General features: G+C 71.1%; 52 protein-coding genes, 1 tRNA gene and 2 pseudogenes (1 of these 55 only partly in view). 31 read left to right on the top strand and 24 right to left on the bottom strand.

What is annotated here, in order from left to right; genetic code table 11:
- From ACFU95_RS25765 to ACFU95_RS25755, 3 genes are all read right to left on the bottom strand, one after another.
- Window positions 1-1,078, bottom strand: the 5' portion of a protein-coding gene (locus tag ACFU95_RS25765; RefSeq protein WP_383831772.1) for an Ig-like domain-containing protein. Its footprint begins 143 nt before the window's first position; only the first 1,078 of its 1,221 coding nucleotides appear in the window; the start codon lies at window positions 1,076-1,078; its stop codon lies beyond the left edge, outside the window.
- A 160-nt stretch (window positions 1,079-1,238) separates the two neighbouring features.
- A complete protein-coding gene (locus tag ACFU95_RS25760) occupies window positions 1,239-2,267 on the bottom strand; it encodes a P1 family peptidase (RefSeq protein WP_383831770.1) in 1,029 nt (342 codons plus the stop codon).
- A 68-nt stretch (window positions 2,268-2,335) separates the two neighbouring features.
- A complete protein-coding gene (locus ACFU95_RS25755) occupies window positions 2,336-3,571 on the bottom strand; it encodes a low temperature requirement protein A (RefSeq protein ID WP_383831768.1) in 1,236 nt (411 codons plus the stop codon).
- Between the two features lie 228 nt (window positions 3,572-3,799).
- Here ACFU95_RS25755 and ACFU95_RS25750 point away from each other — a divergent pair, with 228 nt between their 5' ends.
- Window positions 3,800-3,991 carry a hypothetical protein gene (locus tag ACFU95_RS25750; protein WP_383831766.1) on the top strand — a complete coding sequence of 64 codons (192 nt, stop codon included), beginning with the start codon at window positions 3,800-3,802 and terminating at the stop codon, window positions 3,989-3,991.
- 4 nt (window positions 3,992-3,995) lie between these two features.
- Here ACFU95_RS25750 and mscL read toward each other — a convergent pair whose 3' ends face one another.
- From mscL to ACFU95_RS25720, 6 genes are all read right to left on the bottom strand, one after another.
- Window positions 3,996-4,454, bottom strand: coding sequence for a large conductance mechanosensitive channel protein MscL (mscL, locus tag ACFU95_RS25745; RefSeq protein ID WP_383831764.1), 459 nt, complete (start codon window positions 4,452-4,454; stop codon window positions 3,996-3,998).
- Between the two features lie 147 nt (window positions 4,455-4,601).
- Window positions 4,602-5,219, bottom strand: coding sequence for a hypothetical protein (locus ACFU95_RS25740; protein WP_383831762.1), 618 nt, complete (start codon window positions 5,217-5,219; stop codon window positions 4,602-4,604).
- 141 nt (window positions 5,220-5,360) lie between these two features.
- Window positions 5,361-6,203: an S-methyl-5'-thioadenosine phosphorylase gene (locus ACFU95_RS25735; protein ID WP_383831760.1), complete on the bottom strand. Its 843-nt coding sequence runs from the start codon at window positions 6,201-6,203 to the stop codon at window positions 5,361-5,363.
- Window positions 6,204-6,316: 113 nt separating this feature from the next.
- Entirely contained in the window at window positions 6,317-6,655 is a 339-nt protein-coding gene (locus tag ACFU95_RS25730) for an FmdB family zinc ribbon protein (RefSeq protein ID WP_383831758.1), read from the bottom strand.
- Window positions 6,656-6,722: 67 nt separating this feature from the next.
- Window positions 6,723-8,015, bottom strand: coding sequence for an MFS transporter (locus ACFU95_RS25725; RefSeq protein ID WP_383831756.1), 1,293 nt, complete (start codon window positions 8,013-8,015; stop codon window positions 6,723-6,725).
- A gap of 248 nt (window positions 8,016-8,263) precedes the next feature.
- Complete coding sequence (locus ACFU95_RS25720) at window positions 8,264-9,790, bottom strand: potassium/proton antiporter (RefSeq protein WP_383831754.1); 1,527 nt, start codon at window positions 9,788-9,790, stop codon at window positions 8,264-8,266.
- 228 nt (window positions 9,791-10,018) lie between these two features.
- Here ACFU95_RS25720 and ACFU95_RS25715 point away from each other — a divergent pair, with 228 nt between their 5' ends.
- Window positions 10,019-12,805, top strand: coding sequence for a penicillin acylase family protein (locus ACFU95_RS25715; RefSeq protein ID WP_383831752.1), 2,787 nt, complete (start codon window positions 10,019-10,021; stop codon window positions 12,803-12,805).
- Between the two features lie 70 nt (window positions 12,806-12,875).
- Here the strand turns inward: ACFU95_RS25715 and ACFU95_RS25710 are convergent, their stop codons facing one another.
- The gene (locus tag ACFU95_RS25710) at window positions 12,876-13,496 is read right to left on the bottom strand and encodes a 5-formyltetrahydrofolate cyclo-ligase (protein ID WP_383831750.1); all 621 of its coding nucleotides are present in this window, start codon (window positions 13,494-13,496) and stop codon (window positions 12,876-12,878) included.
- A gap of 94 nt (window positions 13,497-13,590) precedes the next feature.
- Here ACFU95_RS25710 and galU point away from each other — a divergent pair, with 94 nt between their 5' ends.
- The 8 genes from galU to ACFU95_RS25670 all read left to right on the top strand — a co-directional run bounded on the left by galU (window position 13,591) and on the right by ACFU95_RS25670 (window position 20,564).
- The gene (galU, locus tag ACFU95_RS25705) at window positions 13,591-14,493 is read left to right on the top strand and encodes a UTP--glucose-1-phosphate uridylyltransferase GalU (protein WP_383831748.1); all 903 of its coding nucleotides are present in this window, start codon (window positions 13,591-13,593) and stop codon (window positions 14,491-14,493) included.
- A gap of 4 nt (window positions 14,494-14,497) precedes the next feature.
- Window positions 14,498-15,820: a gephyrin-like molybdotransferase Glp gene (glp, locus tag ACFU95_RS25700; protein WP_383831746.1), complete on the top strand. Its 1,323-nt coding sequence runs from the start codon at window positions 14,498-14,500 to the stop codon at window positions 15,818-15,820.
- Between the two features lie 86 nt (window positions 15,821-15,906).
- Window positions 15,907-16,401 carry a cyclic pyranopterin monophosphate synthase MoaC gene (gene moaC, locus ACFU95_RS25695; protein WP_383831744.1) on the top strand — a complete coding sequence of 165 codons (495 nt, stop codon included), beginning with the start codon at window positions 15,907-15,909 and terminating at the stop codon, window positions 16,399-16,401.
- Entirely contained in the window at window positions 16,398-16,898 is a 501-nt protein-coding gene (locus ACFU95_RS25690; RefSeq protein WP_383831742.1) for a molybdenum cofactor biosynthesis protein B, read from the top strand. The genes moaC and ACFU95_RS25690 overlap by 4 nt, the downstream gene beginning before the upstream one ends.
- Window positions 16,899-16,918: 20 nt before the next feature.
- Window positions 16,919-17,563 (top strand): GNAT family N-acetyltransferase, encoded by a 645-nt coding sequence (locus ACFU95_RS25685; RefSeq protein ID WP_383831740.1) that lies wholly within the window; start codon window positions 16,919-16,921, stop codon window positions 17,561-17,563.
- A 183-nt stretch (window positions 17,564-17,746) separates the two neighbouring features.
- Window positions 17,747-19,075: a gephyrin-like molybdotransferase receptor GlpR gene (gene glpR, locus ACFU95_RS25680; RefSeq protein WP_383831738.1), complete on the top strand. Its 1,329-nt coding sequence runs from the start codon at window positions 17,747-17,749 to the stop codon at window positions 19,073-19,075.
- 71 nt (window positions 19,076-19,146) lie between these two features.
- Window positions 19,147-19,220 (top strand) — tRNA-Ala (locus tag ACFU95_RS25675).
- Window positions 19,221-19,325: 105 nt separating this feature from the next.
- Window positions 19,326-20,564 (top strand): MFS transporter, encoded by a 1,239-nt coding sequence (locus ACFU95_RS25670; RefSeq protein ID WP_383831736.1) that lies wholly within the window; start codon window positions 19,326-19,328, stop codon window positions 20,562-20,564.
- Window positions 20,565-20,579: 15 nt separating this feature from the next.
- On the opposite strand, the gene ACFU95_RS25665 is transcribed toward ACFU95_RS25670, so the two are convergent.
- Window positions 20,580-21,056 carry a GNAT family N-acetyltransferase gene (locus ACFU95_RS25665; RefSeq protein WP_383831734.1) on the bottom strand — a complete coding sequence of 159 codons (477 nt, stop codon included), beginning with the start codon at window positions 21,054-21,056 and terminating at the stop codon, window positions 20,580-20,582.
- Between the two features lie 78 nt (window positions 21,057-21,134).
- Between ACFU95_RS25665 and ACFU95_RS25660 the strand changes: the two genes are divergently transcribed.
- Complete coding sequence (locus ACFU95_RS25660; protein ID WP_383831732.1) at window positions 21,135-21,938, top strand: exodeoxyribonuclease III; 804 nt, start codon at window positions 21,135-21,137, stop codon at window positions 21,936-21,938.
- Here ACFU95_RS25660 and ACFU95_RS25655 read toward each other — a convergent pair.
- Entirely contained in the window at window positions 21,935-22,588 is a 654-nt protein-coding gene (locus ACFU95_RS25655) for a MerR family transcriptional regulator (RefSeq protein WP_383831730.1), read from the bottom strand. The two genes, ACFU95_RS25660 and ACFU95_RS25655, sit on opposite strands and share 4 nt — an antisense overlap.
- 137 nt (window positions 22,589-22,725) lie before the next feature.
- Between ACFU95_RS25655 and ACFU95_RS25650 the strand changes: the two genes are divergently transcribed.
- The 4 genes from ACFU95_RS25650 (at window position 22,726) to ACFU95_RS25635 (ending at window position 26,305) form a co-directional block, all read left to right on the top strand.
- Entirely contained in the window at window positions 22,726-24,225 is a 1,500-nt protein-coding gene (locus ACFU95_RS25650) for a flavin-containing monooxygenase (protein ID WP_383831729.1), read from the top strand.
- Entirely contained in the window at window positions 24,222-25,139 is a 918-nt protein-coding gene (locus ACFU95_RS25645; protein ID WP_383831727.1) for an alpha/beta fold hydrolase, read from the top strand. The genes ACFU95_RS25650 and ACFU95_RS25645 overlap by 4 nt, the downstream gene beginning before the upstream one ends.
- On the top strand, window positions 25,136-26,020 hold the full coding sequence (locus ACFU95_RS25640; RefSeq protein ID WP_383831725.1) for an SDR family oxidoreductase: 885 nt from the start codon (window positions 25,136-25,138) through the stop codon (window positions 26,018-26,020). The genes ACFU95_RS25645 and ACFU95_RS25640 overlap by 4 nt, the downstream gene beginning before the upstream one ends.
- A 90-nt stretch (window positions 26,021-26,110) precedes the next feature.
- The gene (locus ACFU95_RS25635; protein WP_383831723.1) at window positions 26,111-26,305 is read left to right on the top strand and encodes a hypothetical protein; all 195 of its coding nucleotides are present in this window, start codon (window positions 26,111-26,113) and stop codon (window positions 26,303-26,305) included.
- Between the two features lie 94 nt (window positions 26,306-26,399).
- Here the strand turns inward: ACFU95_RS25635 and ACFU95_RS25630 are convergent, their stop codons facing one another.
- A complete protein-coding gene (locus tag ACFU95_RS25630) occupies window positions 26,400-29,663 on the bottom strand; it encodes a S41 family peptidase (protein ID WP_383831721.1) in 3,264 nt (1,087 codons plus the stop codon).
- A 168-nt stretch (window positions 29,664-29,831) separates the two neighbouring features.
- Between ACFU95_RS25630 and ACFU95_RS25625 the strand changes: the two genes are divergently transcribed.
- The 6 genes from ACFU95_RS25625 to ACFU95_RS25600 all read left to right on the top strand — a co-directional run bounded on the left by ACFU95_RS25625 (window position 29,832) and on the right by ACFU95_RS25600 (window position 35,428).
- Window positions 29,832-30,431, top strand: coding sequence for a TetR/AcrR family transcriptional regulator (locus ACFU95_RS25625; RefSeq protein WP_383831719.1), 600 nt, complete (start codon window positions 29,832-29,834; stop codon window positions 30,429-30,431).
- Between the two features lie 159 nt (window positions 30,432-30,590).
- The gene (locus tag ACFU95_RS25620) at window positions 30,591-32,840 is read left to right on the top strand and encodes an MMPL family transporter (protein ID WP_383831717.1); all 2,250 of its coding nucleotides are present in this window, start codon (window positions 30,591-30,593) and stop codon (window positions 32,838-32,840) included.
- A gap of 162 nt (window positions 32,841-33,002) precedes the next feature.
- Window positions 33,003-33,848, top strand: a complete 846-nt coding sequence (locus tag ACFU95_RS25615) for a helix-turn-helix domain-containing protein (protein ID WP_383831716.1) — start codon at window positions 33,003-33,005, stop codon at window positions 33,846-33,848.
- On the top strand, window positions 33,845-34,096 hold the full coding sequence (locus ACFU95_RS25610) for a DUF397 domain-containing protein (RefSeq protein WP_383831714.1): 252 nt from the start codon (window positions 33,845-33,847) through the stop codon (window positions 34,094-34,096). Before ACFU95_RS25615 ends, ACFU95_RS25610 begins: the two co-directional genes overlap by 4 nt.
- Before the next feature lie 10 nt (window positions 34,097-34,106).
- Window positions 34,107-34,586, top strand: a complete 480-nt coding sequence (locus ACFU95_RS25605; protein WP_383831712.1) for a YbaK/EbsC family protein — start codon at window positions 34,107-34,109, stop codon at window positions 34,584-34,586.
- Window positions 34,583-35,428 (top strand): EamA family transporter, encoded by an 846-nt coding sequence (locus tag ACFU95_RS25600; RefSeq protein ID WP_383831710.1) that lies wholly within the window; start codon window positions 34,583-34,585, stop codon window positions 35,426-35,428. Before ACFU95_RS25605 ends, ACFU95_RS25600 begins: the two co-directional genes overlap by 4 nt.
- A gap of 87 nt (window positions 35,429-35,515) precedes the next feature.
- On the opposite strand, the gene ACFU95_RS25595 is transcribed toward ACFU95_RS25600, so the two are convergent.
- Window positions 35,516-35,794 carry a hypothetical protein gene (locus ACFU95_RS25595; RefSeq protein WP_030054120.1) on the bottom strand — a complete coding sequence of 93 codons (279 nt, stop codon included), beginning with the start codon at window positions 35,792-35,794 and terminating at the stop codon, window positions 35,516-35,518.
- A gap of 167 nt (window positions 35,795-35,961) precedes the next feature.
- On the bottom strand, window positions 35,962-37,434 hold the full coding sequence (locus ACFU95_RS25590; protein WP_383831707.1) for a metallophosphoesterase: 1,473 nt from the start codon (window positions 37,432-37,434) through the stop codon (window positions 35,962-35,964).
- Between the two features lie 234 nt (window positions 37,435-37,668).
- Here ACFU95_RS25590 and ACFU95_RS25585 point away from each other — a divergent pair, with 234 nt between their 5' ends.
- Entirely contained in the window at window positions 37,669-37,944 is a 276-nt protein-coding gene (locus ACFU95_RS25585; RefSeq protein WP_383831705.1) for a DUF1876 domain-containing protein, read from the top strand.
- Window positions 37,945-37,988: 44 nt separating this feature from the next.
- Here the strand turns inward: ACFU95_RS25585 and ACFU95_RS25580 are convergent, their stop codons facing one another.
- The 6 genes and pseudogenes from ACFU95_RS25580 to ACFU95_RS25555 form a co-directional block, all read right to left on the bottom strand.
- Window positions 37,989-39,146, bottom strand: a complete 1,158-nt coding sequence (locus ACFU95_RS25580) for a serine hydrolase domain-containing protein (protein WP_383831703.1) — start codon at window positions 39,144-39,146, stop codon at window positions 37,989-37,991.
- Between the two features lie 36 nt (window positions 39,147-39,182).
- Window positions 39,183-39,437, bottom strand: a pseudogene (locus tag ACFU95_RS25575) (organic hydroperoxide resistance protein); the annotation flags it as partial.
- Between the two features lie 259 nt (window positions 39,438-39,696).
- A pseudogene (locus ACFU95_RS25570) lies at window positions 39,697-40,151 on the bottom strand (MarR family winged helix-turn-helix transcriptional regulator); the annotation flags it as partial.
- On the bottom strand, window positions 40,148-40,960 hold the full coding sequence (locus tag ACFU95_RS25565) for an energy-coupling factor ABC transporter ATP-binding protein (RefSeq protein ID WP_383831702.1): 813 nt from the start codon (window positions 40,958-40,960) through the stop codon (window positions 40,148-40,150). The gene ACFU95_RS25565 and the pseudogene ACFU95_RS25570, both read right to left, overlap by 4 nt.
- On the bottom strand, window positions 40,948-41,709 hold the full coding sequence (gene cbiQ / locus ACFU95_RS25560; protein WP_383831700.1) for a cobalt ECF transporter T component CbiQ: 762 nt from the start codon (window positions 41,707-41,709) through the stop codon (window positions 40,948-40,950). Before cbiQ ends, ACFU95_RS25565 begins: the two co-directional genes overlap by 13 nt.
- 2 nt (window positions 41,710-41,711) lie before the next feature.
- On the bottom strand, window positions 41,712-42,770 hold the full coding sequence (locus tag ACFU95_RS25555) for an energy-coupling factor ABC transporter permease (protein WP_383831698.1): 1,059 nt from the start codon (window positions 42,768-42,770) through the stop codon (window positions 41,712-41,714).
- 184 nt (window positions 42,771-42,954) lie between these two features.
- Between ACFU95_RS25555 and ACFU95_RS25550 the strand changes: the two genes are divergently transcribed.
- The gene (locus tag ACFU95_RS25550; RefSeq protein WP_383831696.1) at window positions 42,955-43,332 is read left to right on the top strand and encodes an SsgA family sporulation/cell division regulator; all 378 of its coding nucleotides are present in this window, start codon (window positions 42,955-42,957) and stop codon (window positions 43,330-43,332) included.
- A gap of 18 nt (window positions 43,333-43,350) precedes the next feature.
- On the opposite strand, the gene ACFU95_RS25545 is transcribed toward ACFU95_RS25550, so the two are convergent.
- Window positions 43,351-45,033: a penicillin-binding transpeptidase domain-containing protein gene (locus ACFU95_RS25545; protein WP_383831694.1), complete on the bottom strand. Its 1,683-nt coding sequence runs from the start codon at window positions 45,031-45,033 to the stop codon at window positions 43,351-43,353.
- Window positions 45,034-45,137: 104 nt separating this feature from the next.
- On the bottom strand, window positions 45,138-46,778 hold the full coding sequence (locus tag ACFU95_RS25540) for a penicillin-binding transpeptidase domain-containing protein (RefSeq protein ID WP_383831692.1): 1,641 nt from the start codon (window positions 46,776-46,778) through the stop codon (window positions 45,138-45,140).
- A 232-nt stretch (window positions 46,779-47,010) separates the two neighbouring features.
- On the opposite strand from ACFU95_RS25540, the gene ACFU95_RS25535 reads away from it, so the two are divergent.
- The gene (locus tag ACFU95_RS25535) at window positions 47,011-47,673 is read left to right on the top strand and encodes a hypothetical protein (RefSeq protein WP_383831690.1); all 663 of its coding nucleotides are present in this window, start codon (window positions 47,011-47,013) and stop codon (window positions 47,671-47,673) included.
- A gap of 7 nt (window positions 47,674-47,680) precedes the next feature.
- Here ACFU95_RS25535 and ACFU95_RS25530 read toward each other — a convergent pair whose 3' ends face one another.
- The gene (locus ACFU95_RS25530; RefSeq protein WP_383831688.1) at window positions 47,681-49,423 is read right to left on the bottom strand and encodes a dolichyl-phosphate-mannose--protein mannosyltransferase; all 1,743 of its coding nucleotides are present in this window, start codon (window positions 49,421-49,423) and stop codon (window positions 47,681-47,683) included.
- A 94-nt stretch (window positions 49,424-49,517) separates the two neighbouring features.
- Here ACFU95_RS25530 and rsmI point away from each other — a divergent pair, with 94 nt between their 5' ends.
- From rsmI to ACFU95_RS25495, 7 genes are all read left to right on the top strand, one after another.
- The gene (rsmI, locus tag ACFU95_RS25525; RefSeq protein ID WP_383831686.1) at window positions 49,518-50,366 is read left to right on the top strand and encodes a 16S rRNA (cytidine(1402)-2'-O)-methyltransferase; all 849 of its coding nucleotides are present in this window, start codon (window positions 49,518-49,520) and stop codon (window positions 50,364-50,366) included.
- 190 nt (window positions 50,367-50,556) lie between these two features.
- Window positions 50,557-50,958 (top strand): hypothetical protein, encoded by a 402-nt coding sequence (locus ACFU95_RS25520; protein WP_383831684.1) that lies wholly within the window; start codon window positions 50,557-50,559, stop codon window positions 50,956-50,958.
- Between the two features lie 65 nt (window positions 50,959-51,023).
- A complete protein-coding gene (locus ACFU95_RS25515) occupies window positions 51,024-51,905 on the top strand; it encodes a TatD family hydrolase (protein ID WP_383831682.1) in 882 nt (293 codons plus the stop codon).
- 141 nt (window positions 51,906-52,046) lie between these two features.
- Window positions 52,047-53,477, top strand: a complete 1,431-nt coding sequence (locus tag ACFU95_RS25510) for a ubiquitin-like domain-containing protein (protein ID WP_383831680.1) — start codon at window positions 52,047-52,049, stop codon at window positions 53,475-53,477.
- A gap of 52 nt (window positions 53,478-53,529) precedes the next feature.
- Window positions 53,530-54,417 (top strand): 16S rRNA (adenine(1518)-N(6)/adenine(1519)-N(6))-dimethyltransferase RsmA, encoded by an 888-nt coding sequence (gene rsmA / locus ACFU95_RS25505; protein ID WP_383831678.1) that lies wholly within the window; start codon window positions 53,530-53,532, stop codon window positions 54,415-54,417.
- A complete protein-coding gene (locus tag ACFU95_RS25500) occupies window positions 54,418-55,332 on the top strand; it encodes a 4-(cytidine 5'-diphospho)-2-C-methyl-D-erythritol kinase (RefSeq protein WP_383831676.1) in 915 nt (304 codons plus the stop codon).
- Window positions 55,333-55,608: 276 nt separating this feature from the next.
- Window positions 55,609-56,664, top strand: coding sequence for a peptidoglycan recognition family protein (locus ACFU95_RS25495; RefSeq protein WP_383831674.1), 1,056 nt, complete (start codon window positions 55,609-55,611; stop codon window positions 56,662-56,664).
- Window positions 56,665-56,708: the final 44 nt, after the last annotated feature.

The raw sequence follows: 56,708 nt of genomic DNA, 5'->3' as shown, positions 1-56,708 counted from the left end.
GTGTGTCCCCCTGCCCGCCCCGCACGTCCTGAAGGCCGACGCAGCCGTGGCTGGTGCCCTGGCGGCCGAAGGGCGGGTTGCCCTTGTTGTACCAGTAGTTGCCGTGCAGGAAGGTCCCCGACTGCGTCAGCCGCATCGCGTTCGGCACGTCCTTGATGTCGTACGCGTCGGCGAGGTTGACCGTGCGGCTGTCCATGCGCAGCTTCTTGTACTTCTCGGAGATCACCATCTGCCCGTTGTAGGTGGAGAACTCCGAGCTGCCCGCCGAGATCGGCACGGACTTGATCGTCCTGCCGTCGCGTACGACCGTCATCGTCTGCGTGTTGACGTCGACGGTGGACACCTGGGAGCGGCCCACGGTGAAGGCGACCGTCTTCCTCTGCACCCCGTGGACGCCGTTCGCGCCCTCGACGCCGTCCAGGTCGATCTTCATCGTGACCTTGGAACCGGCCTTCCAGTACTCCTCGGGCCGGAAGTCGAGCCGCTGCGTCCCGAACCAGTGCCCGACCACCTTCTGGCCGCTGCTGGAGGTGACCTCGATGTGCGACTGCACGGCCTTCTTGTCGGTGATCGCCTTGTCGAAGTTGAACGAGACCGGCATGCCGACGCCGACCGTGGTGCCACCGTCGGGCGTGTACGTCCCGATGAAGCTGTTGGCGGACGAGACCGTGGTGAAGCTGGAGTCGGCCGAGGCGGTGCGCCCGTCCCCGTCCTTCGCGGTGGCCGCTATCTGGTACTTCGTCCCCCGCTCCAGCTGCTCGTCGGGCTTCCAGCTGCCTCCGTCGGCGGCCAGGGAACCCGGCACGGCCTGCCCGCTCTCGGTCACCGTCATCTTGACGTCGGTCAGCTTGCCGTCACTGACCCGCACGCCGGTCGTGTTGATCGACGCACCGGTCGAGCCGTCCTTCGCCGAGATCGCGATCCTGGCGGCGGAGGTACTGGACGAGCCCTGACCGCCCTTGCCGTCCTCGTGGTCGGCGTTGGCGCTCCCACCGCAGGCGGTGAGCGTCAGGGCGCCGATCATCAGGGCGGCACAGGCCCCCAGTGCGCGCCGCGCTGCTATGTCCGGCGTTGTCACGATCAACTCCATCTTCATGCGATCTGCGGGATCCGTTCCGTTCCACGGTGGAAGAGGCCACCGTCCCCGAACCGGGTTCCCAACGTGCGCCGTGAACGCCATCACGTGACAGAACCGCGACAAAAAGGTTTGGGCGACGGGTGGGGCGCACCACAACCGGTCAGCGTTTCCCGTACAACTCCCCGTACGAGGGCCAGGCTCCCCCCGGCCCGTCCACCGACTCGGCCGCGCGCACGGCACGCACGATCGCGCGGGTCAGCGCGTCCGCGCCCGCCGCCAGAATCTCGTTCAGCGCGAGGGGCTGCCCGGGGTCGAGCGGGCGCTCTCCGGTGGCCAGCGCGAACACGGTGTCCCCGTCGTTGAGCAGATGCACCGGCCGCACCGCACGCGCGATGCCGTCGTGAGCCGTACCGGCCAGCTTCTGTGCCTGCGCCTTCGACAGCTCCGCGTCGGTGGCGACCACCGCGAGCGTGGTGTTCAGCGGGGGCAGCGGGTTCTTCGCCGCGCTCTCGGCGAGGCGCCGACGTGCCGCCTCGTGCACCTCACCCTCCGGGTAGTCCACCCGTCCCTGGAACAACTCCCCGTACAGCACACCGGTTTCCGGGTCCACCGCCGACCCCGACGCGTTGGCCACGACCAGGGCGCCCACGGTGATCCCCGAGTCCAGGACGGTGCTCGCCGTGCCGATGCCGCCCTTCATCGGCCCCACCGTCGCCCCGGTGCCCCCGCCCACGCAGCCCTCCGGCACGACCGCTCCCGGCTCGCTCGCCGCGGCGGCCTCGACCGCGGCCCGCCCGGTGGCCGCGTCCGGCCGGGCTCGGAAGGCGCCGCCCCGCCCGAGGTCGAAGACACAGGCGGCGGGCACCACCGGCACGACATGCGCCGGATCCACCCCGACCCGCACCCCGCGCCGCCGTTCCTCCAGCCAGGCCATCACCCCGGACGCCGCGTCGAGCCCGTACGCGCTGCCCCCGGTGAGCACGATCGCCTCGACCCTCTGCACGACGTTGCGCGGATCGAGGGCGTCCGTCTCCTTGGTCCCGGGACCGCCGCCGCGTACGTCCACGGCGGCGACGGCCCCGCCCTCGGGCGCGAGGACCACCGTGGTGCCGGTGAGCCAACCGTCGCCGGTACGCGTCGCGTGCCCCACCCGCAGCCCGGCGACATCTGTCAGAGCGTCAACTGTCATGAGCCCAGTGTCGGGCAGCGCCGACGCTGTCCCGCAAGACCGCGACAGTGATGGCGGCGTGTCCCGCGTCAGCCGACCGGTGCCGCCTGCTTCCTGCCCGCCCGGCCCGCCCTGCGTGCCGTCAGCGTCTCCCCGGTCGCCACCGCCCCGGCCGACACGAGACCGGCCGCGAGCACCCCCCAGTCGCCCAGGAAGGTGCAGCAGATCACCAGCAGGGCCGTGGTCGGCAGCACCAGCTGCTGGGCGATGCCCACCTTGAAGTAACGCGAGTGCAGCGCCCAGACGGTGAGCAGATAGAGCGCCGTCGGCAGGGTCACCGCCGCCGACGCGGCCAGTGTCGAGATGTGCGCCTTCCCGACGGACTGCTCGACCGCCACCTCCAGGCCCGCCCCGATCGCGGCCGCCGAGGCGAAGACCACATAGTGGCCGTAGCCCCACAGGAACGCCTGCTTGTTGGAGCGCAGATGGCCGTGGATCGGCACCACGAAGTAGATCCACCAGGCGGCGAAGATGATCAGCAGTCCGCCCGCGGCGATCGGCAGCAGGTCGCCCAACGCGTCGTTCTCGTCGATGCCGGTCTTCACCGCGACCGTGGCCGCGGCGATGGTCTCGCCGAGCACGATGATGGTGAACAGCCCGTACCGCTCCGCGATATGGCGCGGATGCCAGGAGGTGGGGTGGTCCTTCTCCGCGTACGGCGGCACACACATCTCCAGGATCGCCATCGCCAGGAACACCCAGGGCCGGGCGCCCTCGGGCAGCACCACCAGGCCCACCCAGCCGATCTGACACAGCAGCACACCGCCGGCGTACCGCAGGGCCATCGTGCGTTCCGGCCCCTCACTCGACCTGGCCACGCGCAGCCACTGCGTGACGAGGGCGAGCCGCATGATCACATAGCCGAGCAGCACCGCCAGGTACTCGTGCTCCTCGAACGCCCGGGACACCCCGGCCGCCAGGACCAGCACCCCGGCGATCTGGATCAGGGTGACGACCCGGTAGAGGATGTCGTCGTTGTCGTAGGCCGAGGCGAACCAGGTGAAGTTCATCCAGGCCCACCAGATGGCGAAGAACACCATCGCGTAGTTGAGGATCCCCTCGCCCGCGTGCCCCTCCGCGACGGCGTGCACCAGTTGCGCGCCCGCCTGGGCGATGGCCACCACGAAACACAGGTCGAAGAAGAGTTCCAGCGGAGTGGCGGCCCGGTGCGCCTCACCACGGCCCCGTGCCGTGAGTCGGCGCAGGGGGCGGCGGTGTCCGGGCGGGCGGGGGGAGTCCGGCGCGGGTGTCGAACTGGACGTCATGGGGACAAGCACAGCAGATGAAGCGTGGATTTTCTTGCGAAGGGATCGCGAGTGCGCAGGGGCCCCGACCACCGCCCGGCGCGTTGCCGTCGCGAGGCACGCGCCTCGCGGCCCGCGCCGTCATGCCGTGCCGTGAGGTCCGCCGCGGTGAGGTCCGCCGCGCTGAGGTCCGCCGCAGTGAGGTCCGTGCGGTGAAGGCCCTCGGTGTGCGGGCCGTACCCTGGACGCATGAGCACCGCCCCTGCCCCCGAGCCGCGTGAACCGCGCGAGCCGAAGGCCGCGCTGATCTTCGACGACCCGCTGGACCAGCAGTCCTCGGACGACACCGACCGTGGCTGGGGCGATCGGCCGCGCAGCGACGGCGACAGCGCGGCCGACCTGAAGCGCTTCCTCGACGAGAAGCCGCCCCACCACATCTGAGCCGTTACTGCTGGTTGTGCCCCGAGCCGCGCTGGGCGACCAGCGCGTCGCGGATCTCCTTGAGGACCTCCAGCTCGGTCACCTCGATGACCTCCTGCGCCCCCTCCTTCGCCTTGCGGCGGGCCTCCACACGAGCCAGGTACTTCGCCATGGGCAGGACCATCAGGAAGTAGACGACGGCCGCGGTGATCACGAAGCTGAGGGCCGCGCCGAGGACGGATCCCCAAAGGATCTGAATGCCCTGCTCGCCTTCGCAGCTCGAACTCAGGCACGAGCTGTAGTGATCGAGGTTCTTCGTGCCGATCGCTCCGACCAGCGGATTGATGATCCCCTTCACCACCGCGTTCACGATGTTGGTGAACGCGGCGCCGATGACCACCGCGACCGCCAGATCGACGACGTTCCCGCGCATCAGGAAGGCCTTGAAGCCGTCCCAGATGCCCGGATCCTTCTTCTCGCTCACCGCGGAGCCTCTCCTCGCATGCGCAGGTTGTGGAACGAACAGCTCCGCAACCTACGTCAGGGCTGGGCCATCCTGTCCAATCACGCCACCTTGATGAGGGACTTGACAGGGCGATAAGTACCATGTGCACGACATGCGCCACCCGCCTCAGCACAGCGTCACCGCCAGCCGTGCCGTGGCGCTCGCGCCCGCGAGGCGCGTCGCGGTGGAACGCGGCACCGACAGCACGACCAGCGCCCCGCTCCCGGTCGCGGCGTCCGCGGGCTCGGGCACCTCGGGCACCTTCGACACCCGCGCCCCGCGCGCGACCACCTGAGCGTCCCCGCCCGTGGCGCTCTCCCGCGCGGCGATCACGTCGACCCGGTCACCGGGCCGCAGCAGCCGCACGGTCTCTCCGTCGGCGATCCGCACCGGCGCGGACACCCTCTGGACGGCCCGGTGTTGGCGTACCGGCTCCGCCACCGGATGCCCCGGATGCCCGCGTGCCCGGTCGGTCTCCTGCGGACCCGCCGCCACGAGCGCGGCCGCGGTGACGGCGAGCCCCGCCGCCACGGCCCGCCTGCGGTGCCGTAGGAGCCGGCGCAGCTGGTGCCCCCCGCCACGCACCCGCACGGGGGCGAAGTGCGGCACCTCGCACGTGGCCGGAGCGTCCGTGCCCAGAGGGAGCGGAGCGACCGGAGGAGAAGCGAAGAGGGAGGGGGAGGGGGAGGGGGCCGGGGGAGAGGAGGAGAGGGAGGACGGGGACGACCACGGAGCAACGGACATGAGGACCACCACCTGCGACGACGGAACGGCTTGCAGGCCACGATGAGGCATCGCGCCGCTGCCCGTCGGAGCCCGTGGACTACCCGCCGGTTGTGGAAAACCCCCTCACCCGAACGAAAGGTTCCGCCGCCCTCTCCAGCCCTACGGCAGCTCGAACCCCGGGTCCATCCCGCCCAGCGCCTTGGTGCACAGGCAGTCCCGCTCCTCGTTCGCGGGCAGTGCGGCCACCGCGTCGAAAAGGACGCCCCGCAGCCGGTCCACGTTCGCCGCGAACACCTGGAGCACCTCGTCGTGCGAGACCCCCTCGCCGGTCTCCGCGCCCGCGTCCAGGTCGGTGACCAGCGTCAACGACGTGTAGCAGAGTTCGAGTTCGCGGGCGAGCGTCGCCTCGGGATGGCCGGTCATGCCCACGACCGACCAGCCCTGGGCCTGGTGCCAATACGATTCGGCACGGGTCGAGAAACGGGGCCCCTCGATCACGACCAGCGTGCCGCCGTCCACCGGCTCCCAGTCCCGGCCTCGCGCCGCCTTGAGCGCGGCCGCGCGCCCGATGGGGCAGTAGGGGTCGGCCAGGGAGACGTGCACCACGTTCGGCACGGTGCCGTCGGGCAGCGGCAGCCCGTCGAAGTACGTCCCCACCCGGGACTTCGTACGGTCGACCAGCTGGTCCGGCACGAGCAGCGTCCCCGGCCCGTACTCGGGGCGCAGGCCGCCGACGGCGCACGGGCCGAGGACCTGGCGCGCACCGAGCGAGCGCAGCGCCCACAGGTTGGCCCGGTAGTTGATGCGGTGCGGCGGCAGATGGTGGCCGCGTCCGTGCCGGGGCAGGAAGGCGACCCGCCGGCCGGCGATCTCGCCGAGGAAGAGGGAGTCGCTGGGCGGCCCGTAAGGGGTGTCCACCTGTATCTCGGTCACGTCGTCGAGGAACGAGTAGAAGCCGGAGCCACCGATCACGCCGAGTTCGACGTTCGCCTTGTTCACCATGTCCGCACCCTAACCGCACCCGGAAACGCCGAGGACCCCGTCGCCGGACGGCGACAGGGTCCCGTAAGAAGTGCGTCCTACCTGCCCGCAGGCTACGTGCCCGCGGGAAGTGCTTACGCGGCGGAGCTGCTGGAGGACGAGCCGGCGCTCGACGACTTCGAGTCCGAGGACGACGAAGACGACGACGAAGCGGACGACGTCGAGGGGGAAGCGGACGAGTCGGACGACGAGGACGTCGACGGCTTCGACGACGCCGGCGAGCTGCTCGACGAGGAGCCGCGGCTGTCGTTGCGGTAGAAGCCGGAGCCCTTGAAGACGATGCCGACCGCGGAGAACACCTTCTTGAGGCGGCCCTGGCAGCTGGGGCACTCGGTCAGGGCGTCGTCGGTGAACTTCTGCACCGCCTCGAGGCCCTCGCCGCACGCGGTGCACTGGTACTGGTAGGTCGGCACTGTCTTCCTCCTGGCACTCTCACTCGATGAGTGCTAACGACGGTCAAGTGTGACGTATTCCAGCCGCTCAGTCCACTGCCACCGGCACGCGGTGACCGACGCCACGTGCCACGGTGCGGGCGCGGGGCCGCGCGACCAGGCGGGAGCGCAGTGCCACGAGGGTCCCCAGGGCCAGCAGTGTCCCGCCCGTCGGCACCAGGAATCCGGCGCCGCCCCAGAAGCGGTCCTCCAGCTGTCCGGCGACGGTGACCGCTGCGGCCTGCCCGAGCGCGACCGCACCCGTGAGCCAGGTGAAGGCCTCGGTGCGGGCCCCGGCCGGGACCAGGCTCTCGACCAGCGTGTAGCCGGTGATCAGCGCGGGCGCGATGCACATGCCGACCAGCAGGCCGAGGCCCGCCAGCACCGGCACCGAGTGCGCGGCCCACAGGCCGGACGCGGCCAGCGCGAGGGCGGCGTATCCGACGAGCAGACGGCGCTGCGGTGCCACCTTCCAGGCGATGGCGCCGCAGACGATGCCGGAGAGCATGTTGCCCGCGGCGAAGGTGCCGTACAGGACGCCGTTCAGGCCGGGCTCGCCGATCGACTCGGTGAACGCGGCCAGCGAGACCTGCATGCCGCCGAAGACGGAACCGATGCCCAGGAAGGTCACGATCAGCACGCGCACACCGGGGATCCGCAGCGCGGAGGCGTGCTCCACGCGCGCGTGCCCGGCGACGGCGACCGACGGCTGGGTGCTCTTCCGGGCGGCGAACAGCAGACCGCCCAGCAGGGTGAGCGCGGCCTCCGTGACCAGGCCGGCGGCCGGGTCGACGGCGGTGCACAGGGCGGTGGCCAGCAGCGGGCCGAGGACGAAGGTCAGCTCGTCGGTGACCGACTCGAAGGCCGCGGCCGTCGTCATCAGGGGCGAGCCCTGGAGCTTCACGCCCCAGCGGGCCCGCACCATGGGCCCGACCTGCGGCACCGAGGCGCCGGTCGGCACGGCCGCCACGAAGAGCGCCCACAGGGGTGCGTGGGACAGGGCGAGCGCCGTCAGGGTCAGGCCGGACAGCGTGTGCACCAGGACACCGGGCAGCAGGACGGCGCGCTGTCCGTAGCGGTCGGCGAGGCGGCCGCTGTAGGGCGCGAACAGCGCCATGGAGACACCGGTGACGGCCGCGGCGGCGCCCGCCGCACCGTAGGAGCCGGTGGTGTGCTGCACGAGCAGCACGATGGAGATGGTCAGCATCGCGAACGGCTGGCGCGCGGCGAAGCCGGGCAGCAGGAACGTCCAGGCGCCGCGGGTGCGCAGCAGCTGTCCGTATCCCGGGCGGGAGGAGGCCGGCGAGTCCTTCGACGGCTCGGTGGTGACCGTGGATGCCACGGCCCGTGCCTTTCTGCCGCCTGGTAGCGCGACCCCGTCGGGTGGGGGGCGGCGCCGAGAGCTGTCCTGTCGCGCGGAACTGCGGTAGATACCGGAGCCCACTGAGGAAGGACGTGCCGGCCGCCATACGGTCGCGCCAGCTCTGCGTCAGGCAGAGTTGGTTCGATCTGGGGTTACGCCTGCATAGTACAGGGGACAAGGCTGGTCGACCTTGTGAAAATGAGCACCGAGCGGCACTCCACCTGCGATCAGGTCGCCCCGTTCGTCCCCAGCCAGTCGGCCAGCTTGCCCCCGGCCCCCACGGCGCGCAGCCGGCGTTCGGCGGCGTCCCGTACCGGATCAGTGGCGACCACGAGCAGCTCGTCCCTGCGTCGCAGCACCGTCGTCGGCAGTGGAACGAACGATTTTCCGTCGCGGACGACGAGGGTGACGGCGGACCCCGCGGGCAGCCGCAGTTCGTTGACCTCGACGCCGTGCATCTTCGAGCCCTCGGGGATGGCGAAGGACAGCAGGTGCCCGCGCAGCCGTTCCAGGGGCGCCGACTCGATGCCGAGGTCGGCGGGCTCGGGTTCCCCGCCGAGCCGCAGCTTGCGTGCGAACCACGGCAGGGTCGGCCCCTGGACCAGGGTGTAGACCACGACCAGGACGAAGACGATGTTGAAGATGCGGCGGCTGTCCTCGACGCCGCCCACCATGGGGATGGTCGCCAGGATGATGGGCACGGCGCCGCGCAGTCCCGCCCAGGACATCAGGGCCTGCTCCCGCCAGGGGACGCCGAACGGCACCAGACACAGGACGACGCTCAGCGGGCGGGCCACCATGGTCAGCACCAGCCCGATGAGGAGTGCGGGCAGGATGTCGTCGCCCAGCTCGTGCGGGGTGACCAGGAGGCCGAGCAGGACGAACATGCCGATCTGGGCGATCCAGCCGACCCCGTCGGCGAACCCGCGGGTGGCGGGCCAGTGCGGCAGCTTGGCGTTGCCCATGACCATCGAGGCGAGATAGACGGCCAGGAAGCCGCTGCCGTGGGCCATCGCGCCGGCCGCGTACGCGGTGACGGCGATGGCCATGACGGCGATCGGATAGAGACCGGAGGCGGGCAGCGCCACATGCCGCAGTCCCCAGGAGCCCAGCCAGCCCACCGCGAGGCCGATGGCGGCGCCGATGGCCAGCTCCAGCAATATCTCGCCCAGCAGTACGTACCAGTGCTCGATCGGGCCGTGCGTGGAGAAGGCGACCACCAGGATGACCACGGGGGCGTCGTTGAAGCCGGACTCGGCCTCCAGGGTGCCGGTCACGCGTGAGGGGAGGGGAATCCTCCGCAGCACCGAGAAGACCGCGGCGGCGTCGGTCGAGGAGACGACCGCCCCGATGATCAATGCCTGCCGCCACTCCAGCCCGACCAGGTAGTGCGCGGCCGCCGCCGTGACCCCGACGCTCACCGTGACCCCGAGCAGCGCCAGCGCGGTGGCGGCCGGAAGGGCCGGCTTGATCTCCTTCCACTTCGTGCCCAGGCCGCCCTCGGCCAGGATCACGACCAGCGCCGCGTACCCGATGACCTGGGTCAGCTCGGCGTCGTCGAAGCGGATGCCGCCGATGCCGTCCTGGCCCATGAGGACGCCGATGCCCAGGTAAACGAGCAGGCTGGGGAGCCCGCTGCGCGAGGAGATCCGGACCGCGGCGACGGCGACGAGCAGGACGAGCGAGCAGACGAGCAGGAGCTGGTTGAGGTCGTGGACAGTCAGCGGCCGTTCCCTTCCCTGGCCCGCGCGCACGCGCGCGTGGGCTCATGTACATAGGACACGAAGTGGCGGTTCTCCGCACCCAACTACTTCGTTACCTTACCTAACTCTTGACGATTTCTTGACACTCGGGCGGGCGGGATCGAACGTCCGTCCGCGCTGGTTCCCTACTCCGCGTCAAGTTGAGCCGGGCCCTGCGCCTATGGTTGCTCCAGCACTCCAGGACCGCCTGCCGCTCGCGTTAGGACAGCAAGGACAGCGATGCCCCCCAACACCACCGCCTCCACGGGTCAGCAGCCCGGCAAGTCCGGCAGGAAGAAGGGGCGCAGAGCCCGCCTGCTCGTCCTCGTGCTGGTGCTGGCCCTCGTCGGCGGCGTCACCGGCGGGGCGTACTGGTCCATCAGCACCGTCCGGGCCTCCTTCCCCCAGACCAAGGGATCACTCACGCTCCCCGGCCTGTCCGGGCCGGTCGACGTGAAGCGCGACGACTACGGCATCCCGCAGATCTACGCCTCCTCCGACGCGGACCTGTTCATGGCGCAGGGCTTCGTCCAGGCGCAGGACCGGTTCTACGAGATGGACGTGCGCCGTCACATGACCTCCGGGCGCCTGTCGGAGATGTTCGGCGAGAGCCAGGTCGACAACGACGAGTTCCTGCGCACCCTGGGCTGGGACCGCGTCGCCAAGGAGGAGTACGACAAGACGCTGTCCGCCTCCACCAAGAAGTACCTCCAGGCGTACGCCAAGGGTGTCAACGCCTACCTGGACGGCAAGGACAACAAGGACATCTCCCTGGAGTACGCGGCGCTCGGGTTCACCAACGACTACAAGCCGCAGAAGTGGACCCCGGTCGACTCGCTCGCCTGGCTGAAGGCGATGGCCTGGGACCTGCGCGGCAACATGCAGGACGAGATCGACCGCGCCCTGATGACCAGCCGCCTGGGCCCCAAGCAGATCCAGGACCTGTACCCGGACTATCCGTACGGCCGGAACAAGGCGATCGTCCAGACGGGCCAGTACGACGAGGTCACCAAGACCTTCCAGGGGAGCGGCTCGGCGGGTTCGTCCGGCACCGGCACCGGCACGGGCACCGGCACCGGCACGGCCTCCGCCTCGGGCACCAGTGGCCTCCAGAGCCAGCTCTCCGGCCTCCAGGACGTCCTGGACGACCTCCCCACGGCCGTCGGCGTGAACGGCAACGGCATCGGTTCCAACTCCTGGGTGGTCGCCGGGAAGTACACCATCACCGGCAAGCCGCTGCTGGCCAACGACCCGCACCTGTCGGCCTCGCTGCCCTCCGTCTGGTACCAGATGGGCCTGCACTGCCGCGCGGTCTCCAGCAAGTGCCAGTACGACGTCAGCGGCTACACCTTCGCGGGCATGCCCGGCGTGATCATCGGCCACAACCAGAACATCGCCTGGGGCATGACCAACTCCGGGGTCGACGTCACCGACCTCTACCTGGAGAAGCTCTCCGGCGACGGCTACCTGTACGACGGCAGGACGGTTCCCTTCGTCTCGCGCGAGGAGACCATCAAGGTCGCCGGCGGCGCATCCAAGGAGATCGTCGTCCGGGAGACCAAGGACGGCATGCCGCTGCTGTCCGACCGCAGCTCCGAACTCGTGAAGGTCGGCAAGAAGGCCGCCGTCGACACCGCCGCCCCCGACCGCGGCGACGGCTACGGCATCGCGCTGCGCTGGACCGCGCTGGAGCCGGGCACCTCCATGGACGCCGTCTTCGCCATGGACAGGGCGGCGAACTGGAGCGACTTCCGCGGCGCGGCCGCCCTGTTCGACGTGCCCTCGCAGAACCTGATCTACGCCGACACCAAGGACAACATCGGCTACACGCTGCCCGGCAGGATCCCCACGCGCGCGAAGGGCTTCGACGGCTCCGTCCCGGCGCCGGGCTGGGACGCCAGGTCCCGCTGGACCGGCTACATCGACCAGGACGAGCTGCCGTACGAGTACGACCCGGCGCGCGGCTACATCGTCACCGCCAACCAGGCCGTGGTCGACAGGACCAAGTACCCCTACACGCTCACCACGGACTGGGGCTACGGCGCCCGCAGCCAGCGCATCACCGACCTGATCCAGTCGAAGATCGACGGCGGCGGCAAGATCTCCACCGACGACATGCGCCAGATGCAGCTCGACAACAGCAGCGAGATCGCCAAGCTGCTGGTGCCCAAGCTGCTGAAGATCGACATCTCCGACAAGGACGTCCGGGACGCGTCGGACGTCCGGGACGCGCAGGAGCTCCTGGAGGGCTGGGACTACACCCAGGACGCCGACTCCGCGGCGGCCGCCTACTTCAACTCGGTCTGGCGCAACATCCTCAAGCTGAGCTTCGGCAACAAGCTGCCCAAGGAGCTGCGGGTCAAGGGCCAGTGCCTGCTGGTCGACCCGGTCAACACCACGGGGCCCGTGGACGCGACCGAGAAGGTCCGCGAGTGCGGTGAGCGCGATGCCGACCAGGCTCAGCCGGACGGCGGCGACCGCTGGTTCGAGGTCGTACGCAACCTCATGGACGACCAGGACAGCGACTGGTGGACCACGCCGAAGTCGGGCAACCGCAAGGGGGCGGACCACAACCGCGACGACCTGTTCAGGCGCGCCATGGTCGACGCCCGCTGGGAGCTGACCGCCAAGCTCGGCAAGGACATCGACACCTGGAGCTGGGGCCGGCTGCACCGCCTGTTCCTGAAGAACCAGACCCTCGGCACCGAGGGCCCCGGTTTCCTCCAGTACGTCCTCAACCGCGGCCCCTGGAAGCTCAGCGGCGGCGAGGCCACGGTCAACGCCTCCGGCTGGAACGCCGCCGGCGGCTACGGAGTCGTCTGGGTGCCGTCGATGCGGATGGTGGTCAACCTCAGCGACCTCGACAAGTCGAAGTGGATCAACCTCACCGGCGCCTCCGGGCACGCCTACAACGCCCACTACACCGACCAGACCGACAAGTGGGCCGAGGGCGAACTGCTCGACTGGTCCTTCTCGGACGACGCGGTGGACGACGACACCAGCGACACCCTGGTGCTCAGGCCGTGAGCCGCTGACGGTCGAACAGCCGAAGGGGCCCTCCACGCGCGCGTGGAGGGCCCCTTCGTACGGGGGCGGCTCAGGGTTCCCCGAAGCGGCGCACCCCCGACGGCGTCACCACCGCGTGCACCGGACGGTCGTGCGGCTCCTCGGGAACGCGCTCGACGACCTCGGAGTCGTACAGCAGCACCACGAGCGAGGGCCGGGCCCCCGCGCGTTCCAGGCGGGCGAGGACGCGGTCGTACGACCCGCCGCCGCGGCCCAGACGCATCCCGCGCGCGTCGACCGCCAGACCCGGCAGCAGCACCGCGTCGGCGTCGGTCACCGCGTCCGGGCCGAGGCGCTCGCCGGCGGGCTCGAAGAGGGCCATCTTTCCGCCGTGTTGGACCCGGGCGAGCGAGTCCTCCCCGAAGTAGGCGCCCCAGTCGAGGTCGTTGTCGGGCAGGAGGGCGGGGAGCAGGACCCGCACCCCCCGCGCGCGCAGCGCGTCCAGCAGCGCGAGGGTGCCGGGTTCACTCCCCACGGAGACGTACGCCGCCACCACGCGCGCGTGCGCCAGCTCGGGCAGCTCCAGTGCCCGCCCGGCCAACGTGGTGGCCGATACTCGCACGTCATCCGCCGTCAACCTGTCTCTCACTGCGAGGATTTCCCGTCGCAACACTCGCTTGTCAGGCTCGGCCGGACGTCCGGTGTGACTCATGGGGCGCTCCCGTATCCTTCCCAATGTGCTCATAAGAGAGCCAAATAACCGGAGCCTCAGATTCCCTACAAAGGCACCGGATAAGGTGGCGGGCATGACTCAGTCCCACCCTCGGATCAGCAAGGCTGTCATCCCCGCAGCGGGTCTCGGCACCCGCTTCCTGCCGGCCACCAAGGCCACTCCCAAGGAGATGCTGCCGGTCGTCGACAAGCCGGCGATCCAGTACGTGGTCGAAGAGGCCGTGTCCGCCGGCCTCGACGACGTCCTCATGATCACGGGCCGCAACAAGCGCCCCCTGGAGGACCACTTCGACCGCAACTACGAGCTGGAATCGGCCCTGCAGAAGAAGGGCGACGCCGGCCGGCTCGCGAAGGTGCAGGAGTCAAGCGACCTGGCCACCATGCACTACGTCCGCCAGGGCGACCCCAGGGGCCTCGGTCACGCCGTCCTGTGCGCGGCCCCCCACGTGGGCCACGAGCCCTTCGCCGTCCTCCTCGGCGACGACCTGATCGACCCCCGCGACCCGCTGCTCAAGCGGATGGTCGAGGTGCAGGAGCAGCACGGCGGCAGCGTCGTCGCGCTGATGGAGGTCGAGCCCGAGCAGATCCACCTCTACGGTTGTGCGGCCGTGGACCCCACCGACGACAGCGACGTGGTCAAGGTGCACGACCTCGTCGAGAAGCCGGCCGCGGCGGACGCCCCGTCCAACTACGCCATCATCGGCCGCTATGTCCTCGACCCGCACATCTTCGACATACTGCGCACGACCGAGCCGGGCCGCGGCGGCGAGATCCAGCTCACCGACGCCCTCCAGCAGCTCTCGCAGGACGAGAAGGTCGGCGGCCCGGTGCACGGCGTCGTCTTCAAGGGCCGCCGCTATGACACCGGCGACCGTGGCGACTACCTGCGTGCCATTGTCAGACTCGCATGCGAACGTGAAGACCTGGGCCCGGACTTCCGGACCTGGCTTCGCAGTTACGTAGCCGAGGAGATGTAGCGAGTTGAGCACCGCCGCGCCCCGCCCCGCCGGCCAGGACCACCTCTGGTCGGTGGACGAACACCTGGAGGACATCCTCGCGACCGTCCGCCCCCTCGAACCCATCGAGCTGCAACTGCTCGACGCCCAGGGCTGTGTCCTGGTCGACGACGTCACGGTGCCGGTCTCCCTGCCACCGTTCGACAACAGCTCCATGGACGGGTACGCGGTGCGGGTCGCGGATGTCGCGGGCGCGAGCGAGGAGTTCCCCGCCGTCCTGGAAGTCGTCGGGGACGTCGCGGCGGGCCAGGCCGAACTGCTCCACGTGGGGCCCGGCCAGGCCGCCCGCATCATGACCGGCGCCCCGCTGCCGCCCGGCGCCGAGACCGTCCTTCCGGTGGAGTGGACCGACGGCGGCCTCGGCGAGGGCCCGGTGACCGGTATGCGCGCCCGCAGCCTGGCCCCCGAGGGCGCCCACGGCCAGGTGCACGTCTACCGGCCGGCCGAGGCGCGCGCGCATGTCCGCGCGAAGGGCAGCGACGTGAGGTCCGGCGACCGCGCCCTCGAAGCCGGTACGGTCCTCGGCCCGCCCCAGATCGCCCTGCTCGCCGCGATCGGCCGCGGCACGGTCCGGGTGCGCCCGCGCCCGCGGGTCGTCGTGATGTCCACCGGCAGCGAACTCGTCCAGCCCGACGAGGCCCTGTCCGGCGGCCAGATCTACGACTCCAACAGCTTCGCCCTCACCGCGGCCGCGCGGGACGCCGGCGCCATCGCCTACCGCGTGGGCGCCGTCGCCGACGACGCCGAGACGCTCCGCTCCACCATCGAGGACCAGCTCGTCCGCGCCGACCTCGTGGTCACCACCGGCGGCGTGAGCGTCGGGGCGTACGACGTGGTCAAGGAGGCCCTGTCGCACGTCGGCGACGAGGACGAGGCCGGCAGCGGCATCGACTTCCGCAAGCTCGCCATGCAGCCCGGCAAGCCCCAGGGCTTCGGCTCGATCGGCCCCGACCACACCCCGCTGCTCGCGCTCCCGGGCAACCCGGTGTCGTCGTACGTCTCCTTCGAGATGTTCGTGCGCCCCGCGATCCGCACCCTGATGGGCCTCAAGGACGTCCACCGGCAAAAGACGACCGCGACTCTGACCGCGGACAAGGCGCTGACCTCGCCCAAGGGGCGCCGCCAGTTCCTGCGCGGGACGTACGCCGACGGTGCGGTGCGGCCGGTCGGCGGTGCCGGATCCCATCTGATCGCCGCCCTCGCGCACGCGGACGCGCTGATCGTCGTCCCCGAGGACGTGGAGAACGTGGAGCCCGGCACCGAGGTCGAGGTGGTCCTGCTCGGCTGAGAGGGCCTCGTTGGCGGTACCGTGTCGCGCACAGCAGGCCCGTGCGCCGCACCGCGACGGGCCCGGACCGGGAGCGCCACACGAGCATGAGCACGCAGGACCCATCCACGCAGGACCACCTCACACACATCGACGACGCGGGCGCGGCCCGCATGGTCGACGTCTCCGAGAAGGACGTGACCGCGCGCACCGCCCGTGCCAGCGGACGCGTCCTCGTCTCGCCCCGCGTGGTCGAGCTGCTGCGCGGCGAGGGGGTCCCCAAGGGCGACGCCCTCGCGACCGCGCGGATCGCCGGGATCATGGGCGCCAAACGCACCCCCGACCTGATCCCGCTCTGTCACCCGTTGTCGGTGTCGGGTGTGAAACTGGACTTGTCGGTCGCGGACGACGCCGTGGAGATCCTGGCCACCGTGAAGACCACGGACCGCACGGGCGTCGAGATGGAGGCCCTCACCGCGGTCTCCGTCGCCGCGCTCACCGTGATCGACATGGTGAAGGCGGTCGACAAGGGAGCGGTCATCACGGACGTACGGGTCGAGGAGAAGACGGGCGGCAAGTCGGGCGACTGGAGCCGGGCATGACGTATCGCGCTCTCGTGGTCACCGCCTCCAACCGGGCTGCCGCCGGGGTCTACGAGGACAAGGGCGGTCCGATGGTCGCCCAGGGTCTGAAGGGCTTCGGCTTCGACGTCGAGGGGCCGCAGGTCGTGCCCGACGGCGATCCGGTCCTGGCCGCCCTGCGCGCCGGGGTCGACGCCGGGTACGACGTCATCGTCACCACCGGCGGCACCGGCATCTCGCCCACCGACCGCACACCGGAGGCGACCCGTGCCGTACTCGACTTCGAGGTGCCGGGCATTCCCGAGGCGATCAGGGCGTTCGGACGGGAGAAGGTCCCCACGGCGGCGCTGTCCCGGGGGCTCGCCGGCGTCGCCGCGCGCACGCTGATCATCAATCTGCCCGGTTCCAGCGGCGGGGTGAAGGACGGCCTGGCCGTCCTGGAACCCCTGCTGACCCACGCCGTCGACCAGATCCGCGGCGGCGACCACCCCAGACCCAGCAGTGGGGGTGCGAGCTGAACAGCCCATCCTGGCCCGTCGTGCTGAGGGACGGCGATGTCGTCCTGAGGCCGATAAAGATGCGCGACCAAGGGGCCTGGCGCGAGGTCAACCGGCGCAACCGGGACTGGCTGCGGCCCTGGGAGGCGACGATTCCGCCGCCCACGCCCAGCGGGCCCATCGCGCACCGGCCGACCTACCGCCAGATGGTCCGGCACCTGCGGTCCGAGGCGAACTCGGGCCGGATGCTGCCGTTCGTCATCGAGTACCAGGGGCGGCTGGTCGGGCAGTTGACGGTCGCCGGGATCACCTGGGGCTCGATGTGCTCGGGGCACGTCGGCTACTGGGTGGACGAGGCGGTGGCGGGCCGCGGGGTGATGCCGACGGCCGTGGCGCTGGTCGTGGACCACTGTTTCCGCGGCGTCGGCCTGCACCGCATCGAGGTCTGCATTCGCCCCGAGAACAGGCCCAGCCGCCGGGTCGTGGAGAAACTCGGATTCCGCGACGAGGGGCTGCGTCCCCGATATCTCCACATCGACGGAGCCTGGCGGGACCATCTCGTCTTCGCGCTCACGGCGGAGGAGGTCCCCGAAGGGGTGCTGGCCCGCTGGCATCGGACCCGCTCGCAGAAGACCTCGTCGAACCAGCAGAACACCCGGCAGAACCCCCAGGGGAATCCCGCGTAGCCCAGAAATTGAATAAGTGTTCGAAATTGATCGCCGGATGACCGCCTCAGGGCATTAAATTCGCGCCTCGGTGGGCTGCTGATCGCATCGGTCACAAAAAAAGTTCGAAATATCAGCCAGATCGTGCGACACACCGGCTCAATTGGCGGATGGCCTCACGCAAACCCCTCTACCGTGTGAGGCGTGAGCAGCAGCGGCCTCATCTACGCAGTCATTGTCGGGGCCTGGGCCGCCTACTTGGTGCCGATGTGGCTCCGTAGGCAGGACGAGCTGAACGAGGCCCGTCCGACGGAACGCTTCAGCACGGCCATCCGGTTGCTGTCCGGACGGGCGGGGATGGAGCGCCGATACGCCAAGGACCTGCGCGCGCGCTCCACCGAAGAGGGGGAGCTCAGCGCCGATGACCCGGGCGACGTCACCGAGTCGGTGGACGTCCGGGCCTTCGCCATGCCTCCGACCCGTCCGCAGACCCAGGCGCCGGTCCCGGCACAGGCACCCGGGCGCCCGGAGTCGGCACGCGAGTCCGGGCGGGAACAGGCGGGCAAGCCGGCCTCCGAACACGCTTCCCGGCCGGCCTCCGAACACGCTTCCCGGCCCGTACCCGAACACGCCTCCCGGCCGGTACCCGACCGCGCGGGCGGGCCCTCGGTCGAAGCGGGCTCCGGCCCGGCGGCCAAGGCACGCAAGCGGGTCCCCGCCGCCCGGCGAGCCCCCTCGGACGAGGCGGCCGCCGCACGCGCGCGGCGCCTGAAGGTGCTCGCACGCCGTCGACGCACCACCGTGATGCTCTTCCTCGCCTTCACCCTCGGTGCGATCGTCGCCGCGGTCGGCGGGCTCGCGTTCCTGTGGGCGCCCGGCGTTCCCGCCGTGCTGCTCAGCGGGTACATCGCGTATCTGCGGTCCCAGGAGCGCCGCCGCTTCGCCTACCAGATGGACCGGCAGCAGGCCGAGGCCGCCGCGCAGCGGCTTCGCGAGCATGCCCGCCAGTCGCGCCGGCGCGGCGGCCCCACCGACCCCGGTACGGGCCTCGACGAGCCCGAAGAGGGGCCCGAACCAGCTACCGACCCCGGACTGTCCGCCCTCGCCGCCGACCGGCGCGCTCTCGTCGAGCAGACCGACCACGCGGAGTGGGTCGACCAGCAGCGCGAGCGGCAGCGCCGGCCCGGGCACGGAGACAGCTGGGACCCGGTGCCGGTGCCGCTGCCGACGTATGTGACCGCGCCGGTCGCGCCGCGGGCCACCCCCGACGTGGACCTCGGCGCGCCGGACGCGTGGAGCTCGGCACGGTCGAGCACCGTCGGCCGGGACCGGGAGGCGGGCGCCGACACCGCGGACGGTTCCGCGCGGGGCGCGGAGTCGGGGGATACGGCGCCCGAGGAGGAGAAGGCCGAGGGCGGCGGTCGTAGCGACGCACGCCGGGCCGCCTCCGCCCGCCGGGCGCGGGAACGGGGCCGTACGCCGCTGTTCGACCAGTACGAGGACGGCGACCGGCCGCGAGCCGCCAACGAGTAGCCGCCGTGGGCAGGCCGGGGAACGGATTTCCAGGCAGGCCGATCGGGGTGCTAAAGTTTCACTCGTTGCAAGGGCCTGTGGCGCAGTCCGGTAGCGCACCTCGTTCGCATCGAGGGGGCCAGGGGTTCGAATCCCCTCAGGTCCACCGCAACAACTCTCCAGGGAAACCCGGGAGTTGAGAGATCCCGTCCGATCGGTTGATCGGGCGGGATCTTTGCTGTGCCCAAGTGTCGGCATCGCGAGGGGGAGCGTGCGGAAGGTCGACGCAGAGTTACCGGCGAGGCGTGCGGCCCCGCTGCGGATCGCGGCCTTCCGGCGGTTCGTGCTGGCCACTCTCGTCTCCGCCACCGGATCCGCCATGGCGCCCCTGGCGCTCGCCTACTCCGTGCTGGGGGAGGGCGGCGGAGCCGGGGACCTCGGGCTGGTGCTGGCCGTGAACACCGTGCCGACGGTCGTGCTCCTGCTCCTCGGCGGAGTGCTCGCGGACCGGATGTCCCGGAGCCGGATGCTCTTCCTCGGCAATCTGCTGGCGGCCGTCGCCCAGGGAGCGCTCGCTGTGACCGTGGCCACCGGGCACGCGTCGACCACCTCCATCGCGCTCTGCGGTTTCGTCTCCGGGACGGCGATGGCGTTCACCGTGCCCGCCGCGCAGGGGGCCGTGGCCCAGATCGTCCCCGTGGAGCAGTTGCAGCAGGCCAACGCCCTGCTCAGGTTGCCGGGCAACGCGGTCAAGGTGCTCGGGCCGGCCGTCGGCGGAGCCGTCGTCGCGGTCAGCGGCCCGGCCTGGGCGCTCGCCTGGGACGCGCTCAGCTTCGCCGTCGCCGCCTTCCTGCTGGTCGGGCTGCGCCTGGACGCGCCCGTCACCGTCACCAGCGCGCTGAGCGATCTACGGGACGGGTGGGCCGGATTCTGGTCGCGGACGTGGCTGTGGACCTATACGGCCGCCGGGACCGTCCTCGTCGCCGCCTGGCTGGCCGGGTTCCAGCTGCTGGGGCCTGTCGTCGCGGCGGACGAGTACGCGGGAGCGCGTGACTGGGGGCTCGTGCAGGCCGCGTTCGCGGCGGGGTTGCTGGCCGGGACGGTGGTGTGCCTGCGCTGGCGGCCGTACCGGCTGATGGTCGTGGCCGTGGTGGCCGGGGCTCCGCTCGCCGCGCCCCTGCTCGCCATGGGAGCGGGACTGCCGCTGCCCTGGGTGCTGGTGGCGGCGCTGTTCGCGGGGGTCGGGCTCGACGTGGCGATCGTCGCCTGGACGACCGCTTTCCAACAGCATGTGCCGCAGGGCGAGTTGGGGCGGATGAGTGCCTTCAACAGTGTCGGTGAGCGGCTGGCCATTCCGCTCGGCTATCTGCTCACCGCCCTCGCGGCCGGCCGCTGGGACAACCGGACGGTTCTGGTGGCGTGCGCCGGTCTCGTCGTCGGCTCGGCGGTCCTCAACCTCTGTGTGCGGGACGTGTACCGCGTCAACCGGCGGGCGGCGAGGGGCGGCTGACGTCGGCCGTCCGCGTCACAGCGCCTTGGCGTAACACAGGCTCAGCTCGTGGAAGCGGTAGTAGCCGAACTTCTCGCACGGCTCGTACCCGCTGGACGTGTACAGCGCCACCGCCTCCGGCTGCTTCGCCCCGGTCTCCAGCACCATGCGCCTGCGGCCCGCGTCCCGCGCGTCCAGCTCCAGGGCGGCCAGGATGCGGCGCGCCAGGCCCCGGCCGCGCATCTGCTCGATGACGTACATCCGCTTGAGCTCGGCGTCCCCGTCCGCGTAGCCCTCGTCGTTCTCGTCCTGGGCCCGCCAGCCGCCGGAGGCGACGGGGGTGCCGAGCGCGTCGTACGCGATCAGGTACAGGCCGTTCGGCGGCCTGAAGTCGGCCACGTCCAGGAGCGTGGCGTCGCCGTCGTCGCCGTAGCGGACACCGTACTCGGCCTGGACCTGGTCGTTGAGCTTGATGGCGTCGGGGTGGTCGAAGGCGACCCGGCGTATGTCCATGCCGAATACCGTATATGAGTTCAATTTCACCGGGATCCAGAACCGGACGCGTTCCAGAGTGCCGGTATCGTGCCCCGGGTGCTCACTGTGACCTCTGTGAATGTGAACGGGCTGCGGGCCGCCGCGAAGAAGGGCTTCGTGGAGTGGCTCGCCGGTACCGAAGCCGATGTGCTGTGCCTCCAGGAGGTGCGCGCGGAGCCGCAGCAGCTGCCCGAGCACGTCCGGACCCCCGACGGCTGGCACGTCGTGCACGCGCCCGCCGCCGCCAAGGGCCGCGCCGGCGTCTCCCTCTACACCCGCCGCGAGCCCGACCGCATCCAGGTCGGCTTCGGGTCGAGTGAGTTCGACGGCAGCGGGCGTTACGTCGAGGCCGACCTGCCCGGTGTGACGGTCGCCTCGCTGTATCTCCCCTCCGGCGAGGTCGGCACCGAGCGGCAGGACGAGAAGGTCCGCTTCATGGGCGAGTTCCTGGCCTATCTGAAGGACCTGCGCGAACGCGCCGCCGCCGACGGCCGCGAGGTCGTCGTCTGCGGCGACTGGAACATCGCCCACCAGCAGGCCGACCTGAAGAACTGGCGCGGCAACACCAAGAACTCCGGGTTCCTGCCGGAGGAGCGGGAGTGGCTCGGTGAGGTGTTCGCCCCCGCGGCGGGCGGCTATGTCGACGTCGTGCGGTCGCTGCACCCGGACGTCGAGGGGCCGTACTCGTGGTGGTCGTACCGCGGGCGGGCCTTCGACAACGACACGGGCTGGCGCATCGACTACCACGTGGCGACGCCGGGGCTCGCCGCCAAGGCGCTCAAGGGGTACGTCGAGCGCGCCGCGACGCACGCCGAGCGGTGGTCGGACCACGCGCCGGTGACGGTGGTCTACGACCGTTAGGGCCGCTCACTCCGTTTGCGCAGCCGCCGGTCCAGGGCCAGCGACAGCTCCGCCTCCACCACGCTGCGGGCGAGGGGGCGCAGACGCTGGAGGTCGTCCTCGTGGGCGTGGCGCAGGACCAGGGTGGCGAACATCTCCGCCAGGTCGTCGACGTGTTCGCGTACGTGCTTACCGGCCGCCAGGACCTCGGCGAGGGGGATGCCCTCGCGGACCAGGGCCGAGGAGACGTCCAGGAGACGGCGGCTGATGTGGACGATCTCGTCGCCGTCGGTGCCCAGGTAGCCGAGGTCCATGGCGGCGGCGAGGTTCTCGGGGGTGACCTCGCCCTCGAAGCGGGCGGCGAGTTCCTCGGGGGTGAGGCGGACCGGCTCCTCCTCGGTGGGGGCGTCGACGCCGAGGAGGTCGGCGACGTCGCGGCCGTGGTCGAGGGCGTCGGCGAGTTCCGCGATGCCGTTCAGGGTGTGGCCGCGCTCCAGCAGTGCCGAGATCGTGCGCAGGCGGGCCAGGTGGTGGTCGTCGTACCAGGCGATGCGGCCCTCGCGGCGGGGTGGCGGGATCAGCTTGCGTTCGCGGTAGAAGCGCAGGGTGCGCACCGTGATGCCGGCCAGACGGGCTAGTTCCTCCATGCGGTATTCACGCTTCTCGGTCACCTGGGCACCTTAAGGCGTACCGACGGTAACTTTCCTTGAGTCACCCCTACCGGTCGGTACGGACCTGCTCTACTCTCCCATTGCGCCAGTGTTCACTGGCGTGGTTCCGGTTCCGGGTGAAGCATGGAGGCACAGGCATGGCCGAACGCGAACATGTGCGGGTCGCGGTGATCGGGTCCGGGTTCGGCGGGCTGGGAGCCGCCGTACGGCTGCGGCGCGAGGGCGTCACCGACTTCGTCGTCCTGGAGCGGGCCGACAGCGTCGGCGGCACCTGGCGGGACAACAGCTATCCGGGGTGCGCGTGCGACGTGCCGTCCCACCTGTACTCCTTCTCCTTCGCGCCCAACCCCGACTGGCCGCGCGCCTTCTCCGGCCAGGAGCACATCCGGGCCTACCTGGAGCACGTCACGGACGTCTTCCGGCTGCGGCCGCACATCCGCTTCAACTCGGAGGTGAAGCGGATGACCTGGGACGGCGAGCGGCTGTGCTGGGACATCGAGACCAGTGCCGGGAACCTGTCCGCGGACCTCGTCGTCTCCGCCACCGGGCCCCTGTCGGATCCGAAGATCCCCGACATCCCGGGGCTGGACTCCTTCCCCGGCAAGGTCTTCCACTCCGCCCGCTGGGACCACGACTACGACCTGCGCGGCAAACGTGTCGCCATGGTCGGCACCGGCGCCTCCGCCATCCAGATCGTGCCGACCATCCAGCCCGACGTCGAGCGGCTCACCGTCTTCCAGCGCACCCCGCCCTGGGTCATGCCCCGCGTCGACCGCGCCATCAGCGGCGCCGAGCGCTCCCTGCACCGGGCCCTGCCCTTCACCGCGCGGCTGCGCCGCGGACTGCTGTGGGGCATGCGGGAGCTCCAGGTCCAGGCGTTCACCAAGCACCCGGGCGAGCTGGGCTTCATCGAGCAACTGGCCAAGCGGAACATGGCCCGCTCCATCAAGGACCCCGCCCTGCGCGCCCGGCTGACCCCCGACTACCGCATCGGCTGCAAGCGGATCCTGCTGAGCAGCGCCTACTATCCGGCGCTCGCGCAGCCCAACGTGGACGTCGTGACCGGCGGGCTGAGCGAGGTCCGCGGCTCGAGGGTCGTGGCCGCCGACGGCAGCGAGGCCGAGGTCGACGCGATCGTCTTCGGTACGGGGTTCCACGTCACCGACATGCCCATCGCCGACCGGGTGGTCGGGGCGCAGGGCAAGACGCTCGCCGAGGCATGGAGGGGCGGGATGCAAGCGCTGCGGGGCGCCTCCGCGGCCGGGTTCCCGAACTGGATGACCGTCATCGGACCCAACACGGGACTCGGGAACTCCTCGATGATCCTGATGATCGAGTCCCAGCTGAACTACATGGCCGACTTCGTACGGCAGCTGAACGTGCTGGGCGGCCGGGTGGCCCTGGACGCGAGGCCCGGCGCGGTGCGGGCCTGGAACCTGCGGGTCCAGGAACGCATGAAGCGCACTGTCTGGAACACGGGTGGCTGTACGAGTTGGTACCTCGACGCGAACGGCCGCAACACCACCATCTGGCCCGGTACGACGACCGAGTTCCGGCGGGCCACGCGGCGCGTGGATCTCTCGGAGTACGCCGTGGTCCGAGCCACCGTCAAGGAAAGCGCCGAGGTGACCGCGTGAGCCGTCTCATGCACGTGAAGTCCGGGCCGTACGCCCCGCCCGCCCCCGCCCGTGAGCTGACGGCCGCGTCCGCCGACGGCGCCCGGCTGCACATAGAGGTGCACGGCCCCGAGGACGCGCCCGCCGTGGTGCTCGCGCACGGCTGGACCTGCTCGACCGCCTTCTGGGCCGCGCAGATCCGGGAACTGGCCGCCGACCACCGGGTCATCGCCTACGACCAGCGCGGCCACGGACGCAGCCCGGCGAGCCCGGCGTGCAGCGCCGACGCTCTCGCCGACGACCTCGAAGCCGTACTGAAGGCGACCCTCGCACCCGGCGAGAAGGCCGTGATCGCCGGCCACTCCATGGGCGGCATGACGGTGATGGCCGCCGCCGCGCGCCCGGCGTTCCGCGAGCATGCCGTCGCCGTCCTGCTGTGCAGCACCGGCTCCTCCCGGCTGGTCGCCGAGTCGACGGTCGTACCGATGCGGCCGGGGCGGCTGCGGACCTGGCTCACCCAGCACATCCTCGGCTCCCGGGCGCCGCTCGGACCGGTCACGCCGATGGCCAGGGCGATCCTCAGGTACGGCACGATGGGCCCCGGTTCGGCCCCGCACATGGTCGAGGCGTGCGCGCGGATCGTGCACGCGTGCCCGCGCAAGGTGCGGTACGCCTGGTCGCACGTGCTGGACCTGCTCGATCTCGACCACGGCGTACGGGAGTTGGCGGTGCCGACCGCGGTGGTCGTCGGGACGGCCGACCGGCTGACCCCGCCGGTGCACGCGCACTCGCTGGCCGCCTCGCTGCCCCAGTGTCTCGGCGTCACCGAACTGCCCGGCCTCGGACACATGACGCCGGTCGAGGCGCCCGATCTGGTGACCGGGAAGATACGGGAGCTCATCACTACCTACGCAACGATCAAGGAGGGCGCATGAGCAGGGTCAGCCTCGAAGGACAGGTCGCCGTCGTCACGGGTGCCGCGCGCGGCGTCGGCGAGCTGCTCGCCCGCAAGCTCTCCGCGCGCGGTGCGAAGGTGGCACTCGTCGGGCTGGAGCCGGACGCCCTGAAGCAGGTGTCCGAACGGCTGCACAGCGAGAGTGACCACTGGTACGCCGATGTGACGGACCATGAGGCGATGGCCGTCGTCGCGCGGGAGGTCAAGGAGCGGTTCGGGAAGGTCGACATCGTCGTCGCCAACGCGGGCGTCGCGAGCGGGGGTCCCTTCGTCGACTCGGATCCGGACGCCTGGCGGCGGGTCATCGAGGTCAACCTCATCGGCTCGGCGGTGACCGCGCGGGCGTTCCTTCCCGTGCTGACGGAGAGCCGGGGGTACCTGCTGCAGATCGCCTCGCTCGCGGCGATCACTCCGGCGCCGATGATGACGGCGTACTGCGCGTCCAAGTCCGGTGTCGAGGCGTACGCGCACAGTCTGCGGGCCGAAGTCGGTTACAAGGGCGTGCGGGTGGGGGTCGGGTATCTGTCCTGGACGGACACCGACATGGTGCGGGGCGCCGATCAGGACGACGTCATGCGGGAGTTGCGCAAGCGGCTGCCGTGGCCGTCCAACAAGACCTATCCGCTGGGGCCGGCGGTCGACCGGATCGTGGCCGGGATCGAGCGGCGGTCGAGCCATGTGTACGCGCAGTGGTGGCTGCGCGGGATGCAGGGTGTGCGCGGGTATCTGCCGGGGCTCATCGGGACCGTGGGGCAGCGGGAGATGCGGCGGTTCGGTGGGCGGCTGGAGGGGGTGTCGACGGGGTTGGTCGGGGCCGGCGGCGCCGCCGACGAGCAGGCGAGGATCACGCGGCGTAACTGATCGACATGCGTGGGGTTATCGCTCGTGTGAATCTGGTCGAGGCCCCACCGAGGGGCCAATCCCCCCCACTCACTACGGGAGTGAACCCACATGGGTATGAAGGACCAGTTCCAGGAGAAGTCCGAGCAGCTTCAGCAGCGTGCGCGTCAGCACGGGCAGCCGGAGCGGGGTCGTCCGGAGCGGCCGCAGGAGCGTGGCCGTCCGGAGCGTCCGCAGCGGGAGGACGAGCGCGAGCGTCCGTCGCGTGAGGAGCAGGAGCGCTTCGACCAGGACTACGACCGGTAGTCGTCGCGCTCTCTGAAACGCGGGGTGCCCCCTGTTTGGTGGGTGCCCCGCGTTTTTCAGCCCCGCGCCCCTAGGTGGGTTGCCCGGCCCCCCGTTACGAGCGGGGCGGCAGTTTTGGTCTTGATCGGTCCGGGACGTGTGCGTAGTCCGGGGGCGTGGCCGGGGGGTTGGACTCCAGTAGTTCCAGTGCCAGTTGCACGGCGTCCTTCAGCTGGGCGTGGCGGCCCTCTGCCCAGTCCAGCGGGGTGCGGAGGATCTCCAGGTCGGGGGTGACGCCCTTGTTCTCGATGGACCAGCCGTACGCGTCGAACCAGGCCGCGTTCATCGGGACCGTGATCACCGTGCCGTCGCCCAGGCGGTGGCGGCCGGTCATGCCGACGACTCCGCCCCAGGTGCGCTGGCCGACGACCGGGCCGAGCTTGAGGAGCTTGAAGGCGGCCGTGATCATGTCGCCGTCCGAGGAGGTCGCCTCGTCGGCGAGGGCGACGACCGGGCCGCGCGGGGCGTTCGACGCGTACGACACCGGCTGGGCGTCGCGTGTGAGGTCCCAGCCGAGGATCGTGCGGGTCAGCTTCTCCACCACCAGCTCGCTGATGTGGCCGCCCGCGTTGCCGCGTACGTCGACGATCAGCGCGGGGCGTGACATCTCCATGCGCAGGTCCCGGTTGAACTGGGCCCAGCCCGAGCCGCCCATGTCCGGGATGTGGAGGTAGCCGCAGCGACCCCCGCTCAACTCGCGCACCACGGCGCGGCGTTTGGCGACCCAGTCCTGGTAGCGGAGCGGGCGTTCGTCGATCAGCGGCACCACGGCCACCCGCCGGGCCCGGCCCGCCTCGCCCTCCGCCGGGGTGAAGGTCAGCTCCACCGTCGTACCGCCGGCCCCGGCGAGGAGGGGATAGGGGCCCGTGGCCGGATCCACCGGGCGGCCGTCCACGTGGGTGAGTACGGCCCCTTCCCGGATTCCCGTGCCCGCCAGCGGGGAGCGGGCCTTGGAGTCGGACGATTCGCCGGGGAGGATGCGCCGGACCATCCAGTCGTCGTCACGGCGTACGAAGTTGGCGCCCAGCAGGCCCTGCCGGCGCTGGTAGTGCGGGGGGCCCTCGTTGCGGCGGGCGGCCGACACGTAGGCGTGCGAGGTGCCCAGTTCGCCCAGCACCTCGCGGAGCAGGTCCGCGAACTCGTCGGGGGAGGCGACCCGTTCGACCAGGGGGCGGTACTGGGCGAGGACCGCGTCCCAGTCGATGCCGCACATCCCGGGCTCCCAGAAGTACGCCCTGATCAGCCGGCCCGCCTCGTCGTACGCCTGCCTCCACTCCGCTGTCGGGTCGACCTCGTGCAGGATGCGGCGCAGGTCGATCCACACGGTCGTGTCGCTGTCGCCGGACTCGGAGGCGGGCACCCCCCGCAGCTCGCCCTCGTCGACCAGGACCAGGCGGCTGCCGTCGCCGCTGACAGCGAACCAGTCCAGGTGGTCGACGAGTTCGGTCCTCCTCGCCTTGCTGATGTTGAAGTGTTCGAGGGTCGGCCGGCCGGTCGTGTCGTCCGGGTTGGCGAACGTCTCGCCCAGCGCGCCCGAGATCGGCCAGCGCAGCCAGACCAGTCCGCCGCCCGCCACCGGGTACAGCGCCGAGTACTTGGAGGCGCTGACCGGGAAGGGGGTGACCCGGTTCTCCAGGCCCTCGATCTCGACAACCGAGGGGCCGCCGGTCCCGCCCCCCTCGTCCTCCTCCACCGGGTCCAGGCCACCGGCGGCCGGGCGGCCCTCGGGGGTCAGTGCGAAGGGGGAGGGGGTCGCGGAGGAGAGGGGGACCAGGTAGGGGCGGCAGCCCAGCGGGAAGGAGAGGTCGCCGGTGTGGACGTCGTACACCGGGTCGAAGCCCCGCCAGGAGAGGAAGGCCAGATAGCGGCCGTCCCGGGTGAACACCGGGTTCTCGTCCTCGAAGCGGCCGCCCGTGACGTCGATGATCAGCCGGTCCTTCATGCGTGCCAGCTTGATCTGGCGCAGGGAGCGGCCGATCCCGGGATGGGACCAGGTCAGCCAGGTGCCGTCCGGTGAGAAGGCCAGGTCGCGCACCGGGCCGTTGACCGACCGGATCAGCTCGGTGACCTCGCCGTCGGAGTCCTCGGTGCCCGCGGCGTCAGCCGCATCATCAGGCACAGTCAGGAGCAGCAGGCGTCCGTCGTGCGCGGCGATCGCGAGGCGCTCGCCCTGTGGGTCGGCGACCATCTCCAGGACCCGGCCCAGCTCGCCGGAGGCCAGCCGGCGCGGCTCGCGGCCGCCGGACGCGCGGGGCAGGGAGGCGATCTCGACGGCGTCCTCGCCCTCGGCGTCCGTCACATACGCGACCTGGCCGGCCGAGCCGAGCATCTCCGGGAGCCGGACCCGTACGCCGGGGGTGTCGGTGATCGTGCGGGCCGGGCCGTCCCGGTGGGTGAGCCAGTAGAGGCTGCCCCGGACGATCACGGCGCTCGCGCGGCCCGTCTCGTCGACGGAGATGCCGCCGATGTGCTGGGCCGCCGGCACCTGGTACCTGCGGCGGCCGGCGGCCGGCCCGCTGAGACGTAGGTCCAGGCGGCGCGGTTCGGAGCCGGCGGTGAGGTCGTCCACCATCCACAGGTCGCCCGCGCACTGGTACACCACCCGGGTGCCGTCACTCGCGGCGTGCCGGGCGTAGAACGCGTCGTGGTCGGTGTGGCGGCGCAGGTCGGAGCCGTCGTGGGCGCACGAGTAGAGGTTGCCGACGCCCTCGTGGTCGGAGAGGAAGGCGATGCGGCCGCCGACGAACATGGGGGAGTCGAGGTGGCCGCCGATGTCCGGGAGCAGGCGTTCGCCGTGCAGCCACAGGCGGCCGGTGGCCCCGCCCCGGTAGCGCTTCCAGGAGGCGGGTTCGTGCGGTGGGGTGCCGGTCAGGAGCAGGCTCTTGCGCTCGCCGTCGAGGTCGGTGACCTGGAGGTCGGAGCACGGTCCCCAGGGGAGCTTGCTGCCGGGGTCGCCGTCGGGGCGGACCTTGTAGGCCCAGGTGTAGTGGGAGAAGGGCTCGCCGTGGGAGGCCACGGCGAGGATCACGCCCTCGGGGGTCCAGCCGCACACCCGGGTGTCCGCCGAGCCCCAGTGGGTGAGCCGCCGGCCCGGTCCGCCGTCCACCGCGACCAGGTGGATCTCGGGGACCAGGCTGCGCCAGCTCGTGTACGCGAGGTGGCGGCCGTCGGGCGAGAAGCGGGGGTGGCCGATCTTGGTGCGGTCCACGGTGAGCCGCCAGGCGCGGCCCCGGCCGTCGAGGGGGGCCAGCCACAGGTCGTCCTCGGCCACGAAGCACAGCAGGTCGTCATGGAGGTGCGGCAGGCGCAGATAGCTCACGTCCCCATGCTTTTCCCGCGGACGGACCTGGGCAACTCGTGACAACCCGTGTCATGGTGGCGCGCCGTGACCCACAACACGAACGAAACCGTTTCGTTTCGTTGAGGGATGCGCTACATTCGTTGTGTACGAAACAGTGTCGTTCGGAGCGGGAAGGCGGAGAGAGCCATGACTGAGGTCGCAACGGCGCGTCGCAGTCGCATCACTCCTGAGCGCGAGGCCGAGTTGTACGGCGCCGTGCTCGACCTGCTCCGGGAAGTCGGCTACGACGCCCTGACCATGGACGCCGTGGCCGCCCGCACCCGGTCCAGCAAGGCCACCCTCTACCGCCAGTGGGGCGGCAAGCCGGAACTGGTGGCGAAGGCGATCCGGCACAACAAGCCGGGCAACATCGGCGACGTCGACACCGGGACCCTGCGGGGCGACCTGCACGCCCTCACCTCGCGCGAGGACGACTGCGCGATGCAGCAGAACGCCGCACTGATGCGGGGCCTGTTCATGGCGGTGCACGCCAACCCGGACCTGCTCCAGGCCTTCAAGGAACTGCTCATCGAGCCGGAGATGGCGGAGTTCGACCGAGTGGTCCAACGGGCCGTCGACCGCGGTGAGGTCCACGCCGACTGCCCCGCACTGGCCTATGTGGTGCACATGCTCGTCGGCGCGTTCGCCACCCGCACGCTGATCGACGACCAGCCGCCCACGCAGGCGTTCCTCACCTCGTACATCGACGCCGTGGTCCTCCCCGCCCTCGGCGCGCCCGTCAACTGACACCCGTCAACTGACACCCGTCAACTGACGAGCCCCCTCCCCAGCAAAGCCCTCCACCTGACGTAACCGCTCACGTCGTCACGGGCTGATCACCCCTGCCCTCGGGCCTGGGTCGGAATCCCGGCCCTGCACCCCACGACCTGACCGGGAGACGCCTTCGTGGCCACGTTCCTCTACAAGCTCGGCCGGCTCGCCTTCCGGCGACGGCACTTCGTCGCCCTGATATGGGTCGCGCTGCTGACGCTCGCGGGCGTAGGCGCGGCCAGCGCCCCCAGCGCCGGATCCACCTCCTTCTCCATTCCGGGCACGGAAGCGCAGAAGGCCTTCGACCTGCTCGAACAGCGTTTCCCCGGCAGCAGCGCGGACGGCGGTACCGCCCGTGTCGTCTTCAAGGCACCGGCCGGCGAGAAGATGACGGACGCCGCCAACAAGGCGACCGTCGAGAAGACGGTGAAGGAGCTGTCCGACGGCTCCGAGGTCGTCTCCGTCGCCGACCCCTACCAGGCGCACGCCGTCAGCGAGAACGGCACGATCGCCTACGCCTCCGTGCGGTACGAGGTCCCCGGTATGGAACTGAAGGACGCCAGCAGGGACGCCCTGGAGGACGCCGGGCAGCAGGCGCGGGACGCCGGACTGACCGTGGAGATCGGCGGTGACGCGCTCCAGGCGGCGCCGGAGGCAGCCGCCTCCGAGGTCATCGGCCTCGCCGTCGCCGCGGTCGTCCTCGTCATCACCTTCGGCTCGCTGGTCGCGGCCGGACTCCCGCTGCTCACCGCCCTCATCGGCGTCGGCATCGGCGTCTCGGTGATCACCGCACTGGCCAACGCGCTGGACCTGGGCTCCACCACCTCCACCCTGGCCATGATGATCGGCCTCGCGGTCGGCATCGACTACGCGCTGTTCATCGTCTCCCGGTACCGCGCCGAACTGGCCGAGGGCCGCGACCGCGAGGAGGCGGTCGGCCGGGCCACCGGCACGGCGGGCTCCGCGGTGGTCTTCGCCGGTCTCACCGTGGTGATCGCCCTGGCCGGACTGGCCGTCGTCAACGTCCCGATGCTCACCAAGATGGGCCTCGCCGCCGCGGGCACCGTCGTGATCGCGGTCCTGATCGCCCTCACGATGGTCCCCGCCCTGCTCGGCTACGCGGGCCGCAAGGTGAAGCCGGCGGGCGAGAAGGGCAGGTTCCTCGGCGGCCGCAAGAAGCCCGCCGCGGACGAGGCCGCTTCAGGCAACCCCGCTCCGGCCAAGCCGAACATGGGTACCCGCTGGGCCGGCTTCGTCGTACGCCGTCCTGTGGCCGTCCTCCTCCTCGGCGTCGTCGGCCTCGGTGCCGCGGCCCTCCCGGCGACCTCCCTCGAACTGGGCCTGCCGGACGACGGCTCGCAGCCGACCTCGACCACGCAGCGCCGGGCCTACGACCTGCTCTCGGAGGGCTTCGGCCCCGGCTTCAACGGTCCGCTCATGATCGTCGTCGACGCCAAGGCCAGCGATGCCCCCAAGAACGTCGTCAACGACGTCACCAGCGAGATCAAGGGTCTCAAGGACGTCGTGACGGTGACCCCGGCGACGTACAACAAGGCGGGTGACACGGCGATGATCACCGTGATCCCCGACTCCAAGCCCTCGTCGGTCTCGACCGAGGACCTGGTGCACTCCATCCGTGACGCGGGTGCGGAGATCAAGTCCGACACGGACGCGAGCGTGCTGGTCACCGGCACGACGGCGATGAACATCGACTTCTCGCAGAAGCTGAACGACGCGCTGGTGCCGTACCTGATCCTGGTGGTCGGCCTCGCCTTCCTCCTCCTGATCCTGGTGTTCCGCTCGATCCTGGTCCCGCTGAAGGCGGCCCTCGGCTTCCTGCTGTCGGTGCTCGCCGCCCTCGGCGCCGTCGTGGCGGTCTTCCAGTGGGGCTGGCTCGCGAGCCTCTTCGGGGTCGAGGAGACCGGTCCGGTCATGTCGATGATGCCGATCTTCATGGTCGGCGTGGTCTTCGGGCTGGCCATGGACTACGAGGTGTTCCTCGTGACCCGGATGCGCGAGGCGTACGTCCACGGCGAGTCGCCCAGCCAGGCCGTGGTGACCGGGTTCCGGCACAGCGCCCGGGTGGTGGTGGCCGCCGCGCTGATCATGATCGCGGTGTTCGCCGGATTCATCGGCGCCAGCGAGTCCATGGTCAAGATGATCGGCTTCGGCCTCGCGATCGCCGTCCTCTTCGACGCGTTCGTCGTCCGCATGGCGATCGTCCCCGCGGTGCTCGCCCTGCTCGGCAAGCGGGCCTGGTGGCTGCCGAAGTGGCTGGACCGCGCCCTGCCGAACGTCGACGTCGAGGGCGAGAGCCTGCGCACGGAGGCCGACGCGGGGAAGGACGCGGACGCCGACGAGGACCGTGAGCTGGTGCGCGTCTGAGCGACCGCCCCCGTCCGTAGACCAGCCGGTGAGGGCTCCGTGGGACGGGGTGCCCTCACCGGCTTCTCTTGTGCCCGGCGGGACTGTCCCGGGTTTGTCTCGTGCTGTCTTGGCTGTCTCGGGGGTTGTACGGGTACGAGTGCGCGTCGGAGGTGGGTGACTGTGAACGACCAGGTGGACGAGGCCGGTTGGGATGTCGAGCCGGGGGACGAGATCGAGCCGGTGGTGCAGGCGGTGGGGCATCTGCTCAAGGTCTGCCGGGAGGCAGCGGGGCTGAGGGCGGCCGAGTTCGGGGAGGTCATGGGCTACGGCGAGGACATGATCCGCAAGATGGAGCGGGGGCAGCGGATTCCCCGGCCGGAGTTCCTGGACAGGGCGGACGACGTGCTGAGGGCGCAGGGGCACCTCAAGGCGTTCAAGTGGCAGATGGAGCAGGCCCGGTATCCGAAGAAGGTACGGCGACTGAAGGAGATGGAGGGGCGGGCGGTGGAGATGATGCTGTACAGCAACCACAACATCCACGGCCTGTTGCAGACGCCGGAGTACGCGCGGACGTTGTCCGAGATGAGGCAGCCCGCGTACTCGCCGGACGTGGTGGAGCGGGATGTCGCCGCGCGCATGGCCCGGAAGTCGGTCTTCGACCGGGAGCCCGCCCCGACGCTCGGCTTCGTCCAGGAACAGGTGACGCTGGAGCGTCCGTACGGTGGGAAGATGGTGCTGCGTCGACAGCTCGAACACCTCCTGGAGGTATCGCAGTTGAGGAACGTCACCGTCCAGGTCATGCCGACCGACCGGGAGGAGCACGCCGGAGTAGCGGGCCTGATCGAAGTGCTGAAGTTCGGGGACGGCACGGCGATCGGACGTTCCGACGGCGCGTTCAATGGCCGCCCGGTCTCAAGCCCCAGGGATCTTCGTATCCTTGAACTGCGCTATGGCATGATCCGGGCGCAGGCTCTCACGCCGAGGGAGTCGCAGGCCTTCATCGAGCAAGCGCTGGGGAGACTATGAGCGCCACCGAACTCCACTGGTTCAAGAGCAGCTACAGCAGCAGCAACGAATCCGGCGACTGTGTCGAAGTGGCGCTGGACTGGTTCAAGAGCAGCTACAGCAGCAGCAGCGAACCCGGCGACTGCATCGAGGTCGCCACCACCCCCGCCACCATCCACATCCGGGACTCCAAGACCCCCGACGCCCCTCACCTCACCATCACCCCGGGCACCTGGAATTCATTCGTGGGCCACGTATCCGACCGCTAGCCTGCGGAGCATGACCCGTTTCACCGAAGCCCTGAGTGAGCTCGGGCTGACCGACCTCGACGCCCGGATCCGCCACTTCCCGGAGGGCGCCCGTACCGCGGCCGAGGCCGCCGCCGCGATCGGGTGTGAGCTCAGCCAGATCTGCAAGTCGCTGATCTTCGCGGCCGACGGCGTACCCGTACTGGTCCTGATGGACGGGGCGTCGCGGGTTGATCTCGAACTCGTCCGGAAGGAACTCGGGGCGGACAAGGTCACGCGGGCCAAGGCCGACGTCGTACGGGAGACCACCGGGTACGCCATCGGCGGCGTACCGCCCTTCGGGCACCGTACGAAGACGCGCGTGCTGGCCGACCGTTCGCTGCTCGGGCATGACCTGGTCTGGGCCGCCGCCGGCAACCCGCACGCCGTCTTCCCCATGGCGCCCAAGGACCTCGTCGCCCATGCCGGAGCCACACTCGTGGACGTGCGCGAGCAGACGCCGGCTTCGTGACGCCGCTCGTCACCGCCGCCGTCCTGCTGGCAGCCGTCACGCACGCCAGCTGGAACGCCATCGCCCACCGGATCACCGACAAGCTGGTGGGGTTCACGCTCATCGGGGGCGGCGGCGCGCTGATCGGCGCGGTCCTCGCGTGCTTCGCGGAGTTCCCGGCGGCGCAGGCGTGGCCGTATCTCCTGGCGTCGGCCTTCGTCCACGTCGTCTACTTCGTGCTGCTGATGAAGTCCTTCCGGCTGGGCGACTTCGGACAGGCGTACCCCATCGCGCGCGGCTCCGCGCCCCTTGTCGTCGCCGTGCTCGCCGCCTTCGTCGCCCACGAGGTGCCGGACGGGTGGGCGGCCGCCGGGATCGCCCTGTCCTGTGCCGGGCTCACGGGTGTCGCACTGTGGGGCCTGCGGGGCAGTCCGCCCAACTGGGCCGCGATCGGCGCGGCGTTGGCGACCGGGTTGAGCATCGCGACGTACACCGTGCTGGACGGGCTGGGGGTGCGGGCCTCGGGGTCGTCCCTCGGCTATATCGCCTGGCTGATGGTGGCCGAGGGGATCGCCGTACCGGTGTACGCCGTCCGGCGCTGGCGTCGGGAGACGGTCGCCATGCTGCGGCCGTTCGCCGGAGTGGGGCTGCTGGGCGCCGCGCTGTCCGTCGCCGCGTACGCACTGGTCCTGTGGGCGCAGACGAAAGCCGAGCTGGCGCCGATCGCCGCCCTGCGGGAGTCCTCGATCATCGTGGGCGCCGCGATCGGCGCCGTGTTCTTCAAGGAGCGTTTCGGGGCGCCGCGCATGATGGCGGCGGGACTGCTGGTCATAGGGATCGGGCTGATGCTGCACGCGGGCTGAAAGGGCGTGCCGCGGGAGGTCGTTCGGAGGGTGCGGCCAGGCGGCCGGCCGAGGGCCGACCGCCTGGAGCACGGGGAGTTACAGCCGTCAGAAGGCGGTGTTGTTGCAGCCCATCGTCGAGCCGAGGTGCGTGCTCTGGGCACCCGCGTCGCCCTCGCCGTTGAGGCCGCTGCCCAGGAGGCCGTTGAGGATGCCGACCACGCCGAGGATGTCGAGGTTCAGGTCGTGCGACTTGCAGCTGGTGCTCTGCTGGACCTTGACGTCGTTGCCCCGGGGGCCCTGGTCGGCCTGCGCGGTGCCCGCGCCCACGAGACCGACGGTGGTGAGGGCGGCGACCAGGACGGCGGCCTTGCGAAGCTTGTGCATGTCATCTCCGGTGGAGTGAGGTGGATGCGATGCGTGAAGGAGCGACTCCTTACGATTAAGGGAGATTAAGTAGGAAATGCCCCAAATCATCCTGTGGCGCGCCGAGTTTTGAGATCTTCCGCCGGGATGACGCTGTCCGTGGGCGGCCGTACGCCTGAAGTCGTGCGCTATCCGTGGTCCGTGACCCCGGAGAGGTCGTGCGCCGTCACGCTGTTGCGGTCGGTGACCGAGCGGCCCAGGGCGTGGTGGGGCCACAGGCCCGCGGCCACCCGGCGGCTGCGCTCGCTCCACTGACGGGCCGCCAGGTCACCGGCCTTGTAGTGGTTGAGGGCGTAGCCGCCGGAGTGGATGCGCAGCAGGGTGAAGCCGCCCGGGTACTCCTTCGCGGCGGCGACCTCCTGCTGGGTGACGTGCGGGGCCCGCGACAGCACGGTGCGCTTGTTGCGGTGGGTGTGGCCCGCGTGGTGGAGGAAGACGCCGGGCGCGGACGCGTAGGCGTCGACGACGGCGCGGGCCTGGCGGCGCTCCAGCTGCTGGCCGCGGGTCACCGGGAAGACGGAGTCCCGCACGGTCAGCGGATGGTGGCCGAAGACGAGGGTCGGCTGGTCCGGCGCTTCCCTCAACCTCGCCCGGAACCAAGCAAGTTGCTCCGGCCCGAGCCCGCCCGCGTCGGCGCCGTTGCCGGTCTTGACGTAGGTGTCGAGGCCGATGACCCGCAGCCCGCCGAGGTCACGGGCGAAGTACCCCGGCCCGCCGTCGTCGGCCGGGAACGCGGTGTGGAAGGTGGCGTTGTCCCGGGAACGGTCGTGGTTGCCGCGTACGACGAAGTAGTCCCGCCCGAGCGCACCGAAACCGTCCAGGATCCGCCGGGCCTCACCGAGGTCGTGCGCCCCTCCGCCCGCCGAGATGTCACCCCCGGCCAGCAGTACGTCCGCCCCGCGCCGCCGGGCCTCCTCGACCAGGGCGCGGCTCATGAGCTCCGGGTACGGTGCCCGCCCCGGCTGCTGCGGCACCCCGCGCAGCAGGGGGAAGCCGCCGACCAGGCCCGCGGTCGTCTCGCCGAGGTGCAGGTCGTTGCAGAGCGCGACCGACAGCAGATGCCGGCCGGGCGGCGGCTGGGGGGTGGTGAAGCAGTACGGTCCGCCGCTCGCACCGAACCCGAACGTCGACGTGCCCACGGCGTTCCCGCGCACGAGATGCAGCGGGGTGGGCGTCGCGGCCGTGCCCCGCGAGCGGGCCTGGTAGTAGTACGTCTGCCCCGGCTCCAGGTCCGTGAGTTCGACCTGGTGATGGGCGGTCGGCCGGTCCTCGGACGCCGTGCGGTTGAGCCGGGAGGGATGGGTGCCGTAGACGATCTCGCCCTCGGTGATCGCGGGGAGGGGGTGCCCCAGCCCGTCATCGGTGCCGGGGATCCCGGTGTACCAGGTGATGACGGCGCTGTCCTCGGTGAGGGTGACCAGTTCGAGGTTGACGGCGATCAGGTCGTCGGGGTGGTGGGAGCGGGCCCGCTGCACGGCGGCGGAGGCCGACCGCAGCAGGGCGGGCGCGAGGCGGGCGCCGGAGCGCAGCACCTCGCAGGGGCCGGGGAGGGCCGACAGTGCCGCGAGAGCGGGGAGGTGGGCGGAGAAGCAGCAGCGCATGTCCTCGATGTGGCCCGGTGCGGTGAACGGGGGAGGTGGCGGTAGCGGCGGGGCCAGGTCCGGCGCGCGACATCTCCGTGGAACGCGACATCTCCATGGAAGCAGGGCGAAGGCGGTCACCGAAGGGAGTGTGCCGAGTCTCACTGATCCCGAGTTGCCGTCTTTGCTCCTCTGACTGGTCGGCCGCGCCCTCCGAGGCGCACTCTGGAAGCAGAACTTCCGGAGGTGATCGTCATGATGCACACCACAGTGGGATGGCATGTCGAGCTGGAGTTCCAGGAGGACGAGACGCACACCAGGGCGGTGGCGATGGTGCGCCTCCCCGACGGCAGTGAGGTACGCGCCCATGGGCATGCCGCACGGCACCACACGGACGCGAATCAGCCACGCGTCGGTGAGGAGATCGCCGGCGCTCGCGCGTTGAACGAACTGGCGATGCAGATGCTCACGAAGGCGCACAGCGAGATCGACCAGGCTTCTGGGCGGACCTCGCATCCGATTCACGCGTGAGTGCCGCCCAGGGGCGTATCTCGGGTCACACAGGCGCCGAGCCGTTACGTGAGCGCTGAGCGCACCGCCCGTACCAACGCCTGCGCCCTCGGGTCCGCCGTCACCGTCTTGCGGAAGCCGTTCGTCACGTAGCCGAACGCGATTTTCGACTCCGGGTCGGCGAAGCCGAGGGCGCCGCCGCGGCCGGGGTGGCCGAACGAGCCCGGTCCGAGCAGCGGGGACGCGGTGCCGTGGAGCATGTACCCGAGGCCGAAACGGGTGTTGACGACCAGGACGCGGTCCGGCCCCGCCGACTCCTCGGCGCGGGCCCGTTCCACCGTCGCCGGGTCGAGGAGGCGTACACCGTCGACCTGGCCGATCAGCGTCGCGTAGAAGCGGGCCAGCCCGTCGGCCGTCGCGATGCCGTTCGTCGCGGGAAGGGCGGCGGCGAGGTAGGCGGGGTCGTTCTGGTCGGGGAACGGGGTGATCGCGGCGAACGCGCGGCGGGTGAGGGAGCCGGGGTCGTCGTAGGCCGCGGTGACCGACCGCTTCGGGCGCGAGCGCAGTCCACCGGCCGGTTCGGGGCCGTCGACCCGGCCGGTACGGCCCACCCGGCCCGCCACCGACTCCGGCAGCCCCAGCCACAGGTCCAGGCCCAGCGGACCGGCGACCTCCGCCGCGAGCCACTCGCCGACCCGTCGCCCCGTCACCCGCCGCACCAGCTCGTCCAGCAGCCAGCCGTACGTCAGCGCGTGATAGCCGTGGTCGGTGCCCGGCTCCCACGCGGGCGCCTGCGCGGCCACCGCCTCGGGGCCGTGGCGCGGGTCCAGGGCCTCCTCGGGCGTGAGCGGGCGGTCGAGTACCGGGAGCCCGGCGCGGTGGTTCAGCACGTGCCGGACCAGCAGCCGCTCCTTGCCCTGCCCCTTGAACTCGGGCCAGTACGCGGCCAACGGCGCGTCCAGGTCCAGCTCGCCGCGCTGCTGGAGGATGAGGGGCACGGCGGCGGCGACGCCCTTCGTCGCCGAGCGCACGACCTGCGCGGTGCCGTGCTGCCACGGCTCCGTGCCGTCGACGTCCTTCGTGCCGGCCCACAGATCGACGACCTTGCACCCGTCCCGGTACACGGAGACGGCCGCGCCGCGCTCCCCGAGGGTGCCGAAGTTCCGCGCGAACGCCTCCCTGACCGGCTCGAAGCCCTCGGCCACTGTGCCGTTCACGTCCACGTCCGTCTCCTCGTCCTGCCTGGTGCGGGTGCCCTTCTACCCAAGCAGGATCGTGACGTCGATGTTCCCCCGGGTCGCGTTGGAGTACGGGCAGACCTCGTGCGCCGCGTCCACCAGCTTGGCCGCGAGGTCCGTGTCCAGCACCGGCAGGGAGACGCTGAGGGCGACCGCGAGCCCGTAGCCGCGGTGCTTGTTGGGGCCGATGCCGACCTTCGCGGCGACAGCGGGCCCGGTCGGGCCGAAGCCCGACCGGCGGCCCACCAGAACCAGCTTGTTGTGGAACCAGGAGCTTTGACGCCCTCGCCTGCCCAAGGACAGGAGATTCCGGTCCGTGCCGCTAGGAGGCACCACCATGGGTTCCTGCTTCACAGGCCCTTGCCGACCAAGGCCGGTCTTACAAGGCCTCCACAGGCGTGACTTCCCGCCCGTCCGGCGGTAGGTCGGACAACTTCATCGGTCCGACAAGGCGATATTAGCCGTGGTGCTGCCGCCGTCCGGTCGCTTCGGTGTAAGCGTTGACGGCAGTCGTGGGTATAGGGGCACGGTGGGGGCGCTCGGCCGCCTCTTGCGCCCTCACCGCAAGCTGCCACAGCTCCCCGCGCAACCTCACGACCTCCGCGTCGCCGAGGCCCGTCGCCGCGAGGAGTGCGCCGGGCACGCGCGCTTCCGCAGCTCCTCGCCGCGCCCTGTGCACGCGACCAGCACCGAGCGCTCGTCGCTCGCCGACCGCTCCCGCCGCACCAGCCCCGCCGCCTCCAGCCGCTTCAGCAGCGGGGCGACGGTGCCGTAGTCGAGCCGCAGGGCGGCCGCCAGCTCCTTGACCGTCGTCTCGCCCCGCTCCCGGAGGACCAGCAGGACGAGGTACTGGGGACAGGTGAGGCCGAGTCCGTCGAGAAGCGGGCGGTAGGCGGCCGTCACCGCGCGCTGGGCCGCGTACAGCGCGAAGCACAGCTGGTCGTCGATCAGCAGCGAGGCGACCTCGTCCGCGGGCTTCTCGTTCGTCACGCGCCCTCCCCCACGCTCGAACCGGCTTCGCCCGGCTCGCGCGGGGGCACCCCCATCACTGACCGCGGATCGAATCCGAACGGCAGCTCCAGCCGGTGGGCGCGCATCAGCGCGTCGTCGGACAGCAGCTCCCCCGTCTTCCCGTCCGCCGCGATCACGCCCTCGCTGAGGACGAGGGAACGCGGGCACAGCTCCAGGGCGTACGGCAGGTCGTGCGTGACCATCAGGACGGTGACGTCCAACGAGCGCAGGATGTCGGCCAGTTCACGGCGCGAGGCGGGGTCGAGGTTGGAGGAGGGCTCGTCGAGGACGAGGATCTCCGGCTCCATCGCCAGCACGGTCGCCACCGCCACCCGGCGCCGCTGGCCGAAGGAGAGATGGTGCGGGGGCCGGTCCTTGAACTCGGCCATGCCGACCCGCTCCAGCGCCCGGTCGACCCGCTCCTCCAGCTCCGGCCCCTTGAGCCCGGCCGCCGCGGGACCGAAGGCCACGTCCTCGCGGACCGTCGGCATGAACAGCTGGTCGTCCGGGTCCTGGAAGACGATGCCGACCCGGCGCCTGATCTCGGCCATGTGCTGCTTGCCGACAGGCAGGCCGGCGACGTGCACGGTGCCCGTGCCGCCGGTCAGGATGCCGTTGAGGTGGAGCACGAGGGTCGTCTTGCCGGCGCCGTTCGGGCCGAGCAGCGCGACCCGCTCGCCGCGCGCGACCCAGAAGTCCACACCGAACAGTGCCTGGTGGCCGTCGGGGTAGGCGAAGGCCAGACCGGCCACTTCCAGGGAGGGAATCGGTTCCGTCACAGCGACCATCCCAGCAGACAGACGACGAGGGCGGCGAAGGGGAGGGCGAGGGCGTACGACCACTGCGCCCGGGACGCGGTCACCTCGTCGATCACCGGCATCGAACCGGCGTACCCGCGGCTGATCATGGCCAGATGCACGCGCTCGCCGCGTTCGTAGGAGCGGATGAACAGCGCGCCCGCCGACTTCGCGAGGACGCCCCAGTGCCGCACGCCCTTGGCCTCGAAGCCGCGCGACTCGCGTGCGATCCGCATCCGCCGCATCTCGTCCGTGATGACGTCGCCGTACCGGATCATGAAGGACGCGATCTGGACGAGGAGCGGCGGGAGCTTCAACCGCTGCAGGCCGAGGAGCAGTTCGCGCAGTTCGGTCGTGGAGGCGAGGAGCACGGAGGCGGCGACGCCCAAGGTCCCCTTCGCGAGCACGTTCCACGCGCCCCACAGCCCGCTGACGCTCAGCGACATCCCCAGCACCTCGACCCGCTCGCCCTCCGCCACGAACGGCATCAGCACCGCGAACGCGACGAACGGCACCTCGATCAGCAGCCGCTTGAGCAGGAACCCGGCGGGCACGCGGGCGACGCGGGCGACGAGCGCGAGCAGCACGGCGTACAGGCCGAACGCCCACATCGCCTCCCGCGGCGTCGACACCACGACCACCACGAACGCGAAGGTCGCGGCGAGCTTGGTGTGCGGCGGCAGGCCGTGCACGGGCGAGTGCCCGTGCCGGTAGAGCCTGTGCGCGTGCCCGGCCCCCATGGTCAGACGCCGATGTTCGTGGGTGACGCGTCAGCCGCCTCGGCCGTCCGACGCCGGCGCACCGCCCAGAAGACGCCGGTGCCCGCGAGCACCGTCGCGCCGACGCCGATCACACCGGCGAGGCCGCCGGACAGCCGGGCGTTGTCGACGTCCCTGACGCCGTAGTCGGCGAGCGGCGAGTCGGCGTTGGCGTGCTCCTCCGCGGACTCCAGGAAGCCCTTGTCCGCGGCGACCTTCTCCAGGCCGTCGGGGTTGGCGGAGGCGTAGAAGCTGACGAAGCCGGCGAGGACGAGGGAGGTGGCCAGGCCGCTGATCCACAGGGTGCGGCGGGAGGTCCGGGCCGCGACCGGCCGCGCGGTCTCGGGCGCCGGGGCGTCGACGAGCTCGCCGCCGACCCGCAGCTTCAGCGGCCGGCGCAGATCACGGGCGCCGTACACGAGGTCCGGCCGGACGGCGATGACGGCGCCGATGGTCAGCGCGGTGATCACCGCCTCGCCGATCCCGATGAGGAGGTGGACGCTGCCCATGGCGGCGGCGACCTTGCCGATCGAGACGTCGGTGGTCCCGCCGATCCAGAACAGCAGGGTGAACGACAGGGCCGCGACCGGCACCGACACCAGCGCGGCGACGAAGGAGGCGGCGGTGATCGAACGCCGGGTCTTCGGCAGGACCTTCACCAGGCCGCGGAAGACGACGTAGGCGACGACGACACCGACGATCGCCATGTTGGTGATGTTCACGCCGAGCGCGGTCAGGCCGCCGTCCGCGAAGAGGATGCCCTGCATCAGCAGGACGACGGAGATGCACAACGCGCCCGTGTAAGGGCCGACGAGAATCGCGGCGAGGGCGCCGCCGAGCAGGTGTCCGCTGGTCCCGGCCGCCACGGGGAAGTTCAGCATCTGCACCGCGAAGATGAACGCCGCCACCAGTCCGGCCAGCGGCGCCGTCCGCTCGTCGAGCTCACGGCGCGCGCCGCGCAGGCTCACGGCCACCGCGGCGGCGGCGACCACTCCGGTCACGGCGGAGGTCGGGGCGTCTATGAATCCGTCAGGTACATGCACCGTTCGATGATAGTGGCTTAATGCGAACGGGTTGCAAGAGCGAGAGCCTCGTGGATTTGGTCCCGTGTATCGCACATGTGATATACGCCGGTCCCGACGGGCGCTTCCCGGAAGATATGCGACATTGGAGGGGGAGCGAAGGCACAGCTTTCGCACAGGTCACGCAGTGTGAGAGGGCCGTCCGATGTCTGTAGTCGAACAGTACGCCCGAGCCCACATCGTCACGGACGCGGACCTCCTGGCGGAGGAACAGGACGCCGTGCCGGTCGTCCTGCGCTATGACCCGGACATCGATCCGCGCGCGGTGCGCGTCCGGCTGCCCGGGCGCGAGGCCCACGAGTGGACCTTCTCGCGTTCCCTGCTGGAGCAGGGTCTGCGTGCCCCCGCGGGGAGCGGAGAGATACGGGTGTGGCCGTGCGGCCGGGTGCAGGCCGTCGTGGAGTTCCACTCCGAGCAGGGTGTTTCCGTGGTGCAGTTCGAGTCGAAGGCGCTGATGAGGTTTCTGCGGCGGACATATCTGGCCGCCGCACCCGTCGAGCGTGAGCCTCAGCTGAGACGCTGACTCTCAGCCGTCCGGCTCTCAGCCCCCCAGCTTCAGCAGCTCGGCCACGATCGGCCCCGCCGTGTCGCCGCCGTGGCCGCCGGCCTGGACCACGCCCGCCGCCGCCAGGTCGTCGCGGTACGCGGTGAACCAGCCGTTCGGCTTCTTCTGGCCGTCGACCTCGGCCGAGCCGGTCTTCGCGCCGACGTCACCGGTGACCCCGGACATCGCCTCGGCCGCCGTGCCGTAGGCCGCCGTGTAGCCCATCAGCTCGCGCAGCTGCGAGAGCGTGGTCTGCGCCATGGTGCGGGAGGCGGTGGCGAGGGTGCGGTTGTCGACCGTCGGGGCCACCAGGTAGGGCTGCTTGAACGTGCCCGTCCTGATGGTCGCCGAGACCGACGCCATGTTCAGCGGGTTCATCCGCACACCGCCCTGGCCGATGAGCGAGGCCGCCATCTGGGCCTGCGACTGGACCGGGACGGAGCCGTCGAAGGTCGGGACGCCGACGGACCAGTTGTTCATCGACAGACCGAAGACCTGCTGGGCCTGCTTGGTCAGGCTGTCGTCGTCCAGCTCGGGGGCCTGGCTGATGAAGGCCGTGTTGCAGGAGCGGGCGAAGCTCGCCTTGAAGGTGCCGCCCTTGATCTCGAACTTGTCGTCGTTCTGGAACTTCCAGTGGCCGTACGTGAAGTACTTGGGGCAGGGGTGCTGCTTGTCCGCCGACGCGAGACCCTTCTCGATCAGCAGCGTGGAGGTGATGACCTTCATCGTGGAGCCGGGGGCGAGGGAGCCCTGGAAGGCCGTGTTGAAGCCGTGCGAGGAGTTGGCGACCGCGAGGATCTCGCCGGTCGACGGGCGCAGGACGACCACCGACGCCTTCGGCTTGGCGGCGACCTGCTTCTCCGCGGCGGCCTGCATCGTCGGGCTCAGCGTCGTCTTCACCTCGCCCGGGGTGCCCTTGCTCAGCTCCAGCAGCGTCTTGTCGGACAGCTCGGCCTTCTGGGAGTCCTTGCCCCGGACCACCTGGAGCTCGACGCCCGCCTTGCCGCCGGCCTTCTCGCCGTACTTCTCGCGCAGCCCGTCGAGGACCGAGCCCAGTGACGGGTACTCCTCCTCCGTCAGCTCGCCGCCGTCCCGGTCGAGCGCCTTGACCGGCGGGGTGCCGGACTCGCCGGTGACGAGGGTGTCGCCGTCCTTCAGGTCGGGGTGGACGACCGCGGAGTGCCACTCGACGAGCGGCTTGCCGTCCTCGGCCCGCCGCACGACCGTCAGCGAACTGTCGTACGCCAGCGGCTTGGCGGTGCCCTTGTACGACACCGTGCCCTTCACGGAGAAGGGGACCTTGTCGCCGGTGCGGGCGCCGGCGGTGAGGGTGACGTCCTTGATGTGGGCGTCCTTGGTGTAGCCGGTCAGCAGGGACTTGGCGGCCGTGGTGTCGTCCGTGGCGGCGGCCGCCTCGGTGACCGCGCCCTGCTGCCAGGCGGTGAGGAAGTCGCGGGCAGCGGTCGTGACCTCGGTCGCCGACAGGGGGCCGGTCTTGACGTCCTTCGCCTTGTCGTCGGCGCTCGCCGACGTCGACTGCGTACGGCTGTCGGCGACGGCCCCGCCGCCGAACAGCGCGTAGGCGCCGAACCCGGCACCGCCGACGACCACGGCGATCATCCCGCCGAGCACGGCGGGGTTGGTCTTCCGTCGCTCAGCGACGCGCCCTCTGTTGCCCACTGCTTTCCGTTCCCTCGCGTATCCAGGAGCCCCCGTCGCCCCGCCGATCTCACGCATACCAACGACGAGGACCACCCTAGAGTCCCGTGTCGCGGGGGATGAGTTCAGCCGGACGCTCGTAGCACGGCTGCGACAATCGGCCCCGCCGCGTCGCTGCCGTGGCCGCCCTGCTGGGCCATGGCCGCGGCCGCCACATCATCGCGGAAACCGGTGAACCAGCTGTCGGAGGTGGCCTCGCCGTCGACCTCGGCGGAACCGGTCTTGGCGCCGATCTCACCACTCAGCCCGGACATGGCCCGCACGGCGGTGCCCGGGGCCGAGGTCGCGGTCAGCCGCATCATCTGCTTCAGCTGGGCGGCGGTGCTCGCCCGCAGCCCGTCGGCGGTGGCGAACTGCCGGTCGTCGAGGTCACGCGCGACCAGATACGGCTGCCGGAACGTGCCCGTGATCGCGGTGGCCGTCACCGACGCCATGGTCAGCGGGTTCATCTGGACCTGGCCCTGGCCGATGGCGTTGGCCGCGCGGTCCGGGCCGGTGGACTCGGGGACGCTGCCGTCGAAGGAGGTGATGCCGGTCTTCCAGTCGCGGCCGAGCCCGAACCGCGCCTCCGCCTCCGTCGTCAGCGAGGCGTCCGTGAGCGGGTCCTCGTCGACGAGCTTGATGAAGGCCGTGTTGCAGGAGCGCATGAAGCCGTTGGCGAGCGTGGCACTCGCGGTCTCGTCGGGTTCCAGACCGGTGAGGTTCTTGAAGGTCTGGCTCCGCCAGGTCGCCGTGGGCGGACAGGGCGCCGGGCCGTTCATCGTGGTCACGCCGTTGTCGATGAGCATCGCCGAGGTGATGATCTTCATCGTGGAGCCGGGCGGTACGCGTCCCTCGAAGGCCGCGTTGAAGGCGTCGTCACGGTGGTTGGCCACCGCCAGCACCTCGCCGGTGCTCGGCTTGACGGCCACCACCGAGGACTGGCCGTACTGCTTGACCGCCTTCTCGGCCGCCGCCTGCACGCCCGCGCTGAGCGTCGTCTCCAGCTTGCCGGGCTTGCCCTTCGTGAGGGTCAGCAGCGAGGTGTCCGGCGACTCGTCGGCGTGCCGGATCGCCAGCTCGATGCCGGCGGAGCCGCCCGCCTTGCTGCCGTATCTCTCGCGCAGGGTGTCCAGGACCGGGCCGAGGGAGGGGTACTTCTCCTTCGTCAGCTCGGCCCCGTCGCGGTCGAGGGCCTTGATGGGCGGGGCCGCCGCCTCGCCGGTGACGAGGGTGTCGTCCTTCTGCAGCTGCGGGTGGATCACCGTCGGCTGCCAGTCGACGAGGGCCCGCCCGCTGGTGAGGCCGCGGACCACCTTGAGCTCGCTCTTGTACGTGAGCGGCTTGGACTTGCCCTCGTAGGACACCTTCGCGCGCACGCTGAAGGGCACGGCGGTGCCGGTCGCCTCGCCGGGCGTGATCTTCACGCCGGTGATGTGCGCGCCCCCGCTGTACGACGTCAGTAGCGCCTCGGCGGCCGCGTCGTTGTTCGTATACCCCGCCGCCTGCGCCGCCTGCCCCTTCTCCCAGGCCGCGAAGAACTTCGCCGTGGTCTCCTCGACCTCCTCGGCACTCGGCGGCCCGGACCGCACCGGCGCCGGCCCTCCCTGGCCGGTCGCCCCGCCGCCGTTCAGTGCCGACATGATGTTGTACGCGCCGTATCCGGCACCGCCCACCATCACGGCGAACACCCCACCTATGACGGTGGCTTTGACCCCCTTGGACATGCTGTCCCCTCCCCGTTTTCGTCCACCGCACTGTAAGTGGCGTGGGAGATAACTGGGGGAGCTGTTTTCTTTTGTTGTCCGAATGAGTGACCGATTCTTGGCCGAACCAACGACATGTTGGCCTTTGTCAAGCCCCGAAATGCAGTGCCGTGACGCGAATCGACGGCCGAGGCGCAATGGAGGCAGGGGTCGCCGCGGCCGTGTGGCACCCGCGCAGACGAGGAGTGACGACATGCTGAGCAGACCTGAGCGCCCCTGGACCTGGCGGGCATCGCCGGGGGCCTTGCGCCGAGGTGTCACAGCCCGTGCCTCGCTGCTCTGGCTGATCGCCACCGCAGTCCTGTTCGCGACCTGTCTCATCTCGTTCCTGGCGTGGGCAGCGGAGGACCGCTCCGCCACCCTCACCCCCAGCAGCGGCAGGTATCAGAGCACGCCACCCGGTGATCAGTCGGAGGAGCCACCGGCGGAGGAGGCACCGGCGGAGGAGCCACCTGTTCCGCCTCTGGGGGAAGAGCAGGAGGACGGGGCGCCCGCGGAGGAGCCATCGGCGGAGGAAGAGTTCGCAGGGGAGGCGCCTCCGGAAGAGGCACCGGCGGAGGAAACGCCCGGGGAGGAAGCCCCCGCGGAGGAAGAGCCGACGGACGAGGGGGCGGTGGTGTCCGACGAGGATGCGCCGGCTTCGCCGAGCGTCCTGCCGGTCGTGGTCTCCGGGGTGTCCGGATTCGGTGGACTGCTCAGTGGTGTCGCGGCGATTCTCACCGTGCGGCAAGCCGCCGGGAAGGGGAGGTCGCAGCAGGCTCCGCCCTCCACGCACGCGGGGCGGGCGTGCGGCTGCCGACGTGGTCGTGTCGGGCCGTCGCCGGTCCGGCTGCGGGGGACCGGCGAGGGCAGTTGACGCTCACCTAGACCCAGGTGTCCAGCCACATCCGCGACCGCCAGCTGTCTATCGGGATCGCCGTCCCCGTGTAGATCGGCCAGAAGTAGATGAAGTTCCAGGCGATCAGCAGCACCAGTACGCCCGCGCCCGTGGCACCGGCCACCCGGCGGGTGTCGCTGGAGCCCGGTGGGCCGATGATCGCGCCCAGGAGCATGGCCACGGCCAGGCAGAGGAAGGGCAGGAAGACGACGGCGTAGAAGAAGAAGATGGTGCGTTCCTGGTAGAGGAACCAGGGGAGGTAGCCGGCCGCGATGCCGCAGGCGACGGCCCCGGCCCGCCAGTCCCGGCGGAAGGCCCAGCGCCACAGGACGTACAGGACCGCGAAGGCGGCCACCCACCACAGCAGCGGGGTGCCGATCGCCAGGACCTCGCGCGCGCACTTCTCGCCCGCGTCGACGGGGCAGCCGTCCTTGCCGGGTAGGGGGGACTCGTAGAAGTACGACACCGGGCGGCCCGCGACGATCCAGCTCCACGGGTTCGACTGGTAGGTGTGCGGGGACGACAGGCCGACGTGGAACTCGTACACCTGGTGCTCGTAGTGCCACAGGCTCAGCCACCAGTCGGGGAACAGCCACGACCAGCCGCTGCCGCGGCCGTCGGCGCTCGCCCAGTTGCGGTAGTAGCCGCCGGTGCCGTCCGTCGGGGAGAGGATCCAGCCGGTCCACGACGCGACGTAGGTGAAGATCGCCACCGGCACGGTCGCCAGGAAGGCGAAGCCCAGGTCGCGCTTGATGACCGTCGTGTACGGGTGACGGGCCCCGGCGACCTTGCGGGCGCCGACGTCCCAGAGCACCGTCATCAGGCCGAACGCGACCAGGAAGTACAGGCCGTTCCACTTGGTCCCGATGGCCAGGCCCAGCATCAGACCGGCCGCCCAGCGCCAGGGACGCCAGCCGAGGCGCAGGGTCTCGGCGAGGTGCGCGTCGGGACGGACCCGGCCGTCGGCGTCGGCCGGGAGCGCCGCCGCGAGTTTCGCGCGCGCCCTGTCCCGGTCGAGGACGAGACAGCCGAACGCCGCCAGCACGAAGAACATCAGCACCCCGTCGAGCAGCGAGGTGCGCGCCATCACGAAGGCCAGCCCGTCCACCGCCATCAGCGTGCCCGCGAGGCAGCCGAGGAAGGTCGAGCGGAAGACACGGCGGCCGATGCGGCACAGCATCAGGACGGCCAGCGTGCCCAGCAGCGCGGTCATGAACCGCCAGCCGAACGGGTTGAACCCGAACATCAGCTCGCCCAGCCCGATGACGTACTTGCCGACCGGCGGATGCACGACGTACGCCGCGTCCGTCGGGATCGGGATCTGGTCGCCGACCTTGAGGATCAGGTCGTTGGCGTTCTTGTCCCAGTTGACCTCGAAACCGCGGTGGACGAGCGCCCACGCGTCCTTGGCGTAGTACGTCTCGTCGAATATCACCGCCTTGGGGCTGCCCAGGTTCCAGAACCGCAGGACCCCGGCGAGCAGTGTCACCAGCAGCGGTCCGCCCCAGCCCGACCAGCGCACGATCCGCTCGGCGAGCGGCCGTGAGGCGCCGAGGAACTGCCACATCCGCGGGCTGGGCTGGACATACGGCGGCACGAGCCGGTCGCGGACGTCGCTTCTGGGCGCCGCCGTGTAGCCGAATCGGCGCAGCCGCTGCTGCCACGACGGTCGCTGCTCGTGGGTCGCCTGGCCCTGCCGGGTGTCCGTGGAGGACGCGGTACTGGTCACCGCGCCATCGTAGGGAACCGTTCTGTGGGAGTCCCGTGCATGTGCGGTAAGGGCGCGGAAGCGTTGCTTCGGCGGGCCCTGCGAGGATGGGGGCGTGACTGGAATCCTCGTACTGGCAGGTACCCCCATCGGCGACATCGCGGACGCGCCGCCCCGGCTCGCGGAGGAACTGGCCGGTGCCGACCTCGTCGCCGCCGAGGACACACGGCGGCTGCGGCGGCTGACCCAGGCGCTCGGGGTGACGCCCAAGGGGCGGGTCGTGTCGTACTTCGAGGGGAACGAGGCCGCGCGGACCCCGGAGCTGGTGGAGGAGCTGCTCGGCGGGGCGCGGGTGCTGCTCGTCACGGACGCCGGGATGCCGTCGGTGTCGGACCCGGGGTACCGGCTGGTCGCGGCGGCGGTCGAGAAGGACATCAAGGTCACCGCGGTGCCGGGGCCGTCCGCCGTGCTGACCGCGCTCGCCCTGTCCGGGCTGCCCGTCGACCGGTTCTGCTTCGAGGGCTTCCTGCCGCGCAAGGCGGGGGAGCGGCTGTCGCGGCTGCGGGAGGTGGACCGGGAGCGGCGGACGCTCGTCTACTTCGAGGCCCCGCACCGGCTCGACGACACCCTCGCCGCGATGGCCGAGGTGTTCGGCGCCGAGCGGCGGGCCGCCGTGTGCCGGGAGCTGACCAAGACATACGAGGAGGTCAGGCGCGGCGGACTGGGGGAACTCGCGGCGTGGGCGGCCGAGGGGGTGCGCGGGGAGATCACCGTCGTCGTCGAGGGGGCTCCGGAGAAGGGGGCCGAGGAGGTCGACGCCACCGAGCTGGTGCGCCGGGTTCGCGTGCGCGAAGAGGCGGGGGAGCGGCGCAAGGAGGCCATCGCGGCGGTGGCGGCGGACGTCGGGGTGCCCAAGCGAGAGGTCTTCGACGCCGTGGTCGCGGCCAAGAACGCGGGGGCGTGAAACGCCGTGTGAGCAGGGCGTATCTCGAATGGGCGTGCGCCCCATGCGGGGGTAAAGGGACCCGGGCCTTTCGGCAAGGAACGTCCAAGTCGCCCCCAACAGTGCACAGATGGCGTGCGTTCGCTCCTGCGGAGGAGTCCACTGGGTGAGGGGACGTAACCCGTCCTACCAGCGGACCACAGGAGCTGGCATGAGTGAGATCGCACAGCAGACCACGGGCCTTCGCAGCGCCGCGACCGCCGTCGTCCACGAGTCGTATTCGTTCGCCTGCATGCGCTGCGGGCATGGCTGGGAGCAGTCGTACGAGATAGAGCACCACATAGACGGCGACGGCCGTGAGTTCGTGATGTACGTCGCGAACGGCCAGGTCGTGCCGTCGCCGCTGAGCCGGCCCACCTGTGAGAACTGCGACAACCACGTCGTGCGGATCATGCGTCCCGGCCAGGTGTCCTCCGTGCAGAACTCCCTGCACAGCCCCCGCTCGATTCCCCGGCAGGCGAAGTCCTCGCAGGCGGACGAGCCGGCGGCCGAGCCGCACCACCACTGGCATCTGTCCGATCTCCTGCACGTCTTCCACCGCAAGGCGAGCTGAGCCCGGCAGCGGCCGAGAAGGCCGCCTCCCCGTTCGAAGGCATGCTCCTTTCGTAGGATCGGGGCATGCCTTCGAACGACGCCGACAAGCACGCCGCCCCGCCGCTCCCGGAACCCCTCCGGGTGCCGGTCGCCGACTCGCACACCCACCTCGACATGCAGTCCGGCACGGTGGAGGAGGGGCTGGCCAAGGCGGCGTCGGTCGGGGTGACCACGGTCGTGCAGGTGGGCTGCGACGTACGCGGCTCGCGGTGGGCGGCCGACACGGCGGCGCGGTACGACGCCGTGCACGCGACCGTCGCCCTGCACCCGAACGAGGCACCGCGCATCGTGCACGGGGATCCCGACGGTTGGTCACGGCAGGGGGCGCGGGAGCCGGGTGGTGCGCGGGCGCTCGACGAGGCGCTCGCGGAGATCGACCGCCTCGCCGCACTTCCTCAGGTGAAGGGCGTCGGTGAGACCGGCCTCGACTACTTCCGCACCGGTCCCGAGGGCAAGGAGGCGCAGGAGGCGTCCTTCCGCGCCCACATCGAGATCGCCAAGCGGCACGGCAAGGCCCTGGTGATCCACGACCGCGAGGCCCACGAGGACGTGTTGCGCGTCCTGAAGGAGGAGGGCGCGCCCGAGCGGACCGTCTTCCACTGCTACTCCGGGGACGCGGAGATGGCGCGGGTGTGCGCCGGCGCCGGGTACCACATGTCCTTCGCGGGCAACGTCACCTTCAAGAACGCCCAGCAGCTGCGGGACGCGGTGGCGGTGGCCCCGCTGGAGCTGCTCCTCGTGGAGACCGACGCGCCCTTCCTCACGCCGGCGCCGTACCGCGGACGGCCCAATGCGCCGTATCTCATTCCGATCACGGTGCGCGCCATGGCGGCCGTGCGGGGCATCGACGAGGACGCGCTGGCGACGGCCCTCGCGGCGAACACGGCACATGCCTTCGGCTACTGACGGATAACCGCCGCATAACGCTCGCAGGGGTACACCTCCGACTTGTCGCGACTGTGGGTAGTCGCGTCGCTTTGGAGAGTTATCACCGCTCCGCTAGGTTCTGGGGGCCCTAAACGGACCCCTCCGCTGGAGCGTGTCGTCGTGAGCAACGCGCAGTTCGAGACGTATGGCCCGAGCCCGGCCCACGAGCCCCCGGGATACGGCGGCTTCGACCCGCACAGCGCTCAGACGCTGGCGTACGGGGTGCCCACGGCGTACCAGACGCGAACGGACACGTACACGCCCGGATACGAGGGGCACGGGGGGTACGAGGGCTACCAGGGATACGGCGGGCGCGACGCGTACGACGCCGGCGACGCCTACGCCGACACGTACCGGCCCGCCTACGAGGACTCCGAGACCGCGCACGAGCCCGTTCCGCGCCCCCGCAGCGGTCGTCGCGCCGCGCACCGGCGCCGGGCGCGGGTCGCCGAGCGGGGCGAGGGGCCCATGCGCCGCCTCGTCCCGCAGGCACTGGTCGTCGCGTTCCTCGCGGGCGGGACGAGCGCCTTCGTGGCCAAGGACAAGGCGATCGAACTGAGCGTCGACGGCAAGCCGCGCACCCTGCACACCTTCGCCGACGACGTGAGCGAACTCCTCGGCGAGGAGGGCGTCGAGGTGGGCGCGCACGACGTCGTGGCGCCCGCCACCGACGAGCCGCTCGCCAGCGGTGACGAGGTCGCGGTGCGCTACGGGCGGCCCGTGCGGCTCACCCTCGACGGTCAGCGGCGCGAGGTGTGGACGACGGAACACACGGTGGAGGCGGCCCTCCGGCAGATCGGGGTGCGCGCCGAGGGGGCGTACGTCTCGACTTCGCGCTCCCGGCGCATCGGACGTGAGGGGCTCGCGCTGGACGTGCGCACCGAGCGCGCCGTGACGATCATGGCGGACGGCCGTGCCCGCACCATCCGCACGAACGCCGCGACCGTGAGCGAGGTCGTGGAGCAGGCGGGCATCACCCTGCGCGGCCAGGACACCACATCCGTCCCGCTGGACAGCTTTCCGCGCGACGGACAGGCGGTCACGGTCCTGCGGATCACCGGCCGCAAGGAGATCCACGACGAGGCGATCCAGTTCGCCGTGCAGCGGATCGACGATCCCTCGGTGTTCAAGGGCACGGAGGTCGTGGAGCGGGCGGGGCAGGTGGGCCTGCGCCGGATCACGTACTCGCTGCGCACCGTCAACGGCGTCAAGCAGAAGCCGCGGCGGATCAAAGCCGAGGTGGTGCGCGAGCCGCGGACACAGGTGGTGAAGGTCGGCACCAAGCCGTTGCCGACGTCGGTGCGCGCCGCCGGGGGCCTGAACTGGCAGGGCCTGGCGGCGTGCGAGTCCGGGGGACAGCCGGACGCGGTGGACTCGTCGGGGACGTACGGGGGGCTGTACCAGTTCGACACGCAGACCTGGCGCAACCTCGGCGGGAAGGGACGCCCGCAGGACGCCCCCGCGGGGGAGCAGACCATGCGGGCGAAGAAGCTCTACGTGCGCCAGGGCGCGAGTCCCTGGCCGCACTGCGGGGAGCGGTTGCACGGTTGAGGCCGGCCACGGTCGGACGATCGCGCCCGGTGGCGCCCCGTACCCTTGTCGGGTGAGCAGCCCCACCCCCGACGCCCTCCTGGGCCCCGCCGACGTCCGTGAACTCGCGGCCGCCCTCGGCGTGCGTCCCACCAAGCAGCGCGGCCAGAACTTCGTGATCGACGCGAACACGGTCCGCCGTATCGTGCGCACCGCGGGGGTCCGCCCCGACGACGTGGTGGTGGAGGTCGGGCCGGGACTCGGCTCCCTCACGCTCGCCCTGCTGGAGGTGGCCGACCGCGTCACCGCCGTCGAGATCGACGACGTCCTGGCCGCCGCCCTCCCCGCGACCATGGCGGCCCGCATGCCGCAGCGCGCCGACCGCTTCGCGCTGGTGCACCGCGACGCGATGCAGGTCCAGGAGCTCCCGGGCCCGCCGCCCACCGCCCTGGTCGCCAACCTCCCCTACAACGTCGCCGTCCCGGTCCTGCTCCACATGCTCGAAACCTTCCCGAGCATCGAACGCACCCTCGTCATGGTGCAGTCGGAGGTCGCCGACCGGCTGGCCGCCCCGCCCGGCTCCAAGGTGTACGGCGTGCCGTCCGTGAAGGCCAACTGGTACGCCGAGGTCAAGCGGGCCGGTGCCATCGGACGCAATGTCTTCTGGCCCGCCCCGAACGTCGACAGCGGGCTCGTCTCCCTCGTCCGCCGGACCGAGCCGCTGAAGACGACCGCCTCGCGGGCCGAGGTGTTCGCGGTGATCGACGCCGCGTTCGCCCAGCGCCGCAAGACCCTGCGCGCGGCGCTCGCCGGATGGGCCGGCTCGGCCGCGGCGGCGGAGGCGGCCCTGGTCGCCGCCGGTGTCTCGCCGCAGGCACGCGGAGAGGCACTGACCGTCGAGGAGTTCGCGCGCATCGCCGAGAACAAGGCGGCCGGTGCCCAGCCCGAGGAGTCCGAGTAAGTGAGCGCGAGCGTCATCGTCCGCGTCCCCGCCAAGGTCAACGTCCAGCTCGCGGTGGGCGCCGCCCGTCCCGACGGGTTCCATGACCTGGCCAACGTCTTTCTCGCCGTGGGCCTGTACGACGAGGTCACCGTGACCCCGGCCGACGAACTGCGCGTGACGTGCGAGGGGCCGGACGCCGACCAGGTCCCGCTGGACGTGACGAACCTGGCGGCGCGGGCGGCGATCGCGCTCGCCGAGCGCCACGGGACGGACCCGGCCGTGCACCTCCACATCGCCAAGGACATCCCCGTCGCCGGCGGTATGGCGGGCGGCAGCGCGGACGGCGCGGGCGCGCTCCTCGCCTGCGACGCGCTGTGGGGCACGCACGCCTCGCGCGAGGAACTCCTCGACATCTGCGCCGAGTTGGGCAGTGACGTGCCGTTCAGCCTGGTCGGCGGCGCGGCCCTCGGCACCGGGCGGGGCGAGCAGCTCCGTACGCTCGACGTCGGCGGCGACTTCCAGTGGGTCTTCGCCATGGCCGACCGGGGTCTGTCCACCCCGGCCGTCTTCCGGGAGTTCGACCGGCTCGGCGAGGGCACCGACATCCCCGAACCCGTCGCCTCCCAGCCGCTCCTGGACGCCCTCGCGAAGGGCGACCCCGACGCGCTCGCCGCCGCCGTCTCCAACGACCTCCAGCCCGCCGCGCTCTCCCTCTTCCCGGAACTCGCCGACACCCTCGCGGCCGGGCGCGCCGCCGGTGCGCTCACGGCGCTGGTCTCCGGCTCGGGCCCGACGACGGCGTTCCTCGCCCGCGACGCCGAGTCGGCGGCGGAGGTGGCCGCGGCCCTGCGGTCGTCCGGCACGTGTCGCGCGGTGCGTACGGCGTCGGGGCCCGCACCGGGTGCCACGGTCGTGCGGATCACCGGAGCGTGACGCCGTACTCACAAGTAGGCGTTCTTTGCCCGATCTTCACACGAATGTACTGCCATCGGAGTACGTGCGGGGCTGTTCGGGCGACTAGGGTCCCTTGACGTTTCAAGCGTCGTTCCAGGCGTCGGCGCCCTGTCAGGGCGCTTAGGGCTGACCTCGGCGTGCCCGGCGCTTCCCCCCCCGTCAAGTGCACTTCTGGAAGGGGACACCTCCGTGTCCGAATCCCCCACCCCCGCCCAGCCGTCTCACCGTAGAAAGCGCTCGCTGTCCCGTCGCGGCATGATTGCCGCGGGCGGCGCGGTGGCCGCCGGAGCCGCCATCACGCCGATGGTGTTCGCGGCCACCGACTCCGGCGAGAGCGACAACGCCGCGTCCGGCTCCGGCGATTCCGGTACGACGCCTGAGAAGTTCCCCGCCACCCGGACCGAGGCCGCCACCGGAACCGGCGCCGCCACGACCGCCTTCGCCGCGTCCTACGTCGGTGTGCGCTGGTCCGGTGCCGAGGCGGGCGCCTCCATCCGGCTCGCGGACGGCAGCTGGCAGAACCTTCACAGCGGCTGCGCGACGGTCGAGAACGGCGGCACGGCCCTGGTCGCGGCCGGCAACGCCACCGCGTACGAGGTGAAGGCCCCGAGCGACATCGACGGCGTGCGCTCGCTGGCGATCGACACCACCGACGGCCCGAACCGCACCGTCCAGGTGCCGAGCGAGCCCACCCGCGTGCGTGGCGTCGGCTACCTCTCGCGCGCGGCCTGGGGCGCCGACGAGTCCAAGCGGTTCAAGGCGGACGGCTCGGTCAACTCGCCCGAGGCCTACTACCCGCTCCAGATCATCACGGTCCACCACACCGCGACGCCGAACGACGACCCCGACCCGGCCGCGACGGTACGCGCGATCTACGAGTACCACGCGATCACCAACGACTGGGGCGACATCGGCTACCACTTCCTCATCGACGAGGCCGGCGCCGTCTACGAGGGCCGCTACTCCGGCGACGACGGCATCCCCGCCTTCAACCCCGACGGCGACCTCGTCACCGGCTTCCACTCCGTGGGCTACAACTCCGGCGCCCTCGGCATCGCCCTGATCGGCAACCTCGAACAGCAGGCCCCCACGGCCGCGGCCAAGGCGTCCCTGATCCGCCTGATCAAGGTCATCTCCCGGTTCAAGGGCCTGGACCCGCAGGCGCAGGTCACGTACACCAACCCGGTCAACGGCACGAAGAAGGACACCAACACGGTCGGCGGTCACCGCGACTACTTCGCCACCGAGTGCCCCGGTCAGGTCATGTACGACCTCCTCGCCGAGGTCCGCGCGGCGGCCGCCCGCCGCTGACGCCGAGCACACCGCCCCGGGGGGAGGGAGGAGGGAAGCCAGCA

This window comes from Streptomyces sp. NPDC057623 (assembly GCF_042800355.1).
In the GTDB taxonomy this organism is placed as follows: domain Bacteria; phylum Actinomycetota; class Actinomycetes; order Streptomycetales; family Streptomycetaceae; genus Streptomyces.
Note: the sequence above shows the minus strand (reverse complement) of the source record. Positions and strands in the feature narration are given on the sequence as shown.

Bases quoted from the DNA above. Each gene is read 5' to 3' on its own strand.
- ACFU95_RS25690 (WP_383831742.1), top strand. From the start codon at position 16,398: ATGACGTATCGCGCTCTCGTGGTCACCGCCTCCAACCGGGCTGCCGCC.
- ACFU95_RS25550 (WP_383831696.1), top strand. From the start codon at position 42,955: ATGTCTGTAGTCGAACAGTACGCCCGAGCCCACATCGTCACGGACGCG.
- ACFU95_RS25750 (WP_383831766.1), top strand. From the start codon at position 3,800: ATGAGCACCGCCCCTGCCCCCGAGCCGCGTGAACCGCGCGAGCCGAAG.
- ACFU95_RS25595 (WP_030054120.1), bottom strand. From the start codon at position 35,794: ATGCACAAGCTTCGCAAGGCCGCCGTCCTGGTCGCCGCCCTCACCACC.
- cbiQ (WP_383831700.1), bottom strand. From the start codon at position 41,709: ATGGGGGCCGGGCACGCGCACAGGCTCTACCGGCACGGGCACTCGCCC.
- ACFU95_RS25650 (WP_383831729.1), top strand. From the start codon at position 22,726: ATGGCCGAACGCGAACATGTGCGGGTCGCGGTGATCGGGTCCGGGTTC.
- ACFU95_RS25515 (WP_383831682.1), top strand. From the start codon at position 51,024: ATGCCTTCGAACGACGCCGACAAGCACGCCGCCCCGCCGCTCCCGGAA.
- ACFU95_RS25640 (WP_383831725.1), top strand. From the start codon at position 25,136: ATGAGCAGGGTCAGCCTCGAAGGACAGGTCGCCGTCGTCACGGGTGCC.
- ACFU95_RS25710 (WP_383831750.1), bottom strand. From the start codon at position 13,496: ATGAGTCACACCGGACGTCCGGCCGAGCCTGACAAGCGAGTGTTGCGA.
- ACFU95_RS25760 (WP_383831770.1), bottom strand. From the start codon at position 2,267: ATGACAGTTGACGCTCTGACAGATGTCGCCGGGCTGCGGGTGGGGCAC.
- ACFU95_RS25540 (WP_383831692.1), bottom strand. From the start codon at position 46,778: ATGTCCAAGGGGGTCAAAGCCACCGTCATAGGTGGGGTGTTCGCCGTG.
- ACFU95_RS25735 (WP_383831760.1), bottom strand. From the start codon at position 6,203: ATGGTGAACAAGGCGAACGTCGAACTCGGCGTGATCGGTGGCTCCGGC.
- ACFU95_RS25590 (WP_383831707.1), bottom strand. From the start codon at position 37,434: ATGCGCTGCTGCTTCTCCGCCCACCTCCCCGCTCTCGCGGCACTGTCG.
- ACFU95_RS25665 (WP_383831734.1), bottom strand. From the start codon at position 21,056: ATGGACATACGCCGGGTCGCCTTCGACCACCCCGACGCCATCAAGCTC.
- ACFU95_RS25740 (WP_383831762.1), bottom strand. From the start codon at position 5,219: ATGTCCGTTGCTCCGTGGTCGTCCCCGTCCTCCCTCTCCTCCTCTCCC.
- galU (WP_383831748.1), top strand. From the start codon at position 13,591: ATGACTCAGTCCCACCCTCGGATCAGCAAGGCTGTCATCCCCGCAGCG.
- ACFU95_RS25715 (WP_383831752.1), top strand. From the start codon at position 10,019: ATGCCCCCCAACACCACCGCCTCCACGGGTCAGCAGCCCGGCAAGTCC.
- ACFU95_RS25585 (WP_383831705.1), top strand. From the start codon at position 37,669: ATGATGCACACCACAGTGGGATGGCATGTCGAGCTGGAGTTCCAGGAG.
- ACFU95_RS25755 (WP_383831768.1), bottom strand. From the start codon at position 3,571: ATGACGTCCAGTTCGACACCCGCGCCGGACTCCCCCCGCCCGCCCGGA.
- ACFU95_RS25610 (WP_383831714.1), top strand. From the start codon at position 33,845: ATGAGCGCCACCGAACTCCACTGGTTCAAGAGCAGCTACAGCAGCAGC.
- ACFU95_RS25520 (WP_383831684.1), top strand. From the start codon at position 50,557: ATGAGTGAGATCGCACAGCAGACCACGGGCCTTCGCAGCGCCGCGACC.
- ACFU95_RS25565 (WP_383831702.1), bottom strand. From the start codon at position 40,960: ATGGTCGCTGTGACGGAACCGATTCCCTCCCTGGAAGTGGCCGGTCTG.
- ACFU95_RS25635 (WP_383831723.1), top strand. From the start codon at position 26,111: ATGGGTATGAAGGACCAGTTCCAGGAGAAGTCCGAGCAGCTTCAGCAG.
- ACFU95_RS25495 (WP_383831674.1), top strand. From the start codon at position 55,609: ATGATTGCCGCGGGCGGCGCGGTGGCCGCCGGAGCCGCCATCACGCCG.
- ACFU95_RS25605 (WP_383831712.1), top strand. From the start codon at position 34,107: ATGACCCGTTTCACCGAAGCCCTGAGTGAGCTCGGGCTGACCGACCTC.
- ACFU95_RS25535 (WP_383831690.1), top strand. From the start codon at position 47,011: ATGCTGAGCAGACCTGAGCGCCCCTGGACCTGGCGGGCATCGCCGGGG.
- ACFU95_RS25625 (WP_383831719.1), top strand. From the start codon at position 29,832: ATGACTGAGGTCGCAACGGCGCGTCGCAGTCGCATCACTCCTGAGCGC.
- moaC (WP_383831744.1), top strand. From the start codon at position 15,907: ATGAGCACGCAGGACCCATCCACGCAGGACCACCTCACACACATCGAC.